Genomic DNA, 57671 nt, shown 5'->3' with positions numbered 1-57671 from the left:
CCTCCAGCTTGAACTGCTCCTGCACGAACCAGCCGGTGGGCTGCTCCTGGTTGTTGACCAGGGTGGACCAGTTGGCGCGGCTGACGTATCTGCCGTTGGCGACGCTGCGCAGGGTGACGACGCCCTGGCCCCAGTCGAAGACGTCGAACTGCTCGGTCGCGCCCGCCGAGGTCCCCGAGAGCCGCAGGTCCGCGCCCGCCCCTGTGCCCGCGGTGAGGTACCTGCCGCCGGACTTGAGCGCGATCCTGTCGATGCCCTCGGAGGTGACCGTGGCGGCCCGCTCTCCGATCCCGTCGAGCGGGGTGACCCGGTACGGGAGCCTGCCCGAGTACCAGTCGGTGTAGAGGGTGTCGGCCATCGGGCCGACCACCGCGACCTTCTGCGAGGGGCGCAGCGGCAGGGTGTTCCCGGAGTTCTTCAGCAGCACTCCCGCCTCGGCCGCGGTCCGCCTGGCCAGCCTCCGGTGCTCGGGACTGTCGACCACGTCCTTGGTGATCTTCCCGTACGGGCCGCCGTCCGGGTCGAACTCCCCGAGCCGGAACCGGAGGACGAGGATGCGGCGGACGGCGGTGTCGAGGTCGGCCGGGGTGAGCAGCCCCCGCGCCAGCGCCTCGTTCACCGCGGCCACCGTCGGGGCGCCGTCGGTGTTGTCCACCGTGAAGCTCTCGACGCCGGCCTTGAGCATGGCGGCGGCGGCCTCGGCCCTGGTGGCGAAGTAGCCCTGGGAGCCGGTGAGGTTGTTGGGCCCCCCGGCGTCGGAGACGTTGAACACCGGCCGGTCCGTCCAGGCCCTGACGGTGGAGTTCAGGTCGGTGACCGTGGCGGGCCGCCCGTTGACCAGGTTGTACGACGTCATCACGCCGGTGGCCGCGCCCGCCTCCAGCGCCGTCCTGAACGCCGGGTACTCGTACTCGTGCAGGACGCGCGGGCGCAGGCTGGAGGAGGTCGTGTCGCGGCGGACCTCGTTGTTGTTGCCCAGGAAGTGCTTGAGCACCGGCGCCGCCCGCAGGTGGTCCGGGTCGTCGCCCTGGATGCCCGAGCCGTACGCGGTGGAGATCGCGCCGGTGAGCAGCGGGTCCTCGGAGTAGCCCTCCTCGTTGCGTCCCCAGCGGGGGTCGCGCAGCGGGTTGACGACCGGCGTCCACAGCTGCAGGCCCCACAGGCGGGGGTTCTCCGCGTGGTAGCCCCTCGCCTCCTCCCCGACGGCCGTGCCGACCTTCTCGACCAGGTCGGGGTTCCACGTGCTGGCCAGGCCGACGGCCTGCGGGAACACGGTTCCCTCCGCCGTCACGACGTTCCCGCCGTTGTCGACGTCGGTGGACCAGGCGACGCCGTGCAGCGCCTCGGTGCCGGTCTTGAACAGCCCGATGCCGAGCCGCTCCACCGCGGGCTGGTACTGGTGGAGCCAGGAGACCTTCTCCGCCGTGGTGAGGCGGCCGAGCAGGTCGTCGACGCGCCGGTCCAGCGGGAGCGCGGGGTCACGGAAGGGGTACTCGGGGGCCGCTTGCACGGAGCCGGGGAGTGGATGCTCGCGGGCCGCGCGGGCGGGGGCCGCGCACAGTCCCAGGGTCAGGGCCGTCGCGGCGACCGCCGCGACGGACGTCGTGGACAACGACATTTCGCCTCCAGGTCAGGGGGAGTCGAAGGTCAGGGAAGTCGAAGGTCAGAGGAGCCGAAGGTCAGAGGGAGTCGAAGGTCAGAGGAGCCGAGGAAACTCTGCTCTCGGGACGCCGTCCGCCCCCGAGCGGCGTACGGCGTCGAAGGAGCGTCGAGAGGGGTCACTTGACGGCGCCGACGGTCACGCCGCGGGTCAGCGTGCGCTGGAAGATGAGGAAGAAGACGACGGCCGGGAGGATGCCGAGCAGCGCCGAGGCGCTGGACATCGTCGCGTCCATCATCTTGTCGCCCTGCAGGACGCCCAGCGCGACCGGGACGGTCTGGTTCTCGTTGGAGATGAGGAAGACCAGCGGCAGGAAGAACTCGTTCCAGGTCCAGATGAAGAAGAAGACGAGCAGCACGCTCAGCGTCGGCCTGCTGATCGGCACGACGACCTGCCACAGGGCCCGCCACTTCCCCGCTCCGTCGAGGGCCGCGGCCTCCAGGATCTCGCGCGGGAAGCGGCCGAGCACCGAGGCGAGCAGGTACGTCCCGAAGGCGCTCTGGATGACCGTGAAGATGATGATCACCCCGAGCCGGGTGTCGTAGAGGCCGGTCTGCTTGGCCAGGTAGTACAGGGGGTAGACCAGCGCCTCCTGCGGCAGCGTGTTGGCCACCAGGAAGAGGACCAGGATCCACATCCGGCCGCGCACCCTGCCGATGCCGAGCGCGTAGGCGTTGAGCACCGACAGCACCGTGGCCAGCACCGCGACCGAGCCGCTGATCAGCAGGCTGTTCCAGAGCTTGCCGCCGAAGTCGACCCGGTTCCAGAACTCGACGATCCCGTCGAGGTAGAGCGCCGAGGGCAGGCCGAGGGGCCCGCCCGAGGAGTAGTCGGCCGGGGACTTCAGCGCGTTGAGCGTGACGATGGCGAACGGCACCAGCATCGCGACGGCCAGCACGACCAGCGAGACCAGCACCGAGTATTTCCGGATCATGTTTCCCTGTCCCGGTCCTGGATCCGCAGGAAGAACACCGTCACCGCGATGATCACGAGGGTGAGCACGGTGGCGATCGCCGCGCCGTACCCGACGTTGGCCTTCTCGAAGAAGTTCTGGTAGCTGAAGTAGGACGGCACGAGCGTGGCCCCGCCCGGCCCGCCCCTGGTCAGCACGAATATCGGCCCGAAGACCTTGAGCGCGGCGATCGTGCAGGTGAGCAGGACCACGTAGATCTCCGGCCGGATCTGCGGGATCGTGATGTGCCAGAACCTGCGCCACCACGACGCGCCGTCCATCTCGGCGGCCTCGTACAGGGCGGGGTCGACCCGCTGCAGCCCGGCCATGAAGATGACGACCGGGTAGCCGATCTGGAACCACACCATGATCGCCATCACGCTCGGCAGCGCCCAGGCCGGGTCGCCGAGCCAGTTCCTCGGCTCCATCCCCAGCACCCCGAGCAGCTCGTTGAGCGCCCCGTAGCGCGGGTGCATGATCCAGCCCCAGACGATCCCGGCGACCGCGACCGGCAGCACCTGCGGCAGGTAGTACGCGGCCCGCAGCGCCCCGGCGGCCCGGAGGCCGAACCTCCTGCTCACGTGGTCGAACAGGGTCGCCGCGAGGAGCAGGCCGATGAGCGTGGGGACGACCGCCATCGCGACGATCAGCGCGACGTTGTTGCGGAAGGAGGTCCAGAACCGCGCGTCGGCCACGAGCCTCGCGTAGTTGTCCAGCCCGATCCACCGCGGGTCGCCGATGCCCTGCCACCGGGTGAACCCGATCCCGACGTTCATCAGGAACGGCACCGCGACGACCGCGGTGAACAGCACGGCGCTCGGCAGCAGGAACAGCCAGTACCCGCGGTCGCGAGACCTCTGCATCGGAGGTCTCCTCTCTGTCTCTCCGTACGTACGACCCGCGCCGCTTTCCCCGCCTCACGGCGGCACGGGTCGCGGAAGGGGGTCAGTTGCCGATGTCGGCGAGGTTCTCCTCGTACGGCGCGGCGATCTCGTCCAGGACCTGGTCGGAGGTCTTGGTGCCGTTGATGATGTTCTGCACGCCCGACACGAGCACGTCGTAGTAGCCGGGCGCCGGCCAGTCGGGGTAGAAGGCCAGCCCGTCGGAGGTCGAGAGCGTGTTGAAGTTCTCGATCAGCTCCTTGCTCTTCCCGTCGGTGATCGCGGCGGTGTCCGCGGCCACCGGGATGCCGCCGGAGTTGCCGAGCAGGTTCTGGATGTCCTTGCTCATCGTGATGTCGATGAAGTCGTAGGCCAGGTCCTTGTTCTTCGCGTTCTCCGGGACGACCCACATGTTGCCGCTGGACCCGGCGCTCATCGTGTTGCCCGGCCACAGGAACGAGCCCCACTCGAAGTCCTTGATCTCGCTCGCGAGGCGGCCGTACCACCAGCTGCCCGTGACCATGATCGGGTACTTGCCGCCGATGAAGGACACGCCCATGTCCTCGGCCTTGATGCCGGCGGAGTCCTTGCCGATGTAGCCCTTCTTCACCCAGTCGGCGAGGGTGTCGGCCGCGTACCTGAACTCCGGGCCCTTGAAGTCGACCTTGCCCTTGTAGAGCTGGAAGGCGTCCACCCACGGCCGCTGCGCCTTGCTCAGCGCGAGCTGGTAGAAGATCTGCTGCGCGGGGTACTCGGCGCCGCCGACGGCGAGGGGGGTGGTCCCGGCCTTGGCGAACGTGTCGAGCGCGGCGGTGAACTCCTCGAAGGTCGCCGGCACCTTCACGCCCGCCTTCTCGAACGCGTCCTTGTTGTAGTAGACCATCACGTACTCGGCGTAGTTGGGGACGCCGTACCACTTGCCCGCGCCCATGACGCCGCGCTCGTCGTATCGCGCGGTCGTCTGGATGGAGGGGCTGAGCAGCTTGTCCCAGCCCCGCTTGGTCACCTCCGGGGTGAGGTCGGTGAGCAGGCCCTGCTTCGACAGCAGGCCGGCCGAGGCGTTGCCCTTGTTGTACTCCATCACGTCGGGGACCTCGTCCGAGTTGAGGATCATCCCCGCCGACTGGCGGATCTGCTCGAACGCCTTCTCCTCGAACTTCACCGTCACGCCGGGGTGCGTGGCCTGGAACCGCTTGACGGCCTCGGTCCAGGCCTTGCCCATCGCGCTGTCGGCGCCCTCGTAGTACCAGAGCTTCAGGACGCGGGGACCGTCCGCGGCGGGCGTCTCCGCCGCCTTCTCGGTGCCGCCGCAGGCGACGAGCACCGCGAGCGCGGCCACCAGGGCGACACCCGCCTTGAGGTTGAGCATGGTTCTTCTCCTAGATGGTGGTGATGACGATCGGGACGCCCGGGCCCACCAGCTCGACGCCCGCGATCCGCGCGCTCCCCGAGACGGTCATCCGCAGGCCCTCTCCCTCGGGGACCGCGGTGATCGTGGTGTCCCCGTCGAGGTCGGAGACGACCGTGCTCCTCTCCCCGGTACCGCCACCGGCCCCGACGCCGTACGCGACCAGGGTGATCTCCCCGAACGGCCCGTCCCCGACGGTCCCGCCCGGGTCGGCGAGGACGGGGACGATCGCACCGCGCCGGGCGAAGAGCGGGACGCGGTCCAGCGGCGGGGCGACCGTGACGTACCGGCCGCCGGACAGGATCTCGCCCGTCCAGTGGTCCACCCACTCCCCCCGCGGCAGGTAGACCTTCCTGACCTGCTCCGGCGAGGTCATCGGCGCCACCAGCAGGTCGCGGCCGAGGAGATACTGCAGGTCGGCCTGCCAGGCCACCGGGTCGTCCGGGTGGTCGACGCACAGCGCCCGCATCATCGGCGCCCCGGTCCTGGCGGCCTCGACGGCCGCCGTGTAGATGTACGGCATGAGCCGGTAGCGCAGCCTCAGCGCCTCGACCGCCTCCGTCTCGACCTCGGGGAACTCCCACGGCTCCCGGCTGGTGGTGCCGTGCAGGCGCAGCAGCGGGGAGAGCGCGCCGAACTGGGTCCACCTGACGTACAGGTCGTCGGTGGGCCGGCCGGTGAACCCGCCCGCGTCGTGGCTCCAGAACGGCACGCCGGACAGGCCGTGCGCCAGCCCGCCGCGCAGCGTGCTGCCCATCGCGGCGTAGCTGGTGTAGGTGTCGCCGCTCCACTGCGCCGAGTGCCGCTGCCCGCCGAGGAACGACGAGCGCGCCCACACCATGCCGTGCCCGGCGATCTCCCGGGTCACCTCGGAGACGGCGTCGTTGAACAGCAGCGTGTAGACGTTGTGCAGGTCGGTGCCCGACATGCCGTTGGCCGCGACCGCGTCGTGCGGGACGCCCTCGGCGAAGTCGGTCTTGAAGACCTGGACGCCCTGTTCGAGCAGCGGGCGGAGCAGCCCCTTGAACCACTCGGTGGCGGCCGGGTTGGTGAAGTCGACGATGCCGCAGGCCGGGTAGGAGCCGTGCCAGCAGTCGGCCACGTAGACCTCACCATCTTGCTTTTTAAGGAAATATCCGCTTTCGGCTGCTTGCGGGAAGGCCGGGCTGAGGTGAGAGACGTACGGGTTCATCCACAGGCAGACCTTGAAGCCCATCGCGTCCAGCTCGGCCAGCATCCCCGCCGGGTCGGGAAAGCCCTCCGCGTCCCAGCGCATGTCCGACCAGTGCCCGTCCGTCTGCCAGTACGTGTCCAGGTGGAGCACGTCGCACGGGATCCCCCGCTCGCGGATCCGCCGCGCCCTGGCCATCACCCGCTCCTGGGTGTCGACGAAGAACCCCGAGGAGATCCAGGTGCCGAACGCCCACTTCGGCGGGAGCAGCGGGCGGCAGGTCAGCAGGTCGTAGCGGCCGAGCACCTCCGGCGGGGTGGGCCCGGCGATCACGTAGTAGTCGATCAGGTCGTCCGGGACCACGATCTGCACGCAGCTGTGCGTCGACTGACACACGTCGAACTCCACCGGCGTCCCGCTGTCCACCAGCACGCCGTAACCCCTGCTGGACAGGTAGAACGGGATGTTCTTGTACGCCCGCTGCGACTCGGCGCCGAACGCGTCGAAGTTCCACATCACCGGCCGCTGGCCGCGCTTGTCGAGCCGGGTGAACGACTCGCCGAACCCGCCGAACGCCTCGTCGGCGGGGGCGGCGAAGCTCTCGTGGTAGCCGGCCACCGCACCGTCCGCACTGGAGCGGCCGAACGGCAGCGTGCGCAACCGGCCGCTGATGTCGGTGTGCCCCCGGTCCTGCTCCAGCAGCGGCGCCCCGCTCGCGTCGGTGAACCTCAGGTGCCAGGGGGCCAAGGTGATCTCCGCGCGGAGCGAGCCCGCGTCGAGCAGGATCGTCCCGTCGCGGCTCTCCACCCGCGCTCCGGCGAACTCGCCCGGCGTGACCATGGAGATCGCGGCGGCCGACCTGGTCCGCGCGTCAGCGTCCTGCCCGAGCCTGACCCGGATCACCCCCTCGCCCGCCACACCCACCTGGACCAGGAGCGTCTCCTCCGCCGAGGTCACCGCCTTCAGGATCACCCCGGCCCCGTCGGAGGCCACCGGCTCCGCCGAGATCAGCGCCGACAGGCCCTCCTCGCCGTGTGAACGGACGGGCAGCTCCGGCGGATCGGCGACGAAGTACTCGTGCGCGACCAGAGGAGGGCGGTAAGGCATGGGGACTCCAGCACTCGGGCTCTCGTTTGCTGAATTAGTTTTACGTCCAAACCAACAAACGTCAATGGTCCGACCTGCCGCGGCCCGGCCGCGGCGTCCACCGGCACCGCGATGTCATCGAGCCCGGTGTTCGCCGCGTCCCCGGCCGGCACGTGTCCGGTCAGTCGTCGGAACCACCGGGAGCGCACACGGTGCTGTCCCTCTCGACGATCTCGCGGGCGTTCTCGGTGAGGCACTTGCGGTTGAGGACGTACGACACCCCCTGCAACGCCTCGGCCGTCTCGATCACCGCGTTCCAGTCGGTGCCGGGTCTCATCTTCAGGACGTACGACTCGTTCATCTTCTCCACGTCGAGGATGTCGGACAGCTTTCGTTGCGTGGAGTCCAGGACGGACTGCTCCTGTTCCCGGCGGAGCAGGTCGGCGTAGGCCTCCTGCTTGCTCACGAAGGAAATCGCCTCCACCTGCGGCATGGCCCCGAGTGTCCGCTCGATCACCACCTTGTCCCGCGGCGTGGTGGCCTTGCCACCCAGGATGGGGTCCGGCGGAGCACCCAGGCCACCGTCCTCCACGGCGAAGCCGCCGCCGCCACACCCGACGAAGGGCGAGTCGTCCTTGCAGAGGAACAACGCGAGCTCGGGATCCCCTTCGTGCCACACCGCCAGGACGCCCGCGGTCGCGGGCGTGGGCGGCCCCTCCCCTCCGGGCCCCCGTGCGATCACCGTCGTCGTCACCACCACCCCGACGACGCCGGCCGCGACGAGGACCGCGGCCACGAGGCGCGGGACCGGGCCGGACCGTCGCGCCGGCGCGGACGGCGCGCCCGTCGCGGCGTGCCTCCGGCGCGAGCCGGGCAGCCGGATCGGGCGCCAGGCCGCCCGTCTGGGCTTCCCGGCGGCGTTGCGCCCGGCCTCTTCCCGGGCGGCGCCGTGGAGGCGGTCGAGCGCGGAGGCGACGGCTTCGGGCCGGGGAGCGGGCTGGGCCTCGGCCCGGTCGCGGAGCACGTTCATCTCATCCATCGTGTCGATCCCCCTTGCCGGCGGCGTCCGTGTTCAGAACTTCCCTGACCCGCCTGCGGGCCCGGTTCAGGCGGGACCCGACGGTCCCCGGGGGAATGCCCAGGGCGTCGGACACCTCCGCGTAGCTGAGCTCTCCGTACGCGACCAGCAGGAGCGCCTCCCGGTCACCGGCCTTCAGCACGGCGAGGGCGCCCGCCAGGCGGCGCTGCGCCTCAACGACGAGGTAGGCGTCGGCGGAGTCCGCGCCGACGGCGGAGGCGTCCCGGGCCCGCTCCAGGGCGCGGTACAGGCGCACCTCGTCCCTGCGGTGCCGTCTGATCAGGTTGGTGGCGATGCCGAACAGCCAGGCGCGCGCGTCACGACGGGACAGGTCGTAGCGCTCCCGCTGCCGGAAGGCCGCGAGAAACGTGTCCGCCGCGACGTCGTCCGCGGCGTCGGCACCCAGCCTGGCGGAGGCGTACCGATGGATCGCGGCGAAGTACCTGTGGAAGATCTCCGCGAACCGTTCCTGGTCGCGCAGCGACAGCCGGATCACCTCGGCGTCACTCGCGACGACGGACTCCGCCGGTACGGCGCCCCCGGCCATGTCGTCCCCGGCCATGTCGTCCGTGAGGAACGAGGCGGGAAGGACCAGGTCGGGAAGGGCGCGATCGGGGGGACGACCGCTGTTGACTCTCATACGGAGGATGCCTTTCGTGGGGCAACGGACGCTGTTATTGCCCGCACCCCGCCGCCGTCTTCACGAGAAGGCTCGCACGACGCCCCGGCATCCGATTCCCCACGCGAGCCGTCCGCGGGCGAGGTGACCCGAAAGCCGGGAGCCCGCGACCCGCGAGCCGGGGAGGCAGGAGCGCGCGGACCGGAATCCGCACCCTTGAACGGGACCGGCGACCCGTGATAATTAGTTTAACCTCCATCCAAATAAAGGAGTGACCGTGGACTGGCCTGGAGGGATCGGCGGGCTGTGCTACGGCGGGGACTACAACCCCGAGCAGTGGCCAGAGGAGGTCTGGAAGGAGGACGTCGCGCTCATGCGGCGGGCCGGGGTCAACCTGGTCAGCGTCGGGGTGTTCTCCTGGGCCCGGCTGGAGCCGTCACCCGGCGTCCACGACTTCGGGTGGCTCGACCGCGTCCTCGACCTGCTGCACGACGGCGGGATCGGGGTCAACCTCGCCACCCCGACCGCCTCCCCGCCCCCCTGGTTCGGCCTGGCCCACCCCGACGCCCTCACCGTCACCCCGGACGGCGTCCGGCTCACCCACGGCAGCCGCGACACCTACTGCGTACACGCCCCCGCCTACCGCGCCGCCTCCGTCCGCGTCGCCGGCGCCCTCGCCGGGCGCTACCGCGACCACCCCGCGCTCGCCATGTGGCACGTCCACAACGAGTACGGCACCGCCTGCCACTGCGAGCACGCCGCCTCGGCCTTCAGGACCTGGCTGCGCGCCCGGCACGGCACCCTGGACGCGCTCAACGACGCCTGGACCACCTCGTTCTGGAGCCAGCGCTACTCCGCGTGGGAGCAGGTCACCCCGCCCCGCGCCACCCAGTATCTGCCCAACCCCTCCCAGGTCCTCGACTTCCGCCGGTTCGTCTCCGACGCGATGCTCGACCACTTCCGCGAGCAGAGGGCCGTGCTGCGCGAGCTCACCCCGGACGTCCCGGTCACCACGAACTTCGTCCTCGGCGACTGGGTGCCGGTGAACCACCGCCACTGGGCGGCCGAGGTCGACCTCGTCGCGATCGACCACTACCCGTCGTCCGACCCGCCCGCCGAGACCGCCTTCGCCGCCGACCTGGCCCGCGGCTGGGCCGCGAACCCGGAGCGCGGCCCGGCCACGGACCCGAGCCCGGCCCCGGAACACAGCCCGACCGTGGACCCGAGTCAGGCCCCGGAGCACAGCCCGACCGCGGACCCGAGCCCGGCCCCGGAGCATGCCCCTGAACGCGGCCCGGCCCTCGGAAAACCCTGGCTGCTGATGGAGCAGGCGGTGGTCACCTACACCGGCCCCCGGATGCTCGCCAAGCGCCCCGGCGAGATCACCAGGCTGAGCCTGTCGCACATCGCGCGGGGCTCGCGGGGCGCGATGTTCTTCCAGTGGCGAGCCTCCCGGGGCGGCGCCGAACTCTGGCACGGCGGCATGGTCCCGCACGCCGGACCCGACTCGCGGATCTTCCGCGAGATCTGCGACCTGGGCGCGCTCCTGCCGTCCCTGACCGACGCCTGCGCGGCCCCCGTCGAGGCCGGGGCCGCGATCCTCTGGGACGCCGAGGCGGGCTGGGCGCTCCAGTCCCCCGGCCTGCCCTCCACCGAGCTGGACTACGCGGAGGCCGTACGCCAGGCCCACCGGGTCCTCTACCGGCACGGCGTCACCGCCGACCTCGTCCACCCCTCGGCCGACCTGTCGGCGTACCCCCTCGTGCTCGTCCCGGCCCTGTATCTCATCTCGGACGCCGACGCCGACAACCTGCGCCACTACGTGTCGGGCGGCGGCACCCTCGTGGTCTCCTACCTCAGCGGCATCACCGACGAACACGCCCGCGTCCGCCTCGGCGGCTACCCCGGCGCCCTGCGCGACCTCCTCGGCATCCGCGTCGAGGAGTTCCACCCCCTCCCGCCCGGCGTCGCCCTCACCCTGTCCCCTCCGGACATCCTCGACGGCGACCAGGGCGAGTGGGACGACCAGGAGGACCGGGGCCACCGGGGCGACCGTCCGGAGACCGGAACGTCCTGGAGCGAGCACGTCCACCTCGAAGGCGCCGAGGCCCTCGCCGTCTACACCGGCCCGCACGCCTCCGGCACCCCCCTCGCCGGCCAGCCCGCCATCACCCGCCACTCCTACGGCTCCGGCACCGCCCTCTACATCTCCACCCGCCTGTCCGACACCGCGTACGCCCGCCTGCTGGGCCTGAAACCGGCCCCCGTGGAACTCGTCCGGCGCGGCGAGTGGCTCTTCGCCGTCAACCACGACGACAAGGAACACGAGACGCAGGGCCTGCGCCTGCCTCCGGGCGGTTTCTCCGTACGAGTGCACGGCGATTCGGAGCCTCGATCGTCATGACCCCGCCGGCCCCTGTGCGGGCGTGTCCGGTCAACGGCTCCGGCCCGCTTGCGGTGGCGGGTAGCGGTGGATCTCCGCCCAGTGCCCGGTCGAGCCGGCGAACTTGGCGTCGTCGGTGAGCAGCGGCACCCTCAGCAACTCGGCGAGGGCCACATACATACCGTCGTAGGCGGTGAGGTTGTTGCGCAGTTCCAGTACCCGAGGCTGCAGCGGCAGCATCGGATGGCGGACGATCTTGAGCTGGGAGTAACGCTCCAGCATGACCTGGGCCCGCGCCGGGGAGACGCGCACCTCCGGCTTGCTGGTGATCACATGTCCGCGCACCACCGAAGCGATCTCCACGTCGATCGACGCGGGGGCGTGCACCTTGCGGGCCAGTCGTTGGCGGAGAAGATCGTCCCCCTTCACGTTGGCCAGGAGACGGAAGACGATGGAGGCGTCGACGACCAGGCTCACCTGTGCCCCTCGCGCATCGTCTCGCGGACGAAGTCGGGGTTGTACGGCACCGGCTCATCAGCAGCGATCCTGGCCATCACCTCGTCCAGCGTCGGAGTGGAGGCCTCCTCGTTCAGCAGGTCGCGCACGTACGCCGTCAGCGACTTGCCCTCACGCTCAGCCCTCGCCTTCAGCGTCCGCTCGGTCTCCTCGGGGACATCCCGGATCTGCATGATTCCCATGCCTCCACTTTAGCATGCAATGTGCATGCACTCTGGGCGACAGGCAAGGCCGTCCCGAGCTCACGAGCACCTCACCCGCCTGAACCGTCTTCGCGCAGGCACGTGAAGGAGACCGCTGTCCCCGCGAGCGGTTCCTGGTCGCCGCACCACCGCTCGCGGGGATCAGCTGCGTCGGCACGAGGAAGCGCGCTCTCCGTGCCGACGCGCTGCTCAAGGTGGGTTCACCTCGTCCGGGGAGGGCATGGCCCCGAGATTCGTTGTGGTCGGTCCGGCGGGCGGTCGGGAGTTCGCGGCGGCCCTGGGATTGGTCGGCTCGGGTGATCGGCAGCGGTCCACATGGGCGATGACGGCGGTCCACAACTGGCCGTACTCGCGGGCGGCGTTGTCATCGAAGCGCAACGGGTCGAACTCGGCCTCGACGGATCGCGCTGGGAGATCTGGTGGGAGTGGTCAGGCTCAGGAGTGCTCACCCATGAATCCTTGTCTCCGCGTGCCACCTGGCGCCACCGGACAGCACCAGGGCATCGTTCGCGTTCCGGCGTCTGTCTCAACCGGACCTGCTCCCCCCCCTCGGCGCTGGGAGTCTCATGACCCCGGGTGCACGGGTGGGAGGCCGAACTTGGCGACCAGGTCGGCGCCGCCGTCGAAGACGAGGATGCGGGCGATGCCTGATTCGGTGACGGTGAGGACTCCGAGTCCGTAAGCGCGGTGGTTCCCGTGGCCGTCGCGGAGGTAGGCGGCAGCAGCGGGCTGCGCGTTGGCGGTGGTGGGAGTCATCCGCCAGTCGCCGGGGGATCCGACCGCGTGGGTGAGGTGGCGCAGGCAGGTCAGGCGGCCGGAGAACCAGGTGCGGGTGCCGACCATTTCTATCGCGGCGTCGGCGCGCAGGGCCCGTTCCAGGGCTGTTGTGTCGGCGTTCTGGAAGCCGGTGATGTATTGGTCGAGCAGGGCCCGGGCGTGCGGCTCGGTGGGGTCGGTGAGGTGGTTGCGTTCCGGTGCCACCTCGTCGAGGCGGGCGCGGGCCCGCTGCAGGGCGCTCTTGACCGCCGCGGTCGAGGTGCCGAGCATCGCCGCGACCTCGGTGGCGGGGAAACCGAGGACCTCTCGAAGGATGAGTACAGCCCGCTGCCGTGTCGGCAGGTACTGCAGGCTCGCGATGAGCGCGAGCCGGAGACTCTCGCGTGTCTCGACGATCGTCGCGGGGTCTGCTGACGGCGGGGTCACCAGCGTGTCCGCGATCGGCTGCAGCCACGTCACGCCGGTGTCGGGCGGATCCGGTGCGGCGTCGGGGTCGTCGGCCGGACCGCCCAGACCGGACGGCAACGCCCGCCGACCGCCCTGCTGCAGCGCGGTCAGGCAGGCGTTGGTGGCGATGCGGTACAGCCAGACCCGCAGCGACGACCGGCCCTCGAAGGTGCCGTAGGACCGCCACGCCCGCAGGTAGGTCTCCTGGACGAGGTCCTCGGCCTCGTCCGCCGACCCGAGCATTCGGTAGCAGTGCGCCAGCAACTCGCGCCGGTACTGCTCGGTTCGGCGGGCGAACTCGCCGGCCTCGGCGGCAGCACCCGCTCTGTCCGCCATCATCGCCTCCTGCTCCCCCGCCCAGCCGATCACAGGCCGATCCTGGGGCAGACCCAGTGGGCCATCCTACGGATCGCCTCGTCGGCCTCCGGCGCTCGGCCGGCGGCCATTTGGAAGGTGTGCTGCATGCCGGGGAAGACGTCGAGCCGGACATCGACGCCGGCCCGGCGGGCGTGTTCGGTCAGTCGGAGGGCGTCGTCGAGCAGGACCTCGTCTCCTCCCGCCTGGATGTAGACCGGGCCGAGACCGGACAGGTCGGCACACAGCGGACTGACCAGCGGGTCGCTGAGGTCGCCGCCCTCACCCAGGAAGGTGCCGGCCAACTCACGCACGACTTCGGCGGAGAAGAACGCGTCCCGGTCTCGATTGGTCTTGTACGACTCGCCGGTAGCCCGCATGTCCACCCACGGTGAGAAAAGCATCGCCGCAGCCGGCAGGGGCAGTCCTTGTTCGCGGGCCCGCAGCTGGGTGGTGATCGACAGTCCGCCGCCGCAGGAATCACCGGTGAACGCCACGTGGTCGGCGCCGATCCCCCGGTCGTGCAGCAGCCACCGGTAGACAGCGGTCGCGTCATCGACCTGCGTGGGGTGGAGATGGTGGGGGGCGAGGTGGTAGTCGAAGATCAGCGCCCGCGCCCCGGTCGCCTTGGCCAAGTGGCCGAACAGTTTGCGGTGTGTGTAGATCGAGCCGCTGACGAACCCTCCGCCGTGCATGCACAGCAGTACCCGATCCTCGGCCGCTCGTTTCGGTACCGCCCACATCGCGGGCAAACCACCCGCTTCGGTCTCGATGTAGTCCACGTCGCGTGGTTCGGCTGTCAGGTTGCCCCACGACTCGTCGTCCGGCTGCTCCGCGTCCGGCCGCTCGCTGGCTGCCCGGATCGCCGCCCAGTGCCTCTTGACGGCTTCGGACTGCTTGCTCGGCAAGGCAGTCGCGTCGTTGTCGGCCCAGGCGGCATAGACCTCGTCGAGCACGGTGCGTACTTCCTGGCCGGCTTCGACGAGCGAAGCGCTGTCGTGGCTCATGGCAGTCCCTTCCGGTGTCGTGCGTCGGATCGCTTCGCCGCGGCTGATGGATGGTCGCCGTACCGCGAAGCCTTCGACAATGCAGACCCCCGCCGGCCGAAAAGGAATCGCTCGCCCCGACGGCTCTGCCGGCGCCTGTTCACGCCCGACCACGAAGGCGTCGGCCTGCGACGCGCCTGTGCGACCGGGCGAGCGGGTACGCCACGAACCCGCCCGGCGAGTGCCCCCGGCGGCTTCGCCGTACGAGTACACGGCGACTCCGAGCCCCGATCGGCTACCTGCGGGTGCGCGCGTCGTTCACGAGGCGAGCGTGATCTCGGCCAGCTCGCGCCAGTCCCGCCTCCCACCGGCACGGGTCGCCTCGGTGAACGCGGTCTCGCCGAGGCGGTTCCGCGTGTCCGCGGCGATCCTGGAGACGTCCGGCTGCGAACGATCCGGCGTACCGCGCACGCCGTCGCTCGCCGCGAGCAGTCGCACGGCCTGCTCGTACCGTCCCTGGCGCAGCGCGAGATCCGCGACCCCGATCAGCACCTCGGCGATCAGCGGCGGGTACATCGTCTCCGCAGCCGCGTGGAACGCCTCGGTCCGGTACGCGCGGGCCTTCTCGAGATCCTCGGTGAGGTAGCCGTACAGGTCCATGACCTTGGCCTTGGCGCGGCCCCTGTCGTTCAGTTCCTCGTTGCCCAGCATCGTCCGCACCGTGGCCAGGTGCCGGTGCGCCTCGTCCGGCTCGCCGCGCCAGCGCGCCAGCTGCGCCTTCGAGAGCGCCAGCTCGGCGAGCGTGTCCGGCCAGGCGATCTCGCCCGTGCACCGCTGTGCCTCGGCCATGGCGGACATGCTGGACCGCTCGTCGCCGAGCAGCCAGTACAGCTGGGACTGCCGCGCCCGCAGGCCGATCACGTCCTCGGTCGCGCCCACCTCGGTCAGCGCCACGACCGCCTCCTCGTAGTGCTCACACGCGCGTGCGAGCTCGCCGCGCATGGCGAGCCGGTCGGCCAGGAAGGTCAGCGCCATCGAGATCCCCCACCGGTCGCCCAGCGCGCGGAACTCGGCGAGGGCGATCTCGGCGTCGACGTCCACGCCGGTCTCGTCGCCGCCGAGCGTGAGCCGCAGCCGGCTGCGAGTGAGCCTGGCCTGCGCGCGCACCCACGGATCGTCGTCGGCGATGAGCGGCTCGAACGCGGGCAGGAACTCCGTCGGCTCCCGCAGCATCCGCTCCAGCGGCCCGATGAACCCGAGCAGCGAATTGCGATGCCCGCCGCGCCGGGTGAGCCGGTGCGCCTCGTGGATCCACTCCCGCGCCTGATACTGGTCGCGGCCGGGCCCGGAGGTCACGAACACCGTCACGATGGTGTACGCCATCGCCCGCACATCGTCGGACACCTCGCCGGGCAGCGAGGCCGCCGCGATGCTCAACTCGGTGCCCTCGGCCCTGTGCCCGCTGAGGTACCAGTACCAGCCCACGGCCCCGACCAGCCGCATCGCCTCCTGTGCCCACCCCTCGGCGATCGCCCCGCGCAGGCCCGCGCCGATGTTGTCGCGCTCGGCGTCGAGCGTGGACAGCCACTCCAGCTGCCCGGCCCGGCGCAGGTGCGGATCGGCCGTCTCGGCCAGCTCGGTGAAGTACGCGAGGTGCGCCCGGCGCGCCGGCTCGGTCTCCCCGGCCTCGGCGAGCCGGTGCGCCGCGTACTCCCTGATGGTGTCGAGCATGCGATAGCGCGGCGTGCCCTCGCCGTCGGCGAGCAGCAGCGACTTCTCGATCAACGCGGTCAGCACGTCGAGCACCTGCTCCCCGGCGAACGCCTCGTCCCCGCACACCCGTTCGGCCGCCTCCAGGCTCGCCCCGCCGGAGAACACCGAGAGCCGCCGCAACACGCCGCGTTCGGCCTCGGTCAGCAGATCCCAGCTCCAGTCCACGACCGCGCGCAGCGTCTTGTGCCGGGGAAGCGCCGTACGGCTGCCGCCGGTCAGCAGACGGAACCGGTCGTCGAGCCGACGTGCCAGCTGGTCGACGGACATGGTGCGCAGCCGTGCCGCGGCCAGTTCGATCGCCAGCGGCATCCCGTCGAGCGCCCGGCAGATCCGCGCCAGGGCCGACAGGGTGTGCGCGTCGGAGCCGATGTCCTTGCGCACCAGAGCCGCGCGGTCCCGCAGCAGCCGCACCGCGGGCGAGGACCCGACCTCGGCGGGGTCCGCTCCCTTCGCGGGCAGCGCGAGTGGCTCGACCTGCCACAGCACCTCCCCGGTGATGCCGAGTGGTTCCCTGCTCGTGGCCAGGATCCGCAGCCTCCGGCACTCCCCCAGAAGCCGGTCCGCGAAAGCCGCGGCCGCCTCGATCATGTGCTCGCAGTTGTCCAGGATCAGCAGGATCGCGCGCTCCCGGAGGGCGGCGATGAGCCGGTCCATCGGTTCCCCGCCCCGCGCGCCGCCGAGCAGCGCCTGGTCACGCAGGCCGATCGCGGTGAGAGCGGCCTGGGCCGGCTCACCGCCCGCCCTGACCGGGGCCAGTTCGATCAGCCACGCCCCGTCCGGAAGCTCGGCGAGCATCGTCCGAGCGGTCTCCGTGGCCAGCCTCGTCTTGCCGGAGCCGCCCGCCCCCGTCAAGGTGACCAGCCGGTGCCTGGTCGCCAGGTCGGCGACCCCGGAGACGTCGTCGTCCTTGCCGAAGAAACTCGTCAGCTCGGCGCGCAGGTTCGTCCTGTGGTTCTCCGCCCGCTCGCCCAGTTCGCCCCGCAGCAACGCGGTGTGCAGCGCGGAGAGCTCGGCCGACGGATCGGCGCCCAGCTCCTCGGCGAGCCGCTCGCGCGTCCGCTGGTACGCGGTCAACGCCTCGGCGCCCCGCCCCGCCCCGGCGAGCGCGCGCATCAGGGCCGCCACGAACCCCTCCCGCAGCGGATACGTGGCGACCAGCTCGGTCAGCTCGGAGATCAGCTCCGGACCGCGGCCGAGGCGGACATCCGCGTCCACCCGGTCCCCGAGCGCGGCGACGTGGAGTTCGCCCAGGCGCGCGACCGCGGCGTCGAACACATCGCTGTCTCGCGGCGCCACGTCCGCCAGGGCCGTGCCGCGCCACAACGCCAGGGCCGAGCGCAGCAGGTCCGCCCGCGCCGCGGGCTCGGTGGCGGCACGGGCCTGGCCGACCAGGTGCTCGAACCGGTACGCGTCCACGGCGTCGGGAGCCACCGCCAGCCGGTACCCGCCGGACTCCGCCTCGATCACACCGTCCGGCAACACCCTGCGCAGCCTGGACACCAGCGCCTGCAAGGCGTTCACCTCGTCCGCGGGCGGCCGTTGCCCCCAGATCCAGTCCACCAGCCTCCCGCGCGAGACGATCCGGCCGGGTTCGAGGGCGAGTGCGGCCAGCAGCGCGCGCAGCCGGATCCCGGGAACCTCCACCACGACCCCGTCGCGATTCCGGACCTCGAACGGCCCAAGCAGTCCAACTCGCACACCAGTCATTGTGCCGAACCGTGTCAGCGGTCGTGTCAGCACGGCGACGGCCCGGTATCAGCGCGGTCGGCGAGGGTGGACGACCATGGAGCACACCCTCACCACGCTGCCGGCCTCGCGCCGGCCCGGCTGTCCCTTCGACCCGCCCAAGGAGCTGATCCAGGCCCGCGAGCACGGCCCGATCAGCCGCTACACCTTCCCCGACGGGCACGAGGGCTGGCTGGTCACCGGATACGACCTGGCCAGGTCGGTCCTGGCCGACTCGCGGTTCAGCTCGCGCAAGGAGCTCATGCGCCACCACCCGCTGATCGACTACGGCGACATCGAGGTCCCCCCGGCGCCGCCCGGCGAGTTCCTGCTGATGGACGATCCGCGGCACAGCCGCTACCGCAAGCCGCTGGTGGGCAAGTTCACCGTACGGCGGATGCGGCTGCTCACCGAGCGCGTCGAGCAGGTCACCGCCGAGCACCTGGACGCGATGGAGGCGGCCGGGCCGTCGGCGGACCTGGTGACCGCGTTCGCCAGGCCCATCCCCTCCGTCATCATCTGTGAGCTGCTGGGCGTGCCGTACGAGGACCGGGGCTTCTTCCAGGAGAACATCGACAAGTTCCTCGGCGGGGAGGTCGGCGACGAGGAACTGTTCGCGGCCTACACCGCGACCCAGCGGTACCTCGCGGAGCTGGTGGCCGCCAAGCGCGCCAACCCCACCGACGACGTGCTCAGCGACCTCACCGACACCGATCTGACCGACGAGGAGCTGAGGGGTGTCGCCCTGATCCTGCTGGCGGCCGGGTTCGACACCACCGCGAACATGCTGGCGCTGGGCACCTTCGCGCTGCTGCGGAACCCGGAGCAGCTGGCCGCGCTGCGCGCCGACCCCGGGCTCACCGACGGGGCCGTGGAGGAGCTGCTGCGGTACCTGAGCGTCGCCAAGCAGTTCCAGAGGGTCGCGCTGGAGGACGTCGAGCTGGGCGGCCGGACCGTCAAGGCCGGCGCGACCGTCATCCTGTCCTACAACACCGCCAACCGCGACCCCGAGCGCTTCGCCGATCCCCACGCGCTCGACCTGCGAAGGCAGGACGGCGGGCACCTGGCCTTCGGCCACGGCATCCACCAGTGCCTGGGCCAGCAGCTGGCCCGCGTCGAGATGCGGGTCGCCTTCCCCGCGCTGTTCGACCGCTTCCCCACGCTGCGCCTGGCCGTACCGGCCGAAGAGGTCCCCCTGCGCCCGGAGATCGCGGACATCTACGGGGTCAAGAGCCTCCCGGTCACCTGGGACGTGTGACCGCGAGAACCCGGCAGGAAAGGTGCAAGCGGGTGTCTAGCGTGATGCAATGATCGGCTGACACGATCGGGGCTGCTTTGAAGGAGGCTCCCGTGCGTCGTTCCATCCCCCTGGCTCTCATCGCCGCGATCTTCGCGCTGTCGGGGACAGTGATCTCTCCCGCCCAGGCCGAGAGCGGGCCGTGCAGGCCCGGTCAGGGTGTCAACCTGCGCGGCAAGGACTTCACCCGGGGGGCACAGCTCCCCGCCGTCCTGCGCTGCGCCGACCTGACCAAGGCCAAGCTGGACGGCGTGGAGCTGCTCCAGAAGGACCTCACCGGAGCGGTCCTGCGCGACGCCTCGCTCAAGCAGGCCAACCTCACCCAGGCCACGCTGAAGTACGCCGACCTGCGGGGCGCCGACCTCTCCGAGGCCGACCTGGGGCAGATGCACGCCGACCACGCCGACCTGCGGGGCGCGATCCTGATCGACGCGGAGGCGGGGCAGGCGGAGTTCCCGCACGCGAACCTGACCGGGGCGACCCTGACCAGGGCCGAGCTGACCCAGGTCGACTTCACCAACGCCAAGCTGGTCGACGCCGACCTGGAGGAGAGCACCCCCGGCCAGCTCAAGGCGCGCAAGGCCGACTTCACCCGGGCCAAGCTCCGCGAGGCCAAGATGAGCCAGGCGAACCTGCGCAACGCGACGTTCAAGGACGCCGACGTGAGCGAGGTCGAGTTCACCCAGGCCGAGCTGGACGGCGCCGACTTCACCGGCGCGCTGGTCCAGGACGCCTCCTTCGTCCAGGCCGACGACGCCGACCTCACCGGGTCCAAGGGCACCCCCACGGGTCTCACCGCCGCGGCGCCGACCTCGCTGCCCGATCTCGACATCTTCAACACCGAGGAGAGGGACACCCCCGGGGACGAGCCCGCCCCGAGCGGCGGCCCGTCCGTGGGACTGGTCATGGTCGTGCTCAGCGCCGTGGGCCTGGCGCTGACCGTGGTGGCCTGGGGCGTCAGCGCCCAGCGGCGGACCCGGCGCAACGCCCAGTTCGTCATGATGCGGCGCGGCGCCGAGGAGGACATCACCCGGCTGGGCGAGGGGATCGACCAGCTCGACTACGAGTTCCAGGTGAACGGGCGCGGCGGCATGACCGCCGACCGCGACTGGCGCCTCGCCCTCGACGCCTATGAGGCGGCCAAGCAGGCTCTTCTGGTCGCCCGCCGCCCGGAGGAGCTGCACTTCGTGGCCCGCGCCGTCCAGGACGGCGGGGCCGCCCTGGACCGTCTCCGCTCCCGCGTGCACTAGAGCCTGTACGGACCTCGGAGTGCACGATTCGTATGTGGTGTGGTCACAGCAACCAGCGAGCGGGGCCGCCCGGTGCGGGCTGGTACCGGAAGAGGTGGCCGGTGCGCAGTGAAGCCCGCAGGTGGGCCCCGGCCAGGGGCGCCGCCGCCTCCACCCGTTTGACCGCCGCCCACAGCGCCCGGGTCGCGTTGACCCGGGCCCGCTCGGCCTCGCCGGACTGGCCGCGGGCCCGCCCGCCCAGCCCGGTGGCCTTGCGCAGCTCGGCCAGCAGGGCGGTCCGCTCCTCCTGGACCACCCTCGCCCGTTCGGCGTCGCCGGCCCGGTCGGCCGCGTCGAGGTCCTCGGCGAGCGCCTCCAGCCGGCGCCGGTAGGCCGCGCGGGCGACGGCGTCGAGAATCGGGGCGCCCTGGGGGACGGCGAGGCCGGCTCCTCCTGCGACGAGGTCCAGCGCGGCGATCTCTCGCCTGGGCGCGGCCAGCAGGATCCGCAGGTACTCCATGCCGCGTCCGTCACGCAACCGGGCCGCCTCGGTGCCGGCGTCCAGTCGCCAGTCCTCGCCGTCGCGCCGCAGGGACCACTCGTTCGCCGGTGGGGTCAGGGTGGCCAGGAACGCTCCCATGCCGAGGCGCTGCGCGATCGAGCGGGCCTGGTCCAGGTCCTCCTCCGCCCGGAGCGGGTCGCCCGCACCGTCGCGAGCGGTCAGCGCCCGTGCCCGGGCGGCCAGCGTGCCGGCGAGCCAAGGCAGCGCTCCGAGCCGTCGCTCCAGCGTCACCGCGACGTCCAGGTGGGTTATCGCGAGGTCGAGCCGGCCAAGTCGCATGGCGAGTCGGCCCAGGTAGTCGTCGACCGGGCCGCTGATCATGTTGGCGCCGCCCGAAACGACCAAACGCCCGTGGTAGCGGGCCAGCGCGTCGTACAGGGCCTGGGCCTGCGCCGGTTCGCCGACCAGCGCCGCCACGATCGCCAGGTCGGCGCACACCCCGAGCCAGCGCGGCCCCGATCCGGCGAGAACAGCCGGCAGCAGTCGTTCGAGCTCAAGACTCGCCTCGTCGCCCCGCCCGGACTCGGCCAGTGCCCGGGCGGCGGCGGCCTCGAAGAAGTGACCGGGCAGCCGTCGGGCCATGTCGTGCCAGGGAGCCGTGAGCGAGCCGTACTCGCCGCGCGTCATGGCCAGGGCGGCGCGCAGCGTCCCGACCAGGCGTTCCGTGTCCGCGAGCCCCGCACGCCCGCCCAGTACGCCCACCTCGGCGGCGAGCGTGGCCGCCGTGTCGAACCGTCCCCGGATCGTCGCCAGCATCGCCTGACGCGCCAGCACCACCACCGCCGCCTCGGAGTCGCCGGCCAGTGAGCCGGCCCGCGCGTAGGCCGTCAGCGCGGACTCGGCCGCCTCAAGTTCTCCCAGCTCCGCCAGGGCGATGAAACGCCAGAACAGTCCGCGCCGCTCGGCCGCGGCGTCCCCGGCCCGCCGGGCCTGTGTCACGATCTCCGACGCGGTGGCCAGCCGTTCGCGGGCGGCCGCGGGATCCCACAGCGCGTGCAGCCCGGAGTCGAGGACCTCGGCGATCACGCCGGGAGTGCCGACCTCCCGGGCCAGCGTCACCGCCTCGTCGATCAGCGTACGCCGGCGCTGTCCGGCCGACGGGTCGCCCAGCAGTTCACGCGCGAGCCTGGCCAGTACACGGGCCCGGGCCTCAGGAGCCGGCGTGCGTTCGGCCGCGGCCTCCAGCAGACGGATGAGACCGGGGTCGAGATCGAGGAACTCCGTCCGCGACGGCGCGGCCAGCGCCAGGTGGAGGACCGGGTCGCAGGTGACGTCAAGGCGAGCCAGCTCGTCGGCGAGGCCGAGTGCGGCTCCGGGCAGCCCGCCCGAGGCCAGCCACACCGCGTGGACCGCGTCGGCGGACAGGCCCGGGCTCAGCTCGGCGAGCTCCGGTTCCGTCAGGCCACGCAACCGCATCTCCGGCTTCAGTCCGGTGGGTTCCACGGCGGTCGCGACCAGGATCGTCGCGCCGGACACGAGCCGATCCAGCGAGGCCGGCAAATCGACGGCGAACGTGTCGACGTCGTCGATGTCGTCGATGAGGAGCAGGCGCGGGCCGTCGGTCGCCTGGGCGAGGCGATCCGGCGACCGAAGCCAGGACACGGTGGGCGCTGTCGCACGGAAAACCGGGATCTTCCGTTCGCGGGCCAGATCCACGGCGGCGTCGATCAGCGCTGACTTGCCCGAGCCGGGCGGGCCGGTGACGACAAGCCGGCCGCTGTCCCCCGCCGCGGCCCGGTCGAGCAGCCGCGCCACCGCGGCGAGCTCCCTTTGGCGTCCAATCAAGGCCATCTGTGCAGCGTAACGACTTGCCGCGACCACCCCTCACTGGTTCTGAGGCTCTGCCCTCCGGCGCGCCTGACCGGTCTCGGATGGCTGTGGCCTGCGTCACGTACAAATCGTGCACCCCTCGGTTACGCCCTCTGGGTGAGGTTTCTTTGCGAAAGAGGGGAACATGACGGACACACGTGACATCCGGTTTTTCGGTGGTCTGGCCGGTGACATCCGGGGCACGGACGCCGACCGCCCGCCGCTGGTTTTCGTGCACGGTCTCACGTACGACCGCCGCCAGTGGGGACCGCTGCTGGACGAACTGGCGACCGTCGATCCGGGCCGGCGGGTGCTCACACTCGACCTGCCCGGGCACGGGGGGTCGGCGCGATGGGACGGCTACGACCTCGACAAGGTCGTGGCCGCCCTCCACGCGGCGGTGACCGAGGCCGGACTCGCCGCGCCGATCGTCGTGGGGCACTCCCTCGGGGGCGTTCTGGTGACCAGGTACGCCGCGGCCCACGCGACCCGTGGCGTGGTCAACGTCGACCAGCCGTTGCTCGCGGGCACGTTCGGCGATGTCCTGCGGCAGGCCGAACCGGTGCTACGCAGCCCGTCCTGGGGTGAGATCTGGGACCGGATGCTCGGCAACATGCAGGTCGACCGGTTGCCGCCGGCGGCGCGGGACCTGGTCTCCACGGCCACCGATCCGCGGCAGGACCTGCTCCTCGGCTACTGGAACGAGATCCTGGTCACCTCCGCCGAGGAGCTCGGCCGCCGCCAGACCCACGTGCTGGGCGTGATCCGGTCCAGCGGGGTGCCGTACCGCTACGTGACCGGCCATTCGCCGGATCCGGCGTACGAGGGATGGCTGAGGTCCGCCCTGCCGGACGTCACCGTCACCGTGCTGCCCGGCAGCGGCCACTTCCCGCACCTGGTGCACCCGCGCGAGATGGCCGGGATGCTGGCCGGCTGAGCCGGCCCGCTCCAAGACGTCCTTCCACACCACATCCCCGCCGGCCGGGCCCGCCCGGCCAGCTTGACGATCGGAATGTTCGATGACGCTGTCGGACCGGCTGCGCGACGACGCCGCAGCCCTGCAGGACGACTTGGTACGGCTGCGGCGTGACCTCCATCGGTACCCGGAGATCGGCCTCCACCTGCCGCGCACCCAGCTGGCGGTGCTGGACGAGCTGTCGGGGCTGGGGTTGGAGATCACCCTGGGCCGGTCGCTGAGCTCGGTGACCGCGGTGCTGCGCGGCGGGCGACCGGGCGAGGCGGATCCCGGCGGCGAACCCGCCCCCGCGGTGCTGCTGCGCGCCGACATGGACGCCCTGCCGATCACCGAGCTGACCGGGCTGGACCACGCGAGCCAGGCGGACGGCGCCATGCACGCCTGCGGGCACGACCTGCACACGGCGATGCTGGTCGGCGCGGCCCGGCTGCTCGCCGCGCACCGCGACGCGCTGGCCGGCGACGTGGTGTTCATGTTCCAGCCGGGCGAGGAGGGCTGGAACGGCGCCGCCCGCATGATCGAGGAAGGGGTGCTGGACGCGGCGGGACCGCGGGTCTCCTCGGCGTACGGCATGCACGTGCGCTCGTACGGGACCCCCGCCGGCCAGTTCCGCAGCAGGCCCGGCCCGTTGATGGCGTCGACGGCGGAGCTCAGGGTGACCGTGCGCGGAGTCGGCGGGCACGCCTCCATGCCGCACCTGAGCCGCGACCCGGTCACGGTGGCGGCGGAGATCGTGACCTCGTTGCAGACCCTGGTCACCCGGCGCTTCGACGTCTTCGACCCGGTGGTCGTCACGGTCGGCTCCATCCACGCCGGGACCAAGTCCAACACCATTCCCGACACGGCCACGATCGACGCCACGGTACGCACCTTCTCGCCGGCGAACCAGACGCGGCTGCCCCGCGAGGTCACCCGGCTGTGCCTGCACATCGCCGAGGCGTACGGGCTGACCGCCGAGGTCGACTACGTCGAGGGCTACCCGGTGACGGTGAACGACGAGGAGCAGTACGAGTTCGCCCGTACGGTGGTCTCCGAGGTGCTCGGCGCGGAACGGTTCGTCCCGATGGCGTCCCCGGTGAGCGCCGCGGAGGACTTCTCCGAGGTGCTCGACGAGGTGCCCGGCTGCTATCTCATCCTGGGCGCGAGTGCCGCGGACGATCCGGCCACGGCGCCGAGCAACCACAGCCCGCGAGCGGTGTTCGACGACGGAGTGCTCTGCGACGGCGCGCTGGTTCACGCGGAGCTGGCGATCCGGGCACTGCGCCGGCACGCGGAGCGGCGATCACTCGCCGCCCCGCGTGGATCCGTGCCGGGTGAGGTCGCATAGCGGCCGCGCCGCTTCCTGCCGCGGCGGCCTCGCGCGGCAGGAGTGGGTCCTGTCGGCGGCCATCGCGCCCGGGCGGGTGCGTGGCGACCGGCGGGTTCGAGTACGGCGGCGACGGGCGCATCCGCGTCCTGCGCATCCGTCCCTGACCTCGACCGCCCACCGCCTCGGGGACCCGGGACGGCGGGATCGAGCGGACGGGTCAGATGCCGCTGGGGGTCATCGGCTGCATGAGGCGGCGGGCGGCCTCGGTGACGGAGCCGGACAGGGAGGGGTAGACCGCGAAGGTGTGGGCGATCTGGTCGACCGTCAGCCGCTGCTGGACGGCGACCGAGACCGCCAGGATCAGCTCCGACGCGCGGGGGGCGACCACCACGCCGCCCAGGATGATGCCGGTGTTCGGGCGGCAGAACAGCTTCACGAAGCCGTCGTTGAACCCCTGCATCTTGGCGCGGGCGTTGGTGGCCAGCGGCAGCTTGACGATGTTGGCCTCGATCTCCCCGTTCTCGATCGCCCGCTCGGCGATGCCCACGGCGGCGATCTCGGGGTCGGTGAAGATGGCGGAGGCGACGGTGGCCAGGCGGAGCGGGTGCACGGCCTCGCCGAGGGCGTGCCAGACGGCGATCCGGCCCTGCATGGCGGCGACCGAGGCGAGCATCAGGACCCCGGTGCAGTCCCCGGCCGCGTAGACGCCGGGCGCGGAGGTGCGGGAGACCTTGTCGACCTGGATGAACCCGCCCTTGTCGAGGGTGATCCCGGCCTCCTCGAGACCGATCCCCGCGGTGTTGGGGACCATGCCGACCGTCATGAGGCAGTGGCTGCCCTCGGCGGTCCGGCCGTCCTCCAGGGTGACGACCACGCCGTCCGGGGTGCGCTTGACGGACTCGGCGCGGGAACGGCCCATGACGTTCATGCCGCGGCGCCGGTAGACCTCTTCGAGGACCTCGGCGGCGTCGGCGTCCTCGTTGGGCATCATGCGGTCACGGGAGGAGACGAGCGTGACCTCGGAGCCCAGCGAGCGGTAGGCGCCCGCGAACTCCGCGCCGGTGACGCCGGAGCCGACCACGATGAGGTGCTCGGGCAGCTCCTCCAGGTCGTACAGCTGGCGCCAGGTGAGGATGCGCTCGCCGTCGGGCTCGGCGCCGGTCAGGATGCGCGGGGTCGCGCCGGTCGCCACGATGACGACGTCCGCGCGGATCGTCCGGTCTCCGGCCCTGACCACCTGCGGGTCGACCAGCCGCCCCGGAGCCTTGATCACCTCGACGCCCTCCGCCGCCAGCCGGGCGGCGATGTCGGCGGACTGCGCGCGGGCGAGATCCTTGACGCGCCTGTTCACCAGCGGCATGTCGGCGGTGACGCCGCCGACGTCGCCGTCGGGGCCGCCGGTGTAGTGGACCCCCAGCATGCTGGCGTCGAGGAGCGCCTGCTTGCGCACCGAGGTGGCGATCAGCGTCTTGGACGGTACGCAGTCGGTGAGGACGCAGGCCCCGCCGGGGCCGTCCTGTTCGACCACGGTGACCTGCGCTCCCAGTTGGGCGGCGACCAGCGCCGCCTCGTATCCGCCGGGACCGCCACCGATGATCACTATCCTCGTCACATAGCCCATTCTCCCGCATGGTGGGACCGGACATCGCTCGGCATCCCTCCTAAACCACGGAACCCCCACAAAACCACCGGGATTCCGCGAGACATCGGCGTGGCTTCGAAGCCGGGTGAGCGTCTCGCGGATCTTGGATTAGTGTTTGTCTCCGTGCCTGTCTACGCCGCTTACGGCAGCAACATGGACCCGAAGCAGATGGCCCAGCGGGCCCCTCACTCCCCGATCAGGGGGACGGGCTGGCTCCAGGGCTGGCGCCTGACCTTCGGCGGGAACGATCTCGGCTGGGAGGGCGCGCTCGCCTCCATCGTCGAAGACGCCGCCGACCAGGTTTTCGTCGTCCTCTACGACGTGCCCGAGTGGGACGAGAGCTCCCTCGACCAGTGGGAGGGCGCGGCCCGCGGCCTCTATCACAAGGTCAAGCTCCGGGTGCAGACCATGGAGGGCGAGATCGTGGCGTGGTTCTACGTGCTCGACGGGTACGAGGGCGGGCTGCCCTCGGCTCGCTACCTCGGCATCCTGGCCGAGGCCGCCGAGCGCGCGGGTGCCCCCGACGACTACGTCAGGGAGCTGCGCGGCCGTCCCTGCACCTCCCTGGGGAGCTGAGGGCGACCTTCCCCGGGAACTCCCGGGGAGCCGGCGGCTCCGGGAACCGCCGGGAAGCCGGGGGCGCCACCCGTCACCGGCCGCGCGCGAGCACGCGCGGAAGTCCGCCGGGCGGCTCGCCGGGATCACCGGGATCACCGGCCGGATCAGGTCGGGGGCCTGGTCGGGCGCTCCGCTCGCAGGTGACACGGCGCGGCGCGAAGACGGATGACCGGTACGCTCAGTGACGTGACCAATGACCCATATGCACTCGCCACCGACGCCGCGGACGCGCTGAGAAGCGCCGTCGGCGTGGATTCCTTCGACGTCGCGCTGGTGATGGGGTCCGGCTGGGTCCCGGCCGCCGACGCGATCGGCGAGACGGTCGCCGAGATCCCGGTGACCGACCTGCCCGGCTTCGCGCCGCCCGCCGTGCAGGGCCACGCGGGCCGGATCCGCGCCGTCAGGACCGAGTCGGGCAAGAACGTGCTGATCTTCCTCGGCCGCACCCACCTCTACGAGGGCCGCGGCGTGGAGCCGGTCGTGCACGGCGTACGGACCGCGATCAGGGCCGGGGTGGGCACGGTCGTGCTGACCAACGCCGCCGGGGGCCTGCGCCCCGAGACCCAGGAGGTCGGCGAGGCGGTGCTGATCAGTGACCACATCAACCTGACCGGCGCCAGCCCGATCACCGGCGCCACCTTCGTCGACCTCACCGACGTCTACACCCCGCGCCTGCGCGACCTGGCCCGCGAGGCCGACCCGTCGCTGGCCGAGGGCGTCTACGTGGCCTTCCGCGGCCCGACGTACGAGACCCCGGCCGAGGTCCGCATGTGCCGCATCCTCGGCGGCGACATGGTGGGCATGTCCACCGTGCTGGAGGCCATCGCGGCCCGCGAGGGCGGCGCCGACGTACTGGGCATCTCCCTGGTCACGAACCCGGGTGCCGGGCTGGTGGGCGAGCCGCTCAACCACGAGGAGGTGCTGGAGGTCGGCCGGACCACCGCCACGCGCATGGGCGGCCTGCTGGCCGGCGTCGTCGGCAAGCTGTAAGCCGGCGGACCGACTTCAAGGATCAACAGGAGGCGGGCCCGGCGAGCGGACGGGCCCAGGCCCCGAGAGGTGACGATGAGCAGCGATCTCGCAGGACTCGCCCGTTCCTGGCTGGCCCAGGACCCCGACCCCGACACGCGCGCGGAGCTGGAGAAGCTGCTGGAGAGCGGCGACGACGACGCGCTGCGCGAGCGGTTCGGCTCCAGGCTGGAGTTCGGCACCGCCGGGCTCCGGGGCGAGCTGGGAGCCGGTCCCAACCGGATGAACCGGGTGACGGTCATGCGCGCCGCCGCCGGGCTGGCCCGCGTTCTCGGTCCCGGCAGACACGTCGTGATCGGCTACGACGCCCGGCACAAGTCGGACGCCTTCGCCCGCGACACCGCGGCCGTGCTCACCGGGGCCGGGCTGCGCGCCTCGATCCTCCCCGGTCCGCTGCCCACCCCGGTGCTGGCCTTCGCCGTCCGCCACCTCGGCGCCGACGCGGGCGTGACCGTCACCGCCAGCCACAACCCGCCCCGCGACAACGGCTACAAGGTCTACTGGGGAGACGGCTCCCAGATCGTCCCGCCGGTGGACGCGGAGATCTCCGCCGCCATCGACGCGACGGGGCCGGTCTCCGAGCTGCCCCTCGGCTCCCCCGGCGACCCGGCCTGGAGCGAGCTGGACGACGGCGTCGTGGCCGCCTACCTGGAGGCGGTGACCGCGCTCCCGATCGGCGGCGCGCGCGAGCTGCGGGTGGCGTACACCCCGCTGCACGGCGTGGGCGGCGACACCCTGGCCAGGGCCTTCGTCGCCGCCGGGTTCGACGCGCCCGCGACCGTCGGGGCGCAGGCCGAACCCGACCCCGACTTCCCCACCGTCGCCTTCCCCAACCCGGAGGAGCCCGGCGCGATGGACCTCGCGCTGGAGCTCGCGGAGCGGGTCGGCGCCGATCTGATCCTGGCCAACGACCCCGACGCGGACCGTTGCGCGGTGGGCGTGCCGCTGCCCGGCGGCGGCTACCGGATGCTGACCGGCGACGAGGTGGGCGCGCTGCTGGGCGAGCACGTGATCCGGCAGACCTCGGGCGACGGCCGCCTGGTGGCGACCACCATCGTGTCCTCGTCCCTGCTCGGCAAGATCGCCGCCGAGCACGGGGTGCACTACGCCGAGACCCTGACCGGCTTCAAGTGGATCATGAAGGCCGGGGAGGGCCTGCTGTTCGGGTACGAGGAGGCGCTGGGATACAGCGTCGGCTCCGAACTCGGGCTGCCCGTGCACGACAAGGACGGCATCGGCGCGGCGCTGACCGTGGCCGGGATCGCCGCGCGGGCCAAGCTGGAGGGCCGCGGCCTGCTCGACCTCCTGGACGACCTGGCACGCCGTCACGGCCTGCACGCCACGTCCCAGCTGTCGTTCCGGGTGGCCGACCTGTCGCTGATCACCGGGGCCATGGCCCGCCTGCGGGCGACGCCGCCCGCGCGGCTCGGCGGTCGCGAGGTCGAGGCGGCCGACGACCTGAGCCTCGGCGCGGGCGGGCTGCCGCCCACCGACGGCGTCCGCTACCACCTGGCCGGAGGCGCCCGGGTCGTCGTCCGCCCCTCGGGCACCGAGCCCAAGCTCAAGTGCTACCTGGAGGTCGTGGTCCCGGTGACCGGCGAGGTCTCCGCCGCCCGCGCGCTGGCCGTACGGGATCTCGACGCGCTGAAGGCCGACCTCACCGGGGCACTCGGCCTCTGACCCCCCCGGGACCGGCGTGGGAAGGCGCCGGCGGCGGGGGCGCCGTCGGGGGCGCCGTCAGCAGCCGGCCACGACCACCGGCAAGGTCCGGCGGGGGGCACCGTCAGCGGCCGGCCAGGATCAGACGAGGAAGGCGGCGACCACCAGCAGGGCCGCGGCCGCGAAGGCCGCCAGGGCGCTCGGCGCCCAGGTCACCTTGAGCGCGCCGGCCCTCGCCACGGTGCCGTCAGCGGTCCCGGCGGCGGTCCCGGCCTCGGGCTCCGCCGGAGTCCCGGTCGCCGTCGAAGCGCCGGTCGCCGCAGGGGTTCCGGGTGCCGTCGGAACATCGGTCGCCTTCGAGGCCTCGGCCATCGAGGCCGCGCGCCTGGCGGCTTCCGCGCGTTCGGTGATCTGCTCGGCCACCCAGTCGGCGTGGGTCTTTCCCGCCAGCGCCTCGGCGGCGGCCTGCTCGCCCTTCGAGCGGACCGGCTCGGTCCTGAAACGGCCCCGCGCGGGCACGGGCGCGGCCGCGGACCGCCCCCTGCGCGCGGCCGCCGCCCGCTCGCGGGCCGAGGCCTGCGGCACCCAGCAGCGAACCCTCTCACCGCCGGAGACGATCGTGATCGAGTGGGAGACCGTGACCTCGTCCACGTCCCGCCAGGGCACGAAGGCGTTCCTCAGCGGGTTGCGGACCCCGACGCCCTCCTCGGACAGGATGACCGCCGGGCGCAGGCAGGTGACGAAGACCAGCGCGGTCAGCACCCCCAGCACCGCCGCGGCGACCATCGACGCCTGCCCGCTGTAGCGGACGATCAGATCGACCGCGTTGAACGCGGCGAAGGCCATCCAGACCCAGCCGACGACCGTCGCGAGGGTGGAGCGGAACACCTGCTTCATCGGAAAGCTCACTTCACTCGTACGAGCCTGGTCACGCCTGCCACTTGAGGCGGGCGAAACCGGGTTTGATGACACCGTTGATGAGCGACAGGCGCTCGTCGAACGGCAGGAACGCGGACTTCATGGCGTTGACGGTGAACCACAGCATGTCGTCCCAGCCGTAGCCGAACGCCTCCGACAGCTTGGCGAACTCCTCGGAGACGGACGTACCACTCATCAGCCGGTTGTCGGTGTTGACCGTGACCCGGAAGTTCAGGCGGCGCAGCAGGCCGATCGGGTGCTCGGCGATGGAGGCCGCCGCGCCGGTCTGCAGGTTGGACGTCGGGCACATCTCCAGGGGGATGCGCTTGTCGCGTACGTAGGCCGCCAGACGGCCCAGCTTGGGCTCCCCGTCGCTCTGGACGGAGATGTCGTCGATGATCCGGACGCCGTGGCCGAGCCGGTCGGCGCCGCACCACTGGATCGCCTGCCAGATCGACGGCAGGCCGAACGCCTCGCCCGCGTGGATGGTGAAGTGGGCGTTCTCCCGCTGGAGGTATTCGAAGGCGTCCAGGTGGCGGGTGGGCGGGTAGCCCGCCTCCGCGCCGGCGATGTCGAACCCGACCACCCCGGCGTCGCGGTAGCGGACCGCGAGTTCGGCGATCTCCATGGACCTGGCCTGGTGGCGCATGGCGGTGAGCAGGGTGCCCACCCGGATGCCCCGCCCCTCGGAACCGGCGCCGAACCCCTCCTGCACGGCCTCGATGACCTCTTCGAGGCTCAGGCCCGCAGAGGTGTGCTGCTCGGGCGCGTAACGCACCTCGGCGTAGACGACGCCGTCCTCCGCGAGGTCCTCCGCGCACTCGGCGGCGACCCTGAACAGCGCCTCGCGCGTCTGCATGACGCCGACCGTGTGATCGAAGGTCTCCAGGTAGCGTTCCAGCGAACCGGAGTCGGCGGACTCCCTGAACCAGGCGCGCAGGCTCTCCGTCTCGGTGGCGGGCAACCTGTCGTAGCTCGACTCGCGGGCCAGGTCGATGATGGTCTCCGGCCGCAGGCCGCCGTCGAGGTGGTCGTGGAGCAACACCTTCGGAGCCAGGCGGATCTGCTCGAAAGTGGGTAGCTGACTCATCGTGTTCCTTTCAGTGTGGAGACCCCCGCCTTCAGGTCCGGGGAGGAAACGCGGCAGACGCGTGACGAACCGTCACCGGACGCCGTCCCTTCACCCGCCGTCGCGGTTGACGGTCTCCGGGGAGAAGGCCGGCAGGCAGACGGCGACGTACTCGGCGCCGTCGGGGCCCGAGCTGTAGCGGATCCGCTCCCCCGGCTCGGACACGAACACCTGCCCGGCGCCGACCTCGGTCGTACCTCCGTCGTGCTCCACGATGACGGTGCCCTTGAGCACCAGCGTGTACTCGGCGAACTCCGGTGTCTGGGCGGGCTCGTCCCACCCTGCCGGGGCTTTCATGTGCGCGATCGAGATCCCGGCGTCACCGGTGTTGGCCAGACCGACGTATTCGTCGATCGTCTTGCCACCCGGCACGGGAATCCGCGTCGCACTGTCGATTTTGCGTACCATCGGACCAGTCTGTCACCGGTCTCGGGGAGATGGCGCCTCTCGGCGCCCTCAGCGCCCTCGGTGCGCCGCCCGGCATGTGATCCGGTACGTGACTAGTGCGCGATGTCGACGACCAGCCGGTTCGGGCTCTTCTGCTCCAGCACCCGGAACGGCGCCTTGCGGTCGAGGACGACGCCCACGCTCACCACGCCCTCGAAGTCGCCTATCTTGACCACGTTCTGGACGTTGCCCAGCTTGGCCTGGAAGATCGGGCCACCCGTCCAGGTGGACTTGCCCGCCTCGGTGTGCGCGACGGCCGGGGTGATCGTCAGCTGCAGGTAGGCGCCGCCCTTGACGTCGACCGGATCTCCCGAGCCGTCCTGGATGAGCTTGGGCACCCACCGCGCGGTGTAGCCGGGCAGGTCTCCCTTGAGGTCGATCACCACCCGGTCGAACCCCTTGTGCTCCCCGAACCGGGCCCCGGTGACGGTCGGCTGGGTGTCGATGGGGCGGTCGACCTCGATCTCCTTGGTGCTCGTCGGGGGAAGCAGCCCGGCCGCGACGGCGGAGGGCGTAGAGGGCGGCGTGGTCACCGGATCCACCGGGGCCGTGGTCACCGGGCCCGCCGGGGCCGTGGTCACCGGGCTCGCCGGGGAGGGGGTCGCGGTCTGCGTGGTCGAGCCGCAGCCGGCCACCAGCAGGAACGAGGGGACGAGGGCGAGGGAAACGAGGGTGCGGTTCATGATGAGCCTCCTGCCCCGTTAGATGCTCAGGTCTCCGGGGAGGTTCACCCCTCCGGCCGTCCACATGCGCCCTGGCCGGATCGTGACACCTTGTCGAGGGGGGAGTCAAGCACCCCGGTCGTGGCGGGGAGCCCCGGTGGCGGGGAGCCCCGCGGGTCGGTCGTGGCGGGGAGCCCCGCGGGTCGGTCGTGGCGGGGAGCCCCGCGGGTCGCGAGGGGGCCGCCGCCGGGCCCCGGTATCCGGCGGCGGCCCCCTCCCCCGCGACCCGCGGGGCTCGCGTCCCCGTCCCCGTCCCCGTGCGGGACGGCGGACGCGAGCGGTGCGCCGGACCTAGACGGTCTCCAGCGCCCTCTCCCTCTCCCCTTCGGCCGCGGCGGACGCGTGGCGGCCGCGGCGGGCGCGGAGGCCGGTGAGGGCGATCAGCAGGCCGACCACGGCGAGGATCCCCGAGACCGTGATCGCGGCACGGAAGGTGCCGATCGGGTCGGCGCCCGTACCCGAGGTGAGGACGGCCGTCACGACGGCCAGCACGACCGCCCCGCCGACCTGTCCCGAGGTGTTGAGCAGCCCCGAGGCCAGGCCCTGCTCGTCGTCGGCCACCCCGTTGGTGGCCTGGATGTTCAGCGAGGGGAAGGACAGGGCGAACGCGATGCCCAGCAGGACCATGCCGGGGATGATCAGCGTGGCCAGGCTGGGCTCGCCGTTGATCCGGAGGAAGAACGCGTACCCGGCGGCCAGCGCGGCCGAGCCGATCACGATCAGCCGGGCGGTGCCGAACCGGTCGGCCAGCTTGCCCATCCTGGTGGAGGTCACCGCCACCAGGAGTCCGGCGGGCAGGAAGGCCAGCGCGGTCTCCAGGGCCGACCAGTGCAGGAAGTTCTGGAAATACTGCATGGCGACGAACTGGAAGCCGACGTAGGAGCCGAACAGGATCACGAGTCCCAGGTTGGCGCGGACGATCGGGCCGGAGCGCAGGATGCCGAGGCGTACCAGCGGGTGCTTGACGCGCTGCTCGGTGAGGACGAAGACGGCCAGCAGCAGGGCGGCTCCCAGCAGCGAGGCGATCGTGCGCGGCGAGCCCCAGCCCGCGCCGGGCGCCTCCACCACGGCGTAGACGAGCAGCAACATGGAGCCGGTGATGGTGACGGCGCCGATGAGGTCGTGGCCGCCCTCGGCGCGCTCCTCCCGGTGCTTGGGCAGGAACTTCAGGGCCGCGACCAGCGCGATGATCGCGACGGGGACGGGCATGAGGAACGTCCAGCGCCAGCCGAGCTCGGTCAGGAATCCGGAGATGACCAGGCCCAGGGAGAACCCGCTGGCGCCGGAGGCGGTGAAGACGCTGAGAGCCCTGTTGCGGGCAGGTCCCTCGGCGAAGGTCGTGGTGATGATGGAGAGCGCGGCGGGCGCGGTGAAGGCGGCGCTGACGCCCTTGACGAAGCGGGCCGCGATCAGCAGCGTGCCGTCGTTGACGAGGCCCCCGAGGAGCGAGGCCACGGCGAAGACCGCGAGGGCGACCAGGAAGACCCTGCGACGCCCGAGCAGGTCGGCGGTCCGGCCGCCGAGGAGGAGCAGCCCGCCGTAGCCGAGCACGTAACCGCTGACCACCCACTGCAGGGAGGACGTGGACAGTCCCAGGTCCGCCTGGATGGACGGCAGGGCGACTCCGACCATCGAGACGTCGAGCGCGTCAAGGAAGATCACGGCGCAGAGCACGGTGAGCGCGGCCCACAGGCCCGCGCCCCAGCGCTCGTCGGGCGGCGAAACCGGCGGAACCGGCGGAACCCGGGGAACAGAAGCGGCAGGTGAAGCGGTTGGAACGGGTGCGACCGACGGATCGGGTGGAGCCGTCGAGGTCGATGAAGAGGTCATGTCGCCCGACAATACATGCAAGCGCATCTAATGCAAAAGCATTTAATGCCTGTGCATTTAATGTTCACGCATGGTACGATCCGCGGCATGAACGAGGAGGACCCGGTCCGAGCGTGGCGCGAGGTGCTCGCCAGGCACGCCACGATCGCCTGCGCGCTGGAACGCGAACTCTCCGAACGGCACCGGCTCGGCATGAGCGAGTTCGAGGTCCTGGAGCGGATGGTCGAGGGCGGGCAGGGCAAATACCGGGTCCAGGAGATCGCCGACGCGGTCCATCTGAGCCAGAGCGCCTGCTCCCGGCTGATCGCCCGCCTGGAGAAGGCGGGCCTGGTGACCCGCCGCATCTGCGAGGACGACCGGCGCGGCATCTTCGTCGGCATCACCGAGGAAGGCCGCGAGCGGCACGCGACCGCCCTGCCCACCCATCGCGCCGTGATCGGCGAGATCTTCGGCACACCGGCCCGCGAGGCGAAACCGAAGGGCGTCCCGGCCTGCGAGACGGACCGGGAAGGCGTCCCGGCCCGCCGAGCGGAGAACCGGGAAGACGTCCCGGCCCGCTGAGCGGAGAACCGGGAAGACGTCCCGGCCCGCCGAGCGGAGAACCGGGAAGACGTCCCGGCCCGCCGAGCGGAGAACCGGGAAGACGTCCCGGCCCGCGAGGCGAAAGAAGGATGTCCCGGCCCGCGAAACGGACCGGGAAGGCGTCCCGGCCGCCTGCGTCAGGCGGTGACGCGGTCGATCACCAGGGGCAGCAGGTCCGGGTCGGCGGCCTCGCCGACGGTGTAGGCGCCTTCCAGGGCGGCGAGCGCCCGCTCGAAGCGCGCGGTCTCGTCGGCGTGCAGCGTCATCAGCGGCTGCCCCGCGCGGACCAGGTCCCCCGGCTTGGCGTGCAGCACGATGCCCGCCCCGAACGACACCGGGTCCTCCTTGCGCTCCCGGCCCGCGCCGAGCCGCCAGGCCGCCAGGCCCACGCCGTACGCGTCGAGCCTGGACAGCACGCCGGAGGAGGGCACGGTGATCTCCATCGTCTCGGCGGCCCTGGGCAGCAGGGCGTCGGGGTCGCCGCCCTGGGCGGCGATCATCCGGCGCCAGGCGTCCATCGCCGAGCCGTCCGCCAGGGCGCGCTCGGGGTCCTTGCCCCCGGACAGGCCCGCCGCCTGGAGCATCTCCCGTGCCAGCCGCACGGTCAGCTCGACCACGTCGGCGGGCCCGCCTCCGGCGAGCACCTCGACCGACTCGGTGACCTCCAGGGCGTTGCCCACGGCCCGGCCCAGCGGCCGGTCCATCGCGGTCAGCAGCGCGACGGTGTTGACCCCGGCGTCGGTGCCGAGCTCGACCATGGTCGTGGCCAGCTCGCGGGCCTGCTCCACGTTCTTCATGAAGGCCCCGGAGCCGACCTTGACGTCCAGGACGAGCGCGCCGGTGCCCTCCGCGATCTTCTTCGACATGATCGAGGAGGCGATCAGCGGGATCGCCTCGACGGTGCCGGTGACGTCGCGGAGCGCGTACAGCTTCTTGTCGGCGGGGGCGAGGCCGTCACCGGCCGCGCAGATGACCGCTCCGGCCTTGCCGAGCACGTCGAGCATCCCGTCGCTGGACAGGGACGCCCGCCAGCCGGGGATGGACTCCAGCTTGTCCAGGGTGCCGCCGGTGTGGCCGAGTCCCCTGCCGGACAGCTGGGGCACGTACCCCCCGCACGCGGCGACCAGCGGTGCCAGCGGCAGCGTGATCTTGTCACCGACGCCGCCGGTGGAGTGCTTGTCGGTGGTGGCCCCCGGCAGCGACGACCAGTCCATCCTGGATCCGGAGCGGATCATGGCCTGGGTCCACTCGGCGATCTCCCGCCGGTTCATGCCGTTGAGCAGGATCGCCATCGCGAGGGCGGACATCTGCTCGTCGGCGACGACACCCCTGGTGTAGGCGTCGATCACCCAGTCGATCTGCTCGGCCGACAGCTCCCTGCCGTCCCTCTTGGTGACGATGACGTCGATCGCGTCCATGCTCAGGCCCCCCGGCTCAGGTCGTCGGGCCCGAAGGCGTAGGGCAGGATCTCCGCCATCGGCTTCGGGCCGTCGATGGTCTCCAGCAGCAGCTCCGGGCCGCCGAACTCGTACAGGAGCTGGCGGCACCTGCCGCACGGCATGAGGAGCTCCTCGTGCCCGTCGACGCAGGTGAACGCGACGAGACGGCCGCCGCCGGTGGCCTGCAGCGAGGACACCAGCCCGCACTCGGCGCACAGCCCGATGCCGTAGGAGGCGTTCTCGACGTTGCAGCCGGACACGATCCGCCCGTCGTCCACCAGCGCGGCGGCGCCGACCGGGAACTTGGAGTAGGGGGCGTAGGCGTGGCCCATGGCCCGCACGGCCTCGGCCTTCAGCGCCGCCCAGTCGATATCCGTCCCGGTGCTCATCTCACCGCCCGTCTCGGTACCCGTCTCATCGCCCGTCTCGGTGCCCATCGAATCAGATCCGCTCGTGAGGTGCCGCGTGATGGTCACTTACCCTGCCCCCTGCGGTACGGCACGCCGTCGGCGGCCGGTGGCCGGAGCCGCTGCGCCGCCAGCGACAGCACCAGCAGCGTGGTGATGTGCGGGGTGACGGAGGTGAACTCCGAGGGGATGGAGTCGGTCAGCGCGAACACCACGAACACGGCGACCGCCGCGACCCCGGTGATCAGCGCGGCCCGCGTCCGGTTCTGCCGTACGAGCTGGTAGACGGCGACCGCGGCGAGCAGGATCGTCACCACGAGCAGCAGCGCGTGCACCGACTCGCCACCCCTGCGCAGCTGGAGCGCGTCGGTGTAACCGAACAGCACGGCGCCCCCGGCCAGCCCTCCCGGCCGCCAGTTACCGAAGATCATGGCGGCGAGGCCGATGAAGCCGCGCCCGCCGGTCTGTCCCTCGCGGTAGGCGCTGGCGGCCACCTGCGCCAGGAACGCGCCGCCCAGGCCCGCCAGGGCCCCGGAGACGAGCACCGCGATGTACTTGTAGGTGTAGACGTTGACGCCCAGCGACTCCGCGGCCACCGGGCTCTCCCCGCAGGAGCGCAGGCGCAGGCCGAACGCCGTACGCCACAGCAGGTAGTACGAGAGCGGGACGAGCAGGATCGCCAGGATCGTCAGCAGCGAGACGTTCGTGGTCAGGCCGCGCAGGATGCCCGCGACGTCCGACAGCAGGAACCACTGCTTGGCCTCCAGCGTCCTGAGCGGGTCCCCGATCCACGGCACGCTCACCACGCCGGGCTTGGGCACGGGGGGCGACTGGGAGTCGCCGCCGCCCGGCATCTCGGCGAAGGTGACCTTGGACAGGAACTGGGTGACGCCCAGGCCCAGGATGTTGATCGCGACACCGGAGATGATGTGGTCGACGCCGAACGTCACGGTGGCGATCGCGTGCAGCAGGCCGCCCAGCGCCCCGCCGATCGCGCCCGCGACGACGCCCGCCCACGGGTTGCCGAACTGGAGCGCGCCCCAGGCGCCGCACCAGGTGCCCAGGATCATCATGCCTTCGAGGCCGATGTTGACCACCCCGGCCCGCTCGGCCCACAGGCCGCCCAGACCGGCCAGGCCGATGGGGATGGCCAGCGCGACGGAGGCGTTGATCGCACCCGCGGAGGTGAGGTCGACGGCGCCGGTGACGGTCCGCGCGAACGAGAGCAGCAGGACGAGCGCGCCGAGGGCGAGCAGCAGGACCCGCCAGGTGACCCTGAACCTGCGGGCGGGGGTCTTCGGCTCCGTGAAGGGAGCCTCCGGCGTGGTGAGGGCGCCCTGGCTCATGCCGGCGTTCCTTCCCTGGTCGGGGTGGTGCCCGCCAGCTGGCGGCTCACCCGGCGCTGCTCGGCGGAGATCTGGTAGCGGTGGACCAGCTCGTAGGCGATGATCACCGAGAGCACGATCGTTCCCTGCATGATGGTGACGATGTCCGGGGAGATCTTCTTGATCTGCAGGATGCCCGCGGAGGTGTCGAGGAAGGCCCACAGCAGGGCGCCGAACGCGATGCCGACCGGGTGGTTGCGGCCGAGCAGCGCGATCGCGATGCCGGTGAAGCCGAGCCCGGTGGGGAAGTCCAGGCTGTAGCTGTAGGAGGCGCCGAGCAGCTGCGGCATGCCGACCAGGCCCGCCATCGCGCCGGACAGGATCATCGAGACGAGGATCATCCGCTTGACGTTGACGCCGCTGGCCACCGCGGCCGACTCCGAGCGGCCGGTGGCGCGCAGGTCGAAGCCGAAGCGGGTCCGGTTGATCACCACGTGGTAGAGGACGCCCATCACGACCGACAGGATGATCAGGCCGAACACCTTCGTCTGGGTGCCGGAGATGATCTCCAGCCCCGGCACCTGGCCGGAGGGGCCGATCGGCTTGGTGCCGATGTTGTTGCTGCCCGCGACCTCGACCGCGAGGCGCTCCTTGTTGAGCAGCCAGGCACCGAGCGCGGTGGCGATGGCGTTCAGCATGATCGTGGAGATGACCTCGCTCACCCCGCGCCGCACCTTGAGCAGCCCGGCGATCGCCGCCCACCCGGCGCCGACCAGCACGGCGACGAAGATGATCAGCGCGACGTGCAGCGGGGCGGGCAGGGTGACCGCGCCGCCGACGGCCGCGGCGGTGAGCGCCGCCAGGCGGTACTGGCCGTCGACGCCGATGTTGAAGAGGTTCATCCTGAACCCGATCGCCACCGCGAGCGCGGACAGGTAGTAGGTCGTCGCGTAGTTCAGGGTCAGCACGATCGAGCGCGGCCGGATGCCGTACTCGCCCATGACGACCAGCGTGTCGAGCGGCGGGGCGCCTGTGATCGCCAGGATGACCATGGTGATCAGCGCCGCGAACACGATGGCGACGAGCGGGGCGACGAGCGAGAGCAGCCCCGCCGGCGAGACCTTTCCGAGCAGCCGGTCGGCGAAGGTGGACTTTTCCCGGCTCATCCGCGCGTCCCGGTGGGCGTGTGCGCTACCTGGGTGTTCATGCCGCGCGTCCCCGGGGGCGTGTGCGCTACGTGGGTGTTCATGCCGCCTCTCCAGCACCCGTCATGGCCGAACCGAGCTGCTCGGGTGTCACGTCCTTGGGATCCACCTCGGCGACGATCCGGCCGCGCAGGATCACCTTCAGGGTGTCCGACAGGCCGATGAGCTCGTCGAGGTCGGCCGAGATCAGCAGGACCGCCAGGCCCGCGGCGCGCGCCGCGCGCAGGTGGTCCCAGATGGCCGCCTGGGCGCCCACGTCGACGCCGCGCGTCGGGTGGGACGCGATCAGGAAGACCGGCTCCCCGCTCATCTCCCGGCCGACGATCAGTTTCTGCTGGTTGCCGCCGGACAGGGCCGCGGCGTCCACGTCGATGCCCGGGGTCCGCACGTCGTACGCCTCGACGATGCGCCGGGTGTCCTCGCGCGCTCCCGCGCGGTCGATCCAGGGACCCTTGACGTTGGGCCGGCGGGTCTGGTGGCCGAGGATCCGGTTCTCCCAGAGCGGGGCCTCCAGCAGCAGGCCGTGCCGGTGACGGTCCTCGGGGATGTAGCCGATGCCGGCCTCGCGGCGGCGCAGCGTCGTCCAGGCGGAGATGTCGTGCTCGCCGAGGCGGATCTCGCCCTCGGCCGCGCGCATGCCCATGATGGCCTCGACCAGCTCGGCCTGGCCGTTGCCCTCGACCCCGGCGATGCCGAGCACCTCGCCCTTGCGGATGTCGAAGGTGACGCCGTCCACGACGCAGCGGTCCTCGGCCGAGTGGACGTTCAGGCCGCGCACCGACAGCGCCACCACGTCGGTGACGGTGGACTCGCGGGTCTCCGGGCTGGGCAGCTCGCTGCCGACCATCAGCTCGGCCAGCTGCCTGGCGGTCACGTCCTTGGGATCCACGCTGGCCACGGTCGTGCCGCGCCGGATCACGGTGATGGCGTCGGCGACCGAGAGCACCTCGTCCAGCTTGTGCGAGATGAAGATGATCGTCAGCCCCTCGCGGACCAGCTCGCGCAGGTTGGCGAAGAGCTCGTCGACCTCCTGCGGCACGAGCACGGCGGTCGGCTCGTCCAGGATGAGGATCCGGGCGCCCCGGTAGAGGACCTTGAGGATCTCCACCCGCTGGCGGGCCCCGACGCCCAGGTCCTCGACGGTGACGTCGGGATCGATGCCGAGGCCGTAGGAGTCGGAGATCTCCCGGATCCTCTTCCGCGCGGCGCCGAAGTCGAGGGCGATCCCGCCCTTGCGGGGCTCGCTGCCGAGGATCACGTTCTCCAGCACGGTCAGGTTGTCGGCCAGCATGAAGTGCTGGTGGACCATGCCGATGCCCACGGCGATCGCCTCCCCGGGGGAGCGGAAGCTCACGTCCTGGCCGTTGACGCGGATCCGCCCCTCGTCCGGGCGCTGCATGCCGTACAGGATCTTCATGAGGGTGGACTTGCCCGCGCCGTTCTCGCCGACGACGGCGTGCACGTGCCCCTGACGTACGGATAGGGAGATGTCGCGGTTGGCGACGACGCCGGGGAATCGTTTGGTGATTCCCTCGAGCTCGACGGCCGGTGCCGAGGTGCTGATGACGGCCTCCTCCGTACGGATGCCCCGATACGGAACGTGGTGGTCAGAGAGGACAAAGGGCCCGGGGGAAATGTCCGCCGGGCCCCTCATTAGTACCAGGTCAGGAGGTCTTGTCCGGAACGGTGATCTCGCCGGAGATGATCTTCTGCTTGAACTCGTCGAGCTTGGCCTTGATGTCGTCGACCTGGCCACCGGTGGTGGAGTAGTCGACGCCGCCGGCCTTGAGGTCGTAGATCGTGCTGCCCGACTTCACGGAGTTGGTGGTGAAGCTCTTCAGGAAGTCGAAGACGGCGACGTCGACCTTCTTGAGCATCGAGGTCGCGATGACGCTCTGCAGCTCGGGGGCGGCGGTCTTCGCCTGGTCGGAGTCGACGCCGATGGCCAGGCCCTTGGCGGCCTTGGCCGCCTCGAACACGCCGCCACCGGAGCCGCCCGCGGCCTGGTAGACCACGTCGGCACCCGCGTCGAACATGCCCTCGGCCGCGGTCTTGCCCTTGGCCGGGTCGCTGAAGCCGGTGAAGTCCGGCGGCTGGGTGAGGTACTTGACCTCGATCTTCACGTCGGACTTGACCGCCTTGGCGCCCGCGTCGAACCCGGCCTCGAACTTGTTGATCAGCGGCACCTGCACGCCGCCGACGAAGCCCACGTGGTTCTTCTTGCTCTTCAGCGCCGCCGCGGCGCCGACCAGGAAGGAACCCTCGTGCTCGGCGAACAGCAGGTTCGAGATGTTGGGGGCGACGGCCGCCGCGTCGTCGACGATCGCGAACTTGACGTCGGGGAACTCGGTCGCGACCTTCTTGACCGGGTTGGAGTACGCGAAGCCCACGGCGATGATCGGGTTGAAGCCGCCGTCGGCGAGCAGGCGGAGCCGCTCCTCCTTGGCCGCCTCGGTCTCGCCGTTACCGGCCTCCAGCTCGCTGACCTCGGCCAGGCCCAGCTCGGCCTTGGCCTTGTCGATGCCCGCCGCCGCGGAGTCGTTGAACGACTGGTCGCCACGCCCGCCGATGTCGTACGCGAGACCGACCTTCGGTCCCGTCGCGGCCGGCGCCGCACTGCTGGCGGCCCCGCTCGGCTGAGCCGACGTGGGCGGTTCCTCGCTTCCACCACACGCGGCAGCTCCCATGAGCATGCTGCCCGCCAGTGCGGTCGCGGCCAGCTTGCCGAATCGGTTCTGAAGCAAGATGGACTCCCTTCGCGTTTCAGTGCACGCGCGAAGAGACGCACGGCAACCCTGCACGGAAGATAGTTGGTCCATCAGGGTTGACCAAACCAGCACACAAGTCCGCAACAGGTCCGTTATCCAGCTCACGCCACCTTGTGACCCGGGAAGCGGGGCGGAACTACCCGCCGGTAGCCCTGGATGGCCGTCGCAGCCTGGCGTTGGCACACCTGTCCGGCGGTCGACGATCATCTTCGGGGATCATCGACCGGTTCCTCAGGATATGTCCGGACTTTTCAGCTGACTAGATGTCAGGACCGACTAGTTGTCGGCGTTCAGGGCCATGAGCGGCTCGCCCGCGATGGGACGCTGCCCCTCCCAGAGGGCCGTCAGCGCGGTCGCCGCCAGGAAACGCACCCCGGCGCCGATGGCGGTCTCGTCCACGTCGAAGGTGCCCTGGTGGATGTCGGCCAGATGCGTCGAGCCCGGCTCGCGGGTGCCGAGCCTGGCGAACGCTCCGGGAATGGACTCCAGGTACCAGCCGAAGTCCTCGCCGCCCAGGCTCTGCTCCGTCGGCACCGGAGCGCCCTCGCCGAGCACGCCCTCCGCGGCCTCGGCCAGCATCTGCACGCTGACCTTGTCGTTGACCACCGGCGGCACGCCGCGCACGTAGTCCATCTCGGCCTCGACGCCGTACGCGCCGGCGACCGACTCCAGCAGCGACTTGATCATGTCGGGGGCCGCGTGCCAGGCCGCCTCGTCCAGGCAGCGCACGGTGCCCTCGGCGACGCCGTCGTCCGGGATGGCGTTGGCCACCGAGCCCGCCTCGACCCGGCCCCAGACCAGGCTGAGCGAGGAGCGGGGGTCGATCCGGCGCGAGAGCGCCGCGGGCAGCTCGGTGAGGATCTTGGCGAGCGCGAAGACGAGGTCGGCGGTGAGGTGCGGCCGGGCGGTGTGCCCGCCGGGACCGCTCACCCTGATCGTGACCCTGTCACAGGCCGAGGTGATGGGACCGGCCTTGAGACCGACCTTGCCGACGTCCAGCCGTGGGTCGCAGTGCAGGCCGAAGATACGGTCGACACCGCTGATGCCGCCCGAGGCCATCACCTCCAGCGCGCCGCCGGGAAGCTCCTCGGCGGGCTGGAAGATCAGCCGGACCCGGCCGGGCAGCAGGCCGGCCTCGGCCTGCTGGGCGAGGAAGAGCGAGGTGCCGAGCAGGATCGCGGTGTGCACGTCGTGGCCGCAGGCGTGGCACACGCCGGGGACCGTCGAGCTGTAGGAGACGTCCTTCTCGTCCGGCACGGGCAGCGCGTCGATGTCGGCCCGCAGCGCCACGGTCGGGCCGTCGCCGCTGCCGACGTCGCAGAGCAGGCCGGTGCCGCGCGGCAGCACCGAGGGGACCAGCCCTGCGGCGGTGAGGCGCTCGGCGACGCGCTGCGTCGTGCGGTATTCGGCGAACGCGAGCTCGGGATGCATGTGCAGGTCCCGGCGGAAGTTGATCAACTCCTGCTCGCGACCGGCGAGGAACGTGTCGAGTTCTCCCCGCAAATTACGCCCCCGCATTGCTCACCGTCCCATCCGCGCCGGCGGGCCTGGATCCTCGACGCACCGTGCCACTGCCCAGGATCGCGAAACCCATGAGGCAGTCTCGAAAAAAAGCGATCGCCGCACCGACGGGCCGGAGTGGGGTCTCACGGGCCGCATCAGCGCGGGCTGGTCGGTCACCGACGCGAAAACGGCAGGCCGGTGACCCGGAGAAGCCGTCGCGTTGGCGATGACAACGACTTTATCCCTCCCCCCGAGCAGCTCGCCGACATCCAGGCCAAATGTTTTGTCACCCCATGCCCCACTCGTACACCTTCCGACCCGGGAGGACCAGGAAAGATAGCCCAAATTGACTATGAGACGATGGTTAGGTCGGAGGACGGACGATCCGGGAGGCGGTAGCCCCCGGGCCATTTCCAAACGTCGCCGACCTGGCAATTTACGTGACCTCAGGTGCCGGTCATCGAACCCGGCGGAGTGATGCAAACGGGAGGAATGCGTGTTTCACTCCTCACATGATCGCTAACATCCCATTCGGGGAGAGGCAGTCGCGTTTGAGCATATTTGAACCGGACGAGGGCACCCTGGTGGTCCTTCCCTCGCTGTCGCTTCCCCAGGATGAGCTGCGCAGGATCACCGGCCCCCTCTGCTACGAGGAGCGGCTGCTTTTTCTCCTCCTCACCCTGAGGAAGCCGAAAGTCGAGGTCGTCTACCTCACCTCGACGCCGGTGGACAGTGCGGTCGTGGACTACTACCTCGGCTTCCTCGACGATCCCGACGAGGCCCGCACGCGCCTGCAGATGATCAGTTTGGATGATCCCGACACGCATCCGCTCACCGAGGCGCTGCTGCGCCGCCCGGACGCGATCGCGCGCATCCGCGCCGCCCTCGGCGGCCACCGGGAGGGCGACGCCGGGGACGGCGGCGACGGCGGCGGCAGGGCCGCCTGGATGGTGCCGTTCGTGGTGAGCGAGTACGAGGAGCGTCTCGCCGGGATCCTCTCCCTGCCGGTGTACGGCCCCGCCACCTCCCTGGCCCACCTGGGGTCCAAGAGCGGCGGACGCACGATCGGCGACGAGGCCGAGGTGCCGCTGGTCAGGGGCTTCGGCGACCTGCGCTCGCTGATCGAGGTGGAGCACGCCGCCCGCGCGATGAGTCCCACGCGCAAGCTGATGGTCAAGCTCAACAACAGCTACTCGGGGCTCGGCAACGCCATCGTGACCAAGGACGACCGGCCGCTCGTCTCCTGCCCCACGAGTTTCTCCGCGTCGGACGAGAACTGGACGACGTTCGCCGAGAAGGTCGCCGAGCGGGGAGCGGTGATCGAGGAGTTCATCGAGGACCGGCCCCTGTACTCCCCCAGCGCCCTGGCGCGGATCACCCCCGGCGGCGTGTACGACGTGGTCGCCACCCACGAGCAGATCCTCGGCGGCCCCAACGGCGACGTCTACCAGGGCTGCACCTTCCCCGCCCGGCAGGAGTACCGGGCCGAGCTGGGCGCGCAAGCGGAGCGGATCGCCAGGATCCTCGCGGGCCGCGGCGTGGTGGGGCTGTTCGGCATCGACTTCTTCGCCGTCAAGACCGACGGCGGCTACCGCACGCTGATGTGCGAGATCAACCTGCGCATCGGCGGCACCACCCACCCGTTCGGCGCCGCGCTCCTGACCACCGGCGCGTCGTACGACCCGGGGACCGGCACGCTCGTGCACGCGGGCCGGCCCAAGCACTACGTGGCGACGGACAACTGCGCCGCGCCCGCCCTGCGGGGCCGCACCCCCGGGGAGGTGGTCAAGCTGGTCCACGACGAGGGCCTCGGCTTCGACCGCGAGCGCCGCACCGGGAACGTGCTGCACATGCTGGGCGGGATCCCGAAGTACGGCAAGCTCGGGTTCACCAGCATCGGCGACTCCGCGGAGGAGGCCGCCGAGCTACACCGGAGGACGCTGGCCACGCTGCGCCAGACAGCGTAGGCCGATCACACCGAGCACGGCCGCCAGCACGAGGTTGACGGCGATCAGGATTCCGTGGACCACGTAGAAGGCCGTCGGATGACCGTCCGCGAGGTTGAAGCCAAGGGTGATCCATTCAAAGATCATGAAAGCGGCAAGACCGATCAGAAAAACGGCTGTCTTTCGCGTTATTTGCATGATGTCAGTATTCCGCCGAGTGGTTCGTACCTGGTCAGGGCACCGGTAACTCCATGCGAACCGGTACGAAGCTACCCTGAGATCATCATGGGGATCAAACATGTCGCACCCGTCGGGGTGCTGCTCGCGGCGACCGCCCTTCTCGGCGCGCCCGCACAGGCCCGGGTCGCGCACGTGCCCGCGAACGGCGGGCCTGACCTGCGCGCGGGCGCCGGTCCACTGGATTCGCGCACCGGCGCCGGTCCGGCGGAAGCGCGCACGGGCACCGGTTCCGCGGCGGGCCCGCGCACGCGCCGCGAGCGGGAACCGGTCGGCGGCATCCGGCTCGGGGGGCGGGGCCTCGTCGTCCCCGCGGGCGTGAAGGCCCCTCCCAAGACGGCCGCGAAGGCGTACGTGATCGCCGACGCCGAGAGCGGCGAGGTGCTGGCCGCCAAGGACGCCCACGGGCGCTACCTTCCCGCGAGCACGCTGAAGGCGCTGACCGCCCTCACCCTGATCCCGAAACTGGACAAGGACCGGAAGATCACGCCGAGCAGGCGCGCCGTGAACGAGGAGGGCAGCGCGGTCGGCCTGGTCCCCAAGCCCCTCTACACCGTCGAGGACCTGTTCAAGGCGCTGATGCTCGTCTCGGGCAACGACTGCGCGATGGCGCTGGCCGAGGCCAACGGCGGCCTGGCCACGACCCTGGCGGACATGAACGCCGAGGCCAAGCGCCTGCAGGCGTTCGACACGGTGGCCAAGACCCCGAGCGGGCTGGACAAGCCGGGCCAGAGCAGCTCGGCCTACGACCTGGCGCTGATCGCCCGCGCCGGCCTGGCCAACGCCGATTTTCGGCGATATATCAGCACAAAGACCGACAAATTCCCGGCACCCAAGGGCTACTACGAGATCGGCAACCACAACAAGCTGCTCTGGCGCTACAAGGGCATGATCGGCGTCAAGAACGGCTGGACGTCCAAGGCCCTGGGCAGCTTCGTCGGCGCGGCCAAGCGCGACGGCCACACCGTCATCGTGTCGATCATGCGTCACGACGGCTACTTCTGGGAGGAGGTCGCCGACCTGCTCGACTGGGGCTTCGCCAACCGCGGCAAGGTCCTCCCGGTCGGAAAGCTGGTCGACCCGGTCCCCGAGCCCGCCCCGCTGCCCACCGGGCCCGCCGCCTCGGCGACCCCGGCCGCCCCGGCCCCCGTCTCCGCGCAGGACCCGGCCGCGGCCGCCAGACCGGCCGACGAGGGCGTCCCGATCGGCTACTACGCCCTCGGCGCCGCCCTGCTCGGCGGCCTGGCCTGGCTGGTGTACGGCCTGCGCGGGCGATCCCGCCGGCCGCGGTGATCCGAGGACCCTCATCGTGCCCGGGGCACCCGCTCCGATACAGGCACGGCTCGCCCCGGGCCGGGTGGACGCCCCGGGCCGGGTGAACGGCTCCACCGCGGCGGTCCGCCCGTTCCCGGCGGCCCGGTCACCCCTCGGCCGGTTCCCCGCGGTCCGGGGCCGGTGCGGCCGGGAGGGTCCTGATCCCCAGGACGGCGCTCCAGGCGGCGAAGGCCAGGAGCAGGGCCGTCTGGCCGGCCATGCCGAGCGTGATGGTCCGGCTCACCTCGTCGTCGAAGTCGACACCGTACCCCATCGTGGCCAGGCGGACACACAGCACCGGCAGCGCCAGGATCGCCAGGGCCAGTGGCCACGACGGGGTGCGCCGCGCGGGCGCGTACACGTGCACGCAGGCGTACGCGACACCCGCGCCCAGGATGAGCGCGCTCGCCAGGCCGGGATCGTCCAGCCACGGCCATACCCAGGCGGCGGTCGTGGGGGACGCGATCGCGTCGTACAGCGCGACGAGGGCGACACCGGCGGCGAGGGGAGGCAGCAGGAGCCACGCCGGTCGGCGCACGAGCCGCGCGTCCCGGTGGAAACCGGCCCACAGGGCCAGCACCGTGACCAGGGACGGCAGCAGGCCGATCAGCGCGCTCCACAGGAAGACGTCCACGCGCTCCTGGAGCAGGAACGGCAGCTTCAGCGCGAACGCGAGGAGCGCCAGCGCTCTGGCGGCGCGCGGACGCCCGGCGATGAGCGCCACGAGCGGGGCGAACCAGAGCGCGCCCGTGAAGCCTCCCAGGATGACCACGAGCCGCTCGAGTGAGCCCGGGGGCCCGGCCCTCTGGGCGAGCAGGGGGTGGGCCTCGCCGATCACCCCGTACATGCGCAGCGTGGCCGTGGCGGCGAGGGCTCCGAGCAACGCCTGGAAGCACACCCCCAGCAGGGCGACGAGGCGGATCGTCTCTCCCCACGCGAGGAACCTCGGCACCGTGTGACCCGCTCCCCCGAGACGGACCCGGACCGCCAGCACGGCGACGCTGGCGATCTCCGACCAGCGAGGCCGGGGCCCGTCGGCGTCGGAGACGCCCGGCGAGCCCTCCAGGAACACGGAGATCATCTCCTCCTCGCGCTCGGCTCGGTAGGAGGCGGGCAGCAGGCGCAACCAGCTCCGGTAGCGATCCTCCAGCAGGCTCATCGGCACGCCCCTCTCCCACTCGCTCTCACACAGGACCTCACTCGGTACTTCGCGCTCGTCCTCACGCGGGAACTCACGCCCGCCCTCACGCGGGGCCTCCGGCGGCGGACGGCCGGCCGTGCTGAGCGTGCTGAGCGTGCCGGGCGCGGAGCCGGTCGACGGCGGTCCTGGCGTTCTCCGCGAGCCGGACGGCCTCGGCCTCCAGCGTCCGCGAACCGGAGTCGGTGAGCCGGTAGTAGCGACGCAACCGCCCCTGCTGGACCTCCTCGCGGTCGAGGGCCACCAGCCCGTCACCCGCCAGCCGGTCGAGCACGCCGTAGAGCGTGCCGACCTTGAGCTGGACCCGCCCGCCGGACAGCCGCTCGACCTCCCGCACGATGCCGTAGCCGTGACACGGCTCGTCGACCAGCGCGGTGAGAACGAGGAACGCGGGCTCCGTCATCATCCTTGGAGTCATGCTTCGCAGCATATATCGGCAAGCAGGATATGACGAGGGGCAGATCTCACGCGACGCCGGGCTTTCAGGCGCGGATGGCGGTCGCCGGGACCGGGGTGGGGTCGGGCGGAGGGCCCAGGGAGGCGGTCGCGGTCCAGGCGGCGGCGTACATGATCACCCGGGCCGAGAAGTTGATCCAGACCAGCAGGCCGACCACCACGGCGAACACCCCGTAGACGGGGTTGTTCAGGGTGCCGGAGAGGATCAGTGCGGCGAGCTGCTTGAGCAGGGCGAAACCGGCCGCGCCGAGCAGGGCTCCGCGCAGCAGCACCCGCCACGGCTGCCTGGACCGGCCCAGCCCGCGCAGGATGACCAGGAAGACGACGACGTCGGTGAGCACGCTGACCGCCAGCCCGGCCAGCCAGATCGTGGCGGTGGCCACCGCCGACCCCGACAGGCCGAGCCATCCGGCCACGACCCCGCTGGCCTGGGTGGCGAAACCGGCGACCAGCACCGACGCCACCATCGTCGTGCCGACGATCACGAGTGCGGCCAGGTCCCTCAGCTTGGCCAGGGCGAAGTTGAGCGGTGCCTCGGTCGTCATGGAGATCTCGCGCAGCGCGCCGCGCAGGGCGTCGATCGCGCCGAGCCCGGCGTAGAGGAGCCCGAGCAGGCCGATGATCCCGGCACTGGTCCGGGAGTCGGCGATCTGCTTGATCGGCAGCTTGTCGGCGAGGCCGGGCAGGTACTGGTTGATCGCCGTCTGCAGGGCCTGGGTGGCTTCGGGCCTGGTGGAGAGGAAGTAGCCGAAGACCGCGAAGGCCAGCGCGACGATCGGGAAGAAGGACAGGAAGGCGAAGTAGCTGACCGCTCCGGCGAGCCGGTCTCCCGACTGGATCTGGTAGCGCTGGAAGGTCCTGACCAGGTGGTCGAGCCAGTGCCACCTGACCCGGGCCGTGCCGAGTGTCCTTCCGAACCGCTCACGGGCCGCTTGGATGCGTTCCAGCACGCTTGTCACGTGCGCCCCCTACCCAATCACCGCCGTCCCGATCGTGGACGGCGGCGGAAAAGCGGCTGTGCGTACACGGGGGACCACGGAACGGGCGGGAGGCCACCGCAGGCCCGTACGAAGGACCCCTTCGACCGCGGGGAAGGCCACGCGCAGGGCCGTGCGGAAAAACGCCGCGGCCCGGGCGGGAATCCCGCCCGGGCCGCGCGCAGGAGGATCACGAGGTGGGCAGGAACCCCACCCGGTCGCGCACCCTGGCCATGGTCTCGGCGGCCACCGCGCGGGCCCGGGTGGCCCCGACGGCGAGCATCCGGTCGAGCTCGGCCTCGTCGGCGAGCAGCTTCTCGGTGCGCTCGCGGATCGGGGTGAAGGTGTCGACCACGAGCTCGGCCACGTCCTTCTTGAACGTGCCGTACCCCTGCCCGGCGTAGCGGGCCTCCAGTTCGGGGATCGGGACGCCGCTCAGCGCGGACTGGATGCGCAGCAGGTTGGTGACGCCGGGCTTGTTCTCGTCGTCGGCGAGGACCTCGGAGCCGGTGTCGGTGACCGCGCGCATGATCTTCTTGCGGAGCGGTCCCGGCTGCTCCAGCAGGTCCAGGATCCCGGTGGGCGAGGAGGACGACTTCGACATCTTCGCCGTGGGCTCCTGGAGGTCGGTGATCTTCTCGACCCCCTTGACGATGTGCGGCTCCGGCAGCGTGAAGGTCTCGCCGAAGCGGTGGTTGAAGCGCTGCGCGAGGTCGCGGGTGAGCTCCAGGTGCTGCTTCTGGTCCGCGCCGACCGGAACCCGGTTGGCCTGGTAGAGCAGGATGTCGGCCGCCTGCAGGATCGGGTAGGTGAACAGCCCGACACTCGCCGAGCTCTCACCGGCCTTGGCCGCCTTGTCCTTGAACTGGGTCATCCGCCCGGCCTCGCCCATGCCGGTGAGGCAGATCAGCACCCAGGCCAGCTCGGTGTGCTCACGGACGTGGCTCTGCACGAAGACCGTGGAGCGCTCGGGGTCGAGACCGGCGGCGAAGAGCTGGGCCGCGGCGACCCTGGAACGCCTGCGCAGCACGTCCGGCTGGTAGTCCACGGTGATCGCGTGCAGGTCGACGACGCAGTAGAAGGCGTCGTACCCCTCCTGCATGGCGACGTACTGCCTGATGGCACCGAGGTAGTTTCCCAGGTGGAAGGAGTCTGCGGTCGGCTGGATTCCCGACAGGACACGAGGACTGGCCATAGCAGCCAATTCTGTCAGCTGCCGGGAGTGGTTGGCCCGCCGATCACGGCATCCCGCCCCCGGACCCCCTGACGGCCTCGCCCCGAACCCCCCTCACGGACCCCGCTCACGGCCTCGCCCCCGGACCCCGCTCACGGCCTCGCCGGAGAACCCCGCTCGCGCGGGGCGCTCCCCGTCAGCTGTCGGGCGCGGGCGGCGCCTCCGGCCGCGACGTACTCCGCTTGATCCTCACCCGGGCGACCCTGCGCCCGTCCATCTCGGTGACCGTCAGGTCGAATCCCGGGATCTCCACCCGCTCCCCCAGCGCGGGAAGGTGGCCGAGCGCCCACATGACGAACCCGCCGAGGGTCTCGTACGGGCCGTCGGCCAGGCGGATCCCGCTCTCGGTCGCCACCTCGTCGAGGTTGGCCAGCCCGTCGAGCTCGACCTCCCCCGCGGGCAGCGCGACGTGCTCGTCCGCCACGTCGTGCTCGTCGCGGATGTCGCCGATCAGCTCCTCGACGAGGTCCTCCAGGGTGACGATGCCCGCCGTGCCGCCGTACTCGTCGACCACGATCGCCAGGTGGTGGCCCTCCCTGCGCATCTCCGACAGCGTGGCCATCAGCCGCTTGCTGGTGGGGACCAGCTTGACCGGGCGGATCGGCACCAGCTCGCTGATCGGCTCGATGGACCCGGTCAGCACCGGGTCGAGCAGGTCACGAATGTGGACGAAGCCCACGACGTCGTCGTAGGAGTCGCGGTAGACGGGGAAACGGGAGTGCGGCATGGCCGCGGCCAGGACCGCCGCCTCGGCCAGCCGCGTGTCGGCGGACATGAACTCCACCTCGGTGCGCGGCAGCATCACCTCGCGGAGTTGCCGCTTGCCCGCCGCGAACACCTCCCCGATCAGGTGGCGCTCGTCGGCGGTGAGCTCCTGGTGGCCCACCACCATGTCGCGCAGTTCCTCGGTGGAGATCTCCTCGCGGTCGGCGTCGGGGTCGCCGCCGAGCAGCTTGACGACCCCGTCGGTGGACTTGGACAGCGCCCAGATGATCGGCCGCGACAGCGCGGCCATCCGGTCGAGGAACGGCGCGACCAGCAGGGAGATCCCCTCGGCGCGCTGCCTGGCGATCCGTTTGGGGGCCAGCTCGCCGAGCACCAGCGAGGCGTACGAGATCGCCAGCGTCACCAGCACCAGGGAGAGCGGGGCCGTCACGGCCTCCGGCACCCCCCAGCCGGTCACCACGGGGATGAGGTCCTGGGCGAGGGTGTCGGCGCCGAAGGCGGCCGAGAGCATGGTCGCCACGGTGACGCCGATCTGCACCGCGGACAGGAAGCGGTTGGGGTCGCGGGCGAGCTTGGCGGCTCGCGCCCCCCTGCGACCCCGGGTGTCGAGCCGTCTGACCTGGCTCTCCCTGAGGGAGACCATGGCCATCTCGGCCGCGGCGAAGAATCCCCCGATCAGTACGAAGAGCATGACCAAGGCGATGTTCGCCAGGACGCTGTTCACGAGATCGTCTCCGTCGTGGCGGTCGCCTGTTCCGGCGGTGGCCGATATTTGATGTGCCAGCATATGCTGGCGATAGACTTACAAAAGTAAACAAGTACAAACATCATCAAACAGGAGGCTCCGTGAAGCTGCTCGTCACCGGAGGCGCCGGATACATCGGCGGGGTCGTGGCGGCGCAACTCGTCGAGGCGGGCCACGAGGTCACCGTGCTGGACGATCTCTCCACCGGCCACGCCGACGCGGTGCCGCCGGGCGCCCGCTTCGTCGAGGGGTCGATCACCGAGGCCGCCGGCCTGCTGCCCGGCACGGACGCCGTGCTCCACTTCGCGGCGAAGTCCCTGGTCGGCGAGTCCGTGGAGCGGCCCGGCCTCTACTGGACGCACAACCTCGGCGGCACCCTGGCCCTGCTCGACGCCATGCGGGGCGCCGGGGTGGGCCGGATCGTCTTCTCCTCCACCGCCGCGACGTACGGCGAGCCGGAGCGCTCCCCGATCGAGGAGACCGACCCGACCCGGCCGACCAACCCCTACGGCGCGTCCAAGCTCGCCGTCGACACCGCGCTGAGCGCGTTCGCCGGACTGTACGGCCTGGCCGCGGTGAGCCTGCGCTACTTCAACGTGGGCGGCGCCTACACCGCCGGAGACGGCAGGGTCTACCGCGAACGTCACACCGTGGAGACCCACCTGATCCCTAACATCCTCGCCGTCGCACTCGGCGGTCGCGAGTCGGTCAGCGTGTTCGGCACGGACTACCCCACTCCCGACGGCACATGCGTGCGCGACTACATCCACGTGGCCGACCTCGCCAGGGCCCACCTGCTGGCGCTGGACGCCTGCTCGCCGGGCGAACACAAGATCTACAACCTGGGCAACGGGACGGGCTTCTCGGTCCAGGAGGTGCTGTCGGTCTGCCGCGAGGTGACCGGCCACGAGATCCCCGCGGTCGTGCGCGAGCGCCGCGCCGGCGACCCGGCCGTGCTGGTGGCCTCGTCGGAGAAGATCCAGCGCGAGCTCGGCTGGAAGCCCGAGCACCCGTCGGTCCGCGACGTCGTCGCCGACGCCTGGGCCGCCATGCTCGGCTGACACCACCCCGCCCCGCCGCCCCGGCCGCGCCACCGGTCTCGGAGATCTACGACCGGGGCCGGGCGCGGACCGGCCGGTCGGCCGTGCCTACCTCAGGCTGAAGCGGGCCGTGTTGTTGGCCGGGCGGCGGTCGCCCAGCCGGAGGGAGTAGACGGTCGCCTCGGCCCGTGGCGCGTGCGCGCGGGCCGTGAAGGCGAGCATGAAGCTCACCCGCCGGCCCACGCCGACCGTGCGGAGCCTGCACCCGACGTAGGCGGGGTGGGAGTCGCACCGCGCGCCCCTCGCCGACATGAGGCGCGCCCCGCCGGTGTCGAAGAGGACCCCGGCGTCGTGGACGCGCCGCGGCCCGCGGTTGCGCACCACGGCGGCCACGGTGACCAGGCGGCCCGCACGAGTCGCGCGCGACAGCCTGACGGCCAGGTCCGCACCCTCGTCCACCTCGGTGAGCGCCTCGGAGAAGTTGTCCGTCTCGTCGTCGTCCACGACCTCGGAGGAGAGCGTGGCGCTCGCCCTCAGCGTGTCCCGCGCGTCGGGCTTCACCACCCCGGTGATCGTCACCCCGCCGGTCTGCCCGGCCAGGACGTCCGTCGGCGAGGGGCAGATCACCTCTCCGGCCACGGGGCCGGGAAGGCACTCGGCGACGTTGACGCCGGCCACCGCCACCTTCTCGGGCAGTCGTACGGTGAGCAGCGGAAGCACCGCGTCGCCGGGACCGTCGTTGCGCACCTCGGCCCGGTAGGTCAGCGGCCGCCCGGGCTGCGCGCGCTTCGGGGAGACCGTCAGCCGCACCGACAGGTCGGCGCCGCCCCAGCCGTCGTCGTCGGGGGAGGCGGGCGCCCCCCGGGGGGTCGCCACGAGCGCGAGACAGATCACCCCGGCGACGATCCGCACCGCGGCGTACTCCATGAACACCGATCCCCCGACCACAAGTGATCATTGAACGCCGGGTCGCGCCGCTCCGCGATGATCGACACGCCGCCTTTTCCTCCGCCTTCCTCCGCCACCCGCGCGGCGGGAGGGCCGGGAAGGGGCGGCGGGAGGGCCGGGGAGGGACGAAAGGCCGGGAACGCGAAAGGGGCCCCGGCACGCCGGGGCCCCTTTCGCGTGGCGACTCAGATCAGGACGGCCCAGATGCGGGACGGCCCGGATGCGGGACGGCCCATGTCAGAACGGCCCGGATGCGGGACGGCTCAGATCAGGCCGAGCTCGCGCACCGCGGAACGCTCCTCCTCCAGCTCGCGCACCGTGGCGTCGATGCGCTCGCGGGAGAAGGCGTCGATCTCCAGGCCCTGGATGATCTCCCACCTGCCGTCGCGCGAGGTGACCGGGAAGGACGAGATGAGCCCCTCCGGCACGCCGTACGAGCCGTCGGAGGGAATCGCGGCCGAGGTCCAGGCGGTGCCGTTGACCCAGTCGAAGACGTGGTCGACCGCGGCGTTGGCGGCGGAGGCGGCCGAGGACGCGCCCCGGGCCTCGATGATCGCGGCGCCGCGCTTGGCGACGGTGGGGATGAAGGTGTCGCGCAGCCATGCCTCGTCGACCAGCTCGGCGGCGATCTTGCCACCGACCTCGGCGTGGAAGAGGTCCGGGTACTGAGTGGCGGAGTGGTTGCCCCAGATCGTCATCTTCTTGATCTCGGTGACCGGGACCTGCAGCTTGGCGGCGAGCTGGGACAGCGCGCGGTTGTGGTCGAGGCGGGTCATCGCGGTGAAGCGCTCGGCCGGGACGTCCGGGGCGTGCTGCTGGGCGATGAGCGCGTTGGTGTTGGCCGGGTTGCCGACCGCCAGCACGCGGATGTCGTCGGCCGCGTTGTCGTTGATCGCCTTGCCCTGCGGGCCGAAGATGCCGCCGTTGGCCTGGAGGAGGTCGCCGCGCTCCATGCCCTTGCTCCGGGGACGGGCACCGACCAGCAGCGCGACGTTGGCGCCGTTGAACGCCACGTTCGGGTCGTCGGTGATCTCGATGCCGCTCAGCAGCGGGAACGCGCAGTCGTCGAGCTCCATCGCGGTGCCCTCGGCGGCCTTCACGGCCTGCGGGATCTCCAGGAGGCTCAGCGTGACCGGGACGTCGGCGCCCAGCAACTGGCCCGAGGCGATGCGGAAAAGCAGCGCGTAGCCGATCTGACCGGCGGCGCCGGTGACGGTGACCTTTACGGGAGTCTGGGCCATGACCTTCCCCCACTCGAAGGATGAATTGTGACGCTCGGATGCTACCCGTCCACGGTGGACGGCCGTCCGGCGAGTGCCCCGATCCGCCCTCCGGGCAGCAGGACCAGCGCGGCGAGCGCGACGAGCGCCCCGCCGACGGCGAGCCACGGGACGACCGTCGCGGTGGCGGCCGCGTGCGCCGCTTCCGGCCCGCGGGTGGGCGCCTCATCCCGCATCACGGTCGTGTAGAGGGTCCCGGCGAGCGCCAGGGCGACCGAGCCGCCGATCTGCCGGAAGAAGGTCAGGTTCGCGGTGGCGGTGCCGATGAACCGGGGCGGGACCGAGAACTGGATGGCCACGGTCAGGCCGGACAGCATCGGCCCCATGCCCAGGCCGAGCAGCGCCATCCACCCCACCAGGGCCGGCGCCGGGGTGTCGGCCGCGATCCCGGTGCACAGCAGCGCCCCGGCCGAGATGAGGAACGGCCCCGCGACGAGCCAGGGCTTGTAGCGCTGGGTTCTGGAGATGAGGGCACCGGTGATCACGCTTCCGGCCACCATCCCGAGCATGAGCGGGTAGATGCGCAGGCCCGACTCGGTGGCGGTCAACCCCATGGCCTCCTGGAAGTAGCGCGGCAGGAACACCACCCCGGCGTACAGGCAGAACGCGGTGGAGAACGACGCCACGTTGACCAGCGTGTAGGTGCGGTCGCGGAACAGCTCCAGCGGGATGATCGGCTGCTCGGCCCTCCGCTCGACCAGGACGAACGCCACCAGGAGCACGGCGGAGGCCAGGATGGGCCAGAGCACCGGCCCGCTGGTCCAGGTGTGGTCGTCCAGGCCCTTCTCGGTCAGGCCGATGAGCAGTGCGCCGATCGCCGCGCTGAACACGGCTATGCCCAGGTGGTCGGGCCGGGCTCCGCGTCCCTGCCCGGCCACGTGCGGCAGGCGGGCGACGATGATCGCGATGAGGACCAGGCCGATGGGAAGGTTGATCAGGAAGGCCCAGCGCCAGCTGGCCTGGTCGGTGAAGACGCCGCCGAGGAACGGGCCTGCGATGTAGCTCAGTGCCATCACCCCGCCGAGCGCGCCCTGGACCCGGCCGTTCTCGGTCGGCGGAAACCGGTCGGCCACCAGGGCCAGGGAGAGCGGCAGCAGCGCTCCGGCGCCCAGCCCCTGCAGCGCGCGGAAGGCGATCAGCTGGTTC

General features: G+C 71.5%; 47 protein-coding genes (2 of these 47 only partly in view). 12 read left to right on the top strand and 35 right to left on the bottom strand.

Going from position 1 to position 57671, the window contains the following annotated elements; genetic code table 11:
* The 7 genes from AB0F88_RS08200 to AB0F88_RS08170 form a co-directional block, all read right to left on the bottom strand.
* Positions 1-1618 carry the 5' portion of a glycoside hydrolase family 3 C-terminal domain-containing protein gene (locus AB0F88_RS08200; RefSeq protein WP_362678867.1) on the bottom strand. The gene continues 1343 nt to the left of window position 1, outside the view, so the window shows 1618 of its 2961 coding nt (coding positions 1-1618); its start codon is at positions 1616-1618; the stop codon falls past the left edge of the window.
* Between the two features lie 160 nt (positions 1619-1778).
* On the bottom strand, positions 1779-2594 hold the full coding sequence (locus AB0F88_RS08195; protein WP_362678864.1) for a carbohydrate ABC transporter permease: 816 nt from the start codon (positions 2592-2594) through the stop codon (positions 1779-1781).
* Positions 2591-3475, bottom strand: a complete 885-nt coding sequence (locus AB0F88_RS08190; RefSeq protein WP_362678861.1) for a sugar ABC transporter permease — start codon at positions 3473-3475, stop codon at positions 2591-2593. The genes AB0F88_RS08195 and AB0F88_RS08190 overlap by 4 nt, the downstream gene beginning before the upstream one ends.
* A gap of 82 nt (positions 3476-3557) precedes the next feature.
* Entirely contained in the window at positions 3558-4862 is a 1305-nt protein-coding gene (locus tag AB0F88_RS08185; RefSeq protein ID WP_362678858.1) for an extracellular solute-binding protein, read from the bottom strand.
* A 10-nt stretch (positions 4863-4872) separates the two neighbouring features.
* Positions 4873-7179 (bottom strand): TIM-barrel domain-containing protein, encoded by a 2307-nt coding sequence (locus AB0F88_RS08180; RefSeq protein WP_362678855.1) that lies wholly within the window; start codon positions 7177-7179, stop codon positions 4873-4875.
* A gap of 160 nt (positions 7180-7339) precedes the next feature.
* Positions 7340-8197, bottom strand: coding sequence for a permease-like cell division protein FtsX (locus tag AB0F88_RS08175; protein WP_362678852.1), 858 nt, complete (start codon positions 8195-8197; stop codon positions 7340-7342).
* Positions 8190-8876, bottom strand: coding sequence for an RNA polymerase sigma factor (locus AB0F88_RS08170; protein WP_362678849.1), 687 nt, complete (start codon positions 8874-8876; stop codon positions 8190-8192). Before AB0F88_RS08170 ends, AB0F88_RS08175 begins: the two co-directional genes overlap by 8 nt.
* Positions 8877-9132: 256 nt before the next feature.
* Here AB0F88_RS08170 and AB0F88_RS08165 point away from each other — a divergent pair, with 256 nt between their 5' ends.
* Entirely contained in the window at positions 9133-11259 is a 2127-nt protein-coding gene (locus AB0F88_RS08165) for a beta-galactosidase (RefSeq protein ID WP_362678847.1), read from the top strand.
* A gap of 30 nt (positions 11260-11289) precedes the next feature.
* On the opposite strand, the gene AB0F88_RS08160 is transcribed toward AB0F88_RS08165, so the two are convergent.
* The 5 genes from AB0F88_RS08160 to AB0F88_RS08140 form a co-directional block, all read right to left on the bottom strand.
* On the bottom strand, positions 11290-11715 hold the full coding sequence (locus AB0F88_RS08160) for a type II toxin-antitoxin system VapC family toxin (RefSeq protein ID WP_362678845.1): 426 nt from the start codon (positions 11713-11715) through the stop codon (positions 11290-11292).
* Positions 11712-11936, bottom strand: a complete 225-nt coding sequence (locus tag AB0F88_RS08155) for a hypothetical protein (RefSeq protein ID WP_362678842.1) — start codon at positions 11934-11936, stop codon at positions 11712-11714. Before AB0F88_RS08155 ends, AB0F88_RS08160 begins: the two co-directional genes overlap by 4 nt.
* Positions 11937-12521: 585 nt before the next feature.
* Positions 12522-13550 carry an RNA polymerase subunit sigma-70 gene (locus AB0F88_RS08150; RefSeq protein ID WP_362678835.1) on the bottom strand — a complete coding sequence of 343 codons (1029 nt, stop codon included), beginning with the start codon at positions 13548-13550 and terminating at the stop codon, positions 12522-12524.
* On the bottom strand, positions 13547-14542 hold the full coding sequence (locus AB0F88_RS08145; protein ID WP_362678832.1) for an alpha/beta hydrolase: 996 nt from the start codon (positions 14540-14542) through the stop codon (positions 13547-13549). Before AB0F88_RS08145 ends, AB0F88_RS08150 begins: the two co-directional genes overlap by 4 nt.
* 297 nt (positions 14543-14839) lie before the next feature.
* Complete coding sequence (locus tag AB0F88_RS08140) at positions 14840-18001, bottom strand: BTAD domain-containing putative transcriptional regulator (RefSeq protein WP_362678829.1); 3162 nt, start codon at positions 17999-18001, stop codon at positions 14840-14842.
* 76 nt (positions 18002-18077) lie between these two features.
* Between AB0F88_RS08140 and AB0F88_RS08135 the strand changes: the two genes are divergently transcribed.
* Positions 18078-19277, top strand: coding sequence for a cytochrome P450 (locus AB0F88_RS08135; protein WP_362678826.1), 1200 nt, complete (start codon positions 18078-18080; stop codon positions 19275-19277).
* 92 nt (positions 19278-19369) lie between these two features.
* A complete protein-coding gene (locus AB0F88_RS08130) occupies positions 19370-20566 on the top strand; it encodes a pentapeptide repeat-containing protein (protein WP_362678823.1) in 1197 nt (398 codons plus the stop codon).
* A gap of 43 nt (positions 20567-20609) precedes the next feature.
* Here the strand turns inward: AB0F88_RS08130 and AB0F88_RS08125 are convergent, their stop codons facing one another.
* Positions 20610-22898, bottom strand: coding sequence for an ATP-binding protein (locus AB0F88_RS08125; protein WP_362678820.1), 2289 nt, complete (start codon positions 22896-22898; stop codon positions 20610-20612).
* Between the two features lie 163 nt (positions 22899-23061).
* Here AB0F88_RS08125 and AB0F88_RS08120 point away from each other — a divergent pair, with 163 nt between their 5' ends.
* Both AB0F88_RS08120 and AB0F88_RS08115 read left to right on the top strand, forming a co-directional pair.
* Entirely contained in the window at positions 23062-23853 is a 792-nt protein-coding gene (locus tag AB0F88_RS08120) for an alpha/beta hydrolase (RefSeq protein WP_362678817.1), read from the top strand.
* 82 nt (positions 23854-23935) lie between these two features.
* Positions 23936-25219: a M20 family metallopeptidase gene (locus AB0F88_RS08115; RefSeq protein WP_362678814.1), complete on the top strand. Its 1284-nt coding sequence runs from the start codon at positions 23936-23938 to the stop codon at positions 25217-25219.
* Positions 25220-25418: 199 nt separating this feature from the next.
* On the opposite strand, the gene AB0F88_RS08110 is transcribed toward AB0F88_RS08115, so the two are convergent.
* Entirely contained in the window at positions 25419-26813 is a 1395-nt protein-coding gene (locus AB0F88_RS08110; protein WP_362678811.1) for an NAD(P)H-quinone dehydrogenase, read from the bottom strand.
* A gap of 153 nt (positions 26814-26966) precedes the next feature.
* Here AB0F88_RS08110 and AB0F88_RS08105 point away from each other — a divergent pair, with 153 nt between their 5' ends.
* The 3 genes from AB0F88_RS08105 to AB0F88_RS08095 all read left to right on the top strand — a co-directional run bounded on the left by AB0F88_RS08105 (position 26967) and on the right by AB0F88_RS08095 (position 30170).
* Positions 26967-27419, top strand: a complete 453-nt coding sequence (locus AB0F88_RS08105; protein ID WP_362678808.1) for a gamma-glutamylcyclotransferase — start codon at positions 26967-26969, stop codon at positions 27417-27419.
* A gap of 228 nt (positions 27420-27647) precedes the next feature.
* A complete protein-coding gene (locus AB0F88_RS08100) occupies positions 27648-28451 on the top strand; it encodes a purine-nucleoside phosphorylase (RefSeq protein ID WP_362678805.1) in 804 nt (267 codons plus the stop codon).
* 75 nt (positions 28452-28526) lie between these two features.
* Entirely contained in the window at positions 28527-30170 is a 1644-nt protein-coding gene (locus AB0F88_RS08095; protein ID WP_362678802.1) for a phospho-sugar mutase, read from the top strand.
* Positions 30171-30290: 120 nt separating this feature from the next.
* Here the strand turns inward: AB0F88_RS08095 and AB0F88_RS08090 are convergent, their stop codons facing one another.
* The 5 genes from AB0F88_RS08090 to AB0F88_RS08070 form a co-directional block, all read right to left on the bottom strand.
* A complete protein-coding gene (locus AB0F88_RS08090) occupies positions 30291-31046 on the bottom strand; it encodes a hypothetical protein (RefSeq protein ID WP_362678799.1) in 756 nt (251 codons plus the stop codon).
* A gap of 31 nt (positions 31047-31077) precedes the next feature.
* Complete coding sequence (locus AB0F88_RS08085) at positions 31078-32157, bottom strand: adenosine deaminase (RefSeq protein WP_362678796.1); 1080 nt, start codon at positions 32155-32157, stop codon at positions 31078-31080.
* 90 nt (positions 32158-32247) lie between these two features.
* On the bottom strand, positions 32248-32604 hold the full coding sequence (locus tag AB0F88_RS08080) for an AraC family ligand binding domain-containing protein (protein ID WP_362678793.1): 357 nt from the start codon (positions 32602-32604) through the stop codon (positions 32248-32250).
* Between the two features lie 92 nt (positions 32605-32696).
* Positions 32697-33326 carry a hypothetical protein gene (locus AB0F88_RS08075; RefSeq protein WP_362678790.1) on the bottom strand — a complete coding sequence of 210 codons (630 nt, stop codon included), beginning with the start codon at positions 33324-33326 and terminating at the stop codon, positions 32697-32699.
* A 330-nt stretch (positions 33327-33656) separates the two neighbouring features.
* On the bottom strand, positions 33657-35027 hold the full coding sequence (locus AB0F88_RS08070) for an MFS transporter (RefSeq protein ID WP_362678787.1): 1371 nt from the start codon (positions 35025-35027) through the stop codon (positions 33657-33659).
* A 255-nt stretch (positions 35028-35282) separates the two neighbouring features.
* On the opposite strand from AB0F88_RS08070, the gene AB0F88_RS08065 reads away from it, so the two are divergent.
* Positions 35283-35756 (top strand): MarR family transcriptional regulator, encoded by a 474-nt coding sequence (locus AB0F88_RS08065; RefSeq protein WP_362678784.1) that lies wholly within the window; start codon positions 35283-35285, stop codon positions 35754-35756.
* Between the two features lie 158 nt (positions 35757-35914).
* On the opposite strand, the gene AB0F88_RS08060 is transcribed toward AB0F88_RS08065, so the two are convergent.
* The 7 genes from AB0F88_RS08060 to AB0F88_RS08030 form a co-directional block, all read right to left on the bottom strand.
* Entirely contained in the window at positions 35915-37195 is a 1281-nt protein-coding gene (locus tag AB0F88_RS08060; protein ID WP_362678781.1) for a thymidine phosphorylase, read from the bottom strand.
* A gap of 2 nt (positions 37196-37197) precedes the next feature.
* The gene (locus tag AB0F88_RS08055; RefSeq protein WP_362680581.1) at positions 37198-37605 is read right to left on the bottom strand and encodes a cytidine deaminase; all 408 of its coding nucleotides are present in this window, start codon (positions 37603-37605) and stop codon (positions 37198-37200) included.
* An 83-nt stretch (positions 37606-37688) separates the two neighbouring features.
* Positions 37689-38969 carry an ABC transporter permease gene (locus AB0F88_RS08050; protein WP_362678778.1) on the bottom strand — a complete coding sequence of 427 codons (1281 nt, stop codon included), beginning with the start codon at positions 38967-38969 and terminating at the stop codon, positions 37689-37691.
* Positions 38966-40114 (bottom strand): ABC transporter permease, encoded by a 1149-nt coding sequence (locus tag AB0F88_RS08045; RefSeq protein ID WP_362678775.1) that lies wholly within the window; start codon positions 40112-40114, stop codon positions 38966-38968. The genes AB0F88_RS08050 and AB0F88_RS08045 overlap by 4 nt, the downstream gene beginning before the upstream one ends.
* Before the next feature lie 79 nt (positions 40115-40193).
* The gene (locus AB0F88_RS08040) at positions 40194-41717 is read right to left on the bottom strand and encodes an ABC transporter ATP-binding protein (protein ID WP_362680578.1); all 1524 of its coding nucleotides are present in this window, start codon (positions 41715-41717) and stop codon (positions 40194-40196) included.
* Between the two features lie 100 nt (positions 41718-41817).
* A complete protein-coding gene (locus AB0F88_RS08035) occupies positions 41818-42897 on the bottom strand; it encodes a BMP family ABC transporter substrate-binding protein (protein WP_362678772.1) in 1080 nt (359 codons plus the stop codon).
* A 300-nt stretch (positions 42898-43197) separates the two neighbouring features.
* Positions 43198-44439: a M20 family metallopeptidase gene (locus AB0F88_RS08030; RefSeq protein WP_362678769.1), complete on the bottom strand. Its 1242-nt coding sequence runs from the start codon at positions 44437-44439 to the stop codon at positions 43198-43200.
* 536 nt (positions 44440-44975) lie between these two features.
* On the opposite strand from AB0F88_RS08030, the gene AB0F88_RS08025 reads away from it, so the two are divergent.
* Entirely contained in the window at positions 44976-46391 is a 1416-nt protein-coding gene (locus AB0F88_RS08025; protein WP_362678766.1) for a peptide ligase PGM1-related protein, read from the top strand.
* On the opposite strand, the gene AB0F88_RS08020 is transcribed toward AB0F88_RS08025, so the two are convergent.
* Positions 46350-46568, bottom strand: a complete 219-nt coding sequence (locus AB0F88_RS08020) for a hypothetical protein (protein WP_362678763.1) — start codon at positions 46566-46568, stop codon at positions 46350-46352. The genes AB0F88_RS08025 and AB0F88_RS08020 overlap by 42 nt on opposite strands.
* Positions 46569-46655: 87 nt before the next feature.
* On the opposite strand from AB0F88_RS08020, the gene AB0F88_RS08015 reads away from it, so the two are divergent.
* Positions 46656-47900 carry a D-alanyl-D-alanine carboxypeptidase gene (locus tag AB0F88_RS08015; RefSeq protein ID WP_362678760.1) on the top strand — a complete coding sequence of 415 codons (1245 nt, stop codon included), beginning with the start codon at positions 46656-46658 and terminating at the stop codon, positions 47898-47900.
* A gap of 127 nt (positions 47901-48027) precedes the next feature.
* On the opposite strand, the gene AB0F88_RS08010 is transcribed toward AB0F88_RS08015, so the two are convergent.
* The 5 genes from AB0F88_RS08010 to AB0F88_RS07990 form a co-directional block, all read right to left on the bottom strand.
* A complete protein-coding gene (locus AB0F88_RS08010) occupies positions 48028-49080 on the bottom strand; it encodes a hypothetical protein (RefSeq protein ID WP_362678756.1) in 1053 nt (350 codons plus the stop codon).
* Between the two features lie 85 nt (positions 49081-49165).
* Positions 49166-49537, bottom strand: coding sequence for a PadR family transcriptional regulator (locus tag AB0F88_RS08005; protein WP_362678753.1), 372 nt, complete (start codon positions 49535-49537; stop codon positions 49166-49168).
* A 64-nt stretch (positions 49538-49601) separates the two neighbouring features.
* Positions 49602-50534, bottom strand: a complete 933-nt coding sequence (locus tag AB0F88_RS08000; protein WP_362678750.1) for a YihY/virulence factor BrkB family protein — start codon at positions 50532-50534, stop codon at positions 49602-49604.
* A 208-nt stretch (positions 50535-50742) separates the two neighbouring features.
* A complete protein-coding gene (gene trpS, locus AB0F88_RS07995) occupies positions 50743-51747 on the bottom strand; it encodes a tryptophan--tRNA ligase (protein ID WP_362678747.1) in 1005 nt (334 codons plus the stop codon).
* Positions 51748-51922: 175 nt separating this feature from the next.
* On the bottom strand, positions 51923-53236 hold the full coding sequence (locus tag AB0F88_RS07990) for a hemolysin family protein (protein WP_362678744.1): 1314 nt from the start codon (positions 53234-53236) through the stop codon (positions 51923-51925).
* Positions 53237-53358: 122 nt separating this feature from the next.
* On the opposite strand from AB0F88_RS07990, the gene galE reads away from it, so the two are divergent.
* Complete coding sequence (gene galE / locus AB0F88_RS07985; protein ID WP_362678741.1) at positions 53359-54318, top strand: UDP-glucose 4-epimerase GalE; 960 nt, start codon at positions 53359-53361, stop codon at positions 54316-54318.
* Between the two features lie 87 nt (positions 54319-54405).
* Here galE and AB0F88_RS07980 read toward each other — a convergent pair whose 3' ends face one another.
* From AB0F88_RS07980 to AB0F88_RS07970, 3 genes are all read right to left on the bottom strand, one after another.
* Positions 54406-55245 carry a hypothetical protein gene (locus tag AB0F88_RS07980; protein ID WP_362678738.1) on the bottom strand — a complete coding sequence of 280 codons (840 nt, stop codon included), beginning with the start codon at positions 55243-55245 and terminating at the stop codon, positions 54406-54408.
* A 263-nt stretch (positions 55246-55508) separates the two neighbouring features.
* Entirely contained in the window at positions 55509-56486 is a 978-nt protein-coding gene (locus AB0F88_RS07975; RefSeq protein WP_362678735.1) for a malate dehydrogenase, read from the bottom strand.
* 41 nt (positions 56487-56527) lie between these two features.
* Positions 56528-57671, bottom strand: partial view of an MDR family MFS transporter gene (locus tag AB0F88_RS07970; protein ID WP_362678732.1) — the 3' portion only. The gene runs 314 nt beyond the window's last position; only the last 1144 of its 1458 coding nucleotides appear in the window; the start codon falls outside the window, past its right edge; its stop codon occupies positions 56528-56530.

The organism is Streptosporangium sp. NPDC023963 (assembly GCF_040639135.1).
Lineage (GTDB): Bacteria > Actinomycetota > Actinomycetes > Streptosporangiales > Streptosporangiaceae > Streptosporangium.
This window is presented reverse-complemented; position numbering and strand designations above follow the sequence as displayed.

Excerpts from the sequence above, each read along its gene's own strand:
- AB0F88_RS08195 (WP_362678864.1), bottom strand. The coding sequence starts at position 2,594 with ATGATCCGGAAATACTCGGTGCTGGTCTCGCTGGTCGTGCTGGCCGTC.
- AB0F88_RS08115 (WP_362678814.1), top strand. The coding sequence starts at position 23,936 with ATGACGCTGTCGGACCGGCTGCGCGACGACGCCGCAGCCCTGCAGGAC.
- AB0F88_RS08065 (WP_362678784.1), top strand. The coding sequence starts at position 35,283 with ATGAACGAGGAGGACCCGGTCCGAGCGTGGCGCGAGGTGCTCGCCAGG.
- AB0F88_RS08045 (WP_362678775.1), bottom strand. The coding sequence starts at position 40,114 with ATGAGCCGGGAAAAGTCCACCTTCGCCGACCGGCTGCTCGGAAAGGTC.
- AB0F88_RS08075 (WP_362678790.1), bottom strand. The coding sequence starts at position 33,326 with ATGAACCGCACCCTCGTTTCCCTCGCCCTCGTCCCCTCGTTCCTGCTG.
- AB0F88_RS08080 (WP_362678793.1), bottom strand. The coding sequence starts at position 32,604 with ATGGTACGCAAAATCGACAGTGCGACGCGGATTCCCGTGCCGGGTGGC.
- AB0F88_RS08140 (WP_362678829.1), bottom strand. The coding sequence starts at position 18,001 with ATGACTGGTGTGCGAGTTGGACTGCTTGGGCCGTTCGAGGTCCGGAAT.
- AB0F88_RS08170 (WP_362678849.1), bottom strand. The coding sequence starts at position 8,876 with ATGAGAGTCAACAGCGGTCGTCCCCCCGATCGCGCCCTTCCCGACCTG.
- AB0F88_RS08180 (WP_362678855.1), bottom strand. The coding sequence starts at position 7,179 with ATGCCTTACCGCCCTCCTCTGGTCGCGCACGAGTACTTCGTCGCCGAT.
- AB0F88_RS08085 (WP_362678796.1), bottom strand. The coding sequence starts at position 32,157 with ATGAGTCAGCTACCCACTTTCGAGCAGATCCGCCTGGCTCCGAAGGTG.
- AB0F88_RS08005 (WP_362678753.1), bottom strand. The coding sequence starts at position 49,537 with ATGACTCCAAGGATGATGACGGAGCCCGCGTTCCTCGTTCTCACCGCG.
- AB0F88_RS08020 (WP_362678763.1), bottom strand. The coding sequence starts at position 46,568 with ATGCAAATAACGCGAAAGACAGCCGTTTTTCTGATCGGTCTTGCCGCT.
- AB0F88_RS08060 (WP_362678781.1), bottom strand. The coding sequence starts at position 37,195 with ATGGACGCGATCGACGTCATCGTCACCAAGAGGGACGGCAGGGAGCTG.
- AB0F88_RS08090 (WP_362678799.1), bottom strand. The coding sequence starts at position 31,046 with ATGAAGCAGGTGTTCCGCTCCACCCTCGCGACGGTCGTCGGCTGGGTC.
- trpS (WP_362678747.1), bottom strand. The coding sequence starts at position 51,747 with ATGGCCAGTCCTCGTGTCCTGTCGGGAATCCAGCCGACCGCAGACTCC.
- AB0F88_RS08120 (WP_362678817.1), top strand. The coding sequence starts at position 23,062 with ATGACGGACACACGTGACATCCGGTTTTTCGGTGGTCTGGCCGGTGAC.
- AB0F88_RS08175 (WP_362678852.1), bottom strand. The coding sequence starts at position 8,197 with ATGGATGAGATGAACGTGCTCCGCGACCGGGCCGAGGCCCAGCCCGCT.
- AB0F88_RS08055 (WP_362680581.1), bottom strand. The coding sequence starts at position 37,605 with ATGAGCACCGGGACGGATATCGACTGGGCGGCGCTGAAGGCCGAGGCC.
- AB0F88_RS08125 (WP_362678820.1), bottom strand. The coding sequence starts at position 22,898 with ATGGCCTTGATTGGACGCCAAAGGGAGCTCGCCGCGGTGGCGCGGCTG.
- AB0F88_RS08095 (WP_362678802.1), top strand. The coding sequence starts at position 28,527 with ATGAGCAGCGATCTCGCAGGACTCGCCCGTTCCTGGCTGGCCCAGGAC.
- AB0F88_RS08145 (WP_362678832.1), bottom strand. The coding sequence starts at position 14,542 with ATGAGCCACGACAGCGCTTCGCTCGTCGAAGCCGGCCAGGAAGTACGC.
- AB0F88_RS08030 (WP_362678769.1), bottom strand. The coding sequence starts at position 44,439 with ATGCGGGGGCGTAATTTGCGGGGAGAACTCGACACGTTCCTCGCCGGT.
- AB0F88_RS08050 (WP_362678778.1), bottom strand. The coding sequence starts at position 38,969 with ATGAGCCAGGGCGCCCTCACCACGCCGGAGGCTCCCTTCACGGAGCCG.
- AB0F88_RS08185 (WP_362678858.1), bottom strand. The coding sequence starts at position 4,862 with ATGCTCAACCTCAAGGCGGGTGTCGCCCTGGTGGCCGCGCTCGCGGTG.
- AB0F88_RS08155 (WP_362678842.1), bottom strand. The coding sequence starts at position 11,936 with ATGGGAATCATGCAGATCCGGGATGTCCCCGAGGAGACCGAGCGGACG.
- AB0F88_RS08010 (WP_362678756.1), bottom strand. The coding sequence starts at position 49,080 with ATGAGCCTGCTGGAGGATCGCTACCGGAGCTGGTTGCGCCTGCTGCCC.
- AB0F88_RS08190 (WP_362678861.1), bottom strand. The coding sequence starts at position 3,475 with ATGCAGAGGTCTCGCGACCGCGGGTACTGGCTGTTCCTGCTGCCGAGC.
- AB0F88_RS08135 (WP_362678826.1), top strand. The coding sequence starts at position 18,078 with ATGGAGCACACCCTCACCACGCTGCCGGCCTCGCGCCGGCCCGGCTGT.
- AB0F88_RS08015 (WP_362678760.1), top strand. The coding sequence starts at position 46,656 with ATGGGGATCAAACATGTCGCACCCGTCGGGGTGCTGCTCGCGGCGACC.
- AB0F88_RS07975 (WP_362678735.1), bottom strand. The coding sequence starts at position 56,486 with ATGGCCCAGACTCCCGTAAAGGTCACCGTCACCGGCGCCGCCGGTCAG.